Origin of the sequence: Nocardioides sp. IC4_145, from assembly GCF_011250565.1 — a bacterium.
Classification (GTDB): domain Bacteria; phylum Actinomycetota; class Actinomycetes; order Propionibacteriales; family Nocardioidaceae; genus Nocardioides.
In genome coordinates this window covers 1-47,223 of sequence record NZ_JAANMS010000039.1, presented here as the reverse complement: position 1 = coordinate 47,223, position 47,223 = coordinate 1, and the positions used below count along the sequence as shown (strand labels likewise).

The 47,223-nt window shown below is 74.6% G+C and carries 37 protein-coding genes and 1 pseudogene; 17 read left to right on the top strand and 21 right to left on the bottom strand.

What is annotated here, in order from left to right; all coding sequences use genetic code 11:
• Positions 1–430: hypothetical protein (locus tag G6553_RS15720; RefSeq protein ID WP_166194984.1), on the top strand; the 430-nt coding region annotated here is incomplete at its 5' end.
• Between the two features lie 8 nt (positions 431–438).
• On the opposite strand, the gene G6553_RS15715 is transcribed toward G6553_RS15720, so the two are convergent.
• The 4 genes from G6553_RS15715 to G6553_RS15700 all read right to left on the bottom strand — a co-directional run bounded on the left by G6553_RS15715 (position 439) and on the right by G6553_RS15700 (position 4,773).
• The gene (locus tag G6553_RS15715; RefSeq protein ID WP_166194981.1) at positions 439–1,758 is read right to left on the bottom strand and encodes an MFS transporter; all 1,320 of its coding nucleotides are present in this window, start codon (positions 1,756–1,758) and stop codon (positions 439–441) included.
• Positions 1,759–1,823: 65 nt separating this feature from the next.
• Complete coding sequence (locus G6553_RS15710) at positions 1,824–2,759, bottom strand: alpha/beta fold hydrolase (RefSeq protein ID WP_166194979.1); 936 nt, start codon at positions 2,757–2,759, stop codon at positions 1,824–1,826.
• On the bottom strand, positions 2,756–3,388 hold the full coding sequence (locus G6553_RS15705) for a TetR/AcrR family transcriptional regulator (RefSeq protein WP_166194976.1): 633 nt from the start codon (positions 3,386–3,388) through the stop codon (positions 2,756–2,758). Before G6553_RS15705 ends, G6553_RS15710 begins: the two co-directional genes overlap by 4 nt.
• Positions 3,385–4,773 carry an NAD(P)-binding domain-containing protein gene (locus G6553_RS15700; RefSeq protein ID WP_166194973.1) on the bottom strand — a complete coding sequence of 463 codons (1,389 nt, stop codon included), beginning with the start codon at positions 4,771–4,773 and terminating at the stop codon, positions 3,385–3,387. The genes G6553_RS15705 and G6553_RS15700 overlap by 4 nt, the downstream gene beginning before the upstream one ends.
• 104 nt (positions 4,774–4,877) lie before the next feature.
• On the opposite strand from G6553_RS15700, the gene G6553_RS15695 reads away from it, so the two are divergent.
• The gene (locus G6553_RS15695) at positions 4,878–6,167 is read left to right on the top strand and encodes an FAD-dependent oxidoreductase (protein WP_347565749.1); all 1,290 of its coding nucleotides are present in this window, start codon (positions 4,878–4,880) and stop codon (positions 6,165–6,167) included.
• A gap of 21 nt (positions 6,168–6,188) precedes the next feature.
• On the opposite strand, the gene G6553_RS15690 is transcribed toward G6553_RS15695, so the two are convergent.
• The 11 genes from G6553_RS15690 to G6553_RS15640 all read right to left on the bottom strand — a co-directional run bounded on the left by G6553_RS15690 (position 6,189) and on the right by G6553_RS15640 (position 19,672).
• Positions 6,189–7,745: a PucR family transcriptional regulator gene (locus tag G6553_RS15690; RefSeq protein ID WP_166194967.1), complete on the bottom strand. Its 1,557-nt coding sequence runs from the start codon at positions 7,743–7,745 to the stop codon at positions 6,189–6,191.
• A 40-nt stretch (positions 7,746–7,785) separates the two neighbouring features.
• Positions 7,786–9,114 (bottom strand): glycosyltransferase, encoded by a 1,329-nt coding sequence (locus G6553_RS15685; RefSeq protein WP_166194964.1) that lies wholly within the window; start codon positions 9,112–9,114, stop codon positions 7,786–7,788.
• Entirely contained in the window at positions 9,111–10,163 is a 1,053-nt protein-coding gene (locus tag G6553_RS15680) for a glycosyltransferase family 4 protein (RefSeq protein ID WP_166194961.1), read from the bottom strand. The genes G6553_RS15685 and G6553_RS15680 overlap by 4 nt, the downstream gene beginning before the upstream one ends.
• On the bottom strand, positions 10,160–11,122 hold the full coding sequence (locus G6553_RS22245) for a sucrase ferredoxin (protein ID WP_166194958.1): 963 nt from the start codon (positions 11,120–11,122) through the stop codon (positions 10,160–10,162). The genes G6553_RS15680 and G6553_RS22245 overlap by 4 nt, the downstream gene beginning before the upstream one ends.
• Positions 11,119–12,270, bottom strand: a complete 1,152-nt coding sequence (locus G6553_RS15670) for a cupin domain-containing protein (protein ID WP_166194955.1) — start codon at positions 12,268–12,270, stop codon at positions 11,119–11,121. Before G6553_RS15670 ends, G6553_RS22245 begins: the two co-directional genes overlap by 4 nt.
• A gap of 9 nt (positions 12,271–12,279) precedes the next feature.
• On the bottom strand, positions 12,280–12,582 hold the full coding sequence (locus G6553_RS15665; protein ID WP_166194890.1) for a hypothetical protein: 303 nt from the start codon (positions 12,580–12,582) through the stop codon (positions 12,280–12,282).
• A 90-nt stretch (positions 12,583–12,672) separates the two neighbouring features.
• Positions 12,673–15,621 (bottom strand): helix-turn-helix transcriptional regulator, encoded by a 2,949-nt coding sequence (locus G6553_RS21860; protein WP_166194952.1) that lies wholly within the window; start codon positions 15,619–15,621, stop codon positions 12,673–12,675.
• Positions 15,622–15,659: 38 nt separating this feature from the next.
• Positions 15,660–15,824, bottom strand: coding sequence for a hypothetical protein (locus G6553_RS15655; protein WP_166194950.1), 165 nt, complete (start codon positions 15,822–15,824; stop codon positions 15,660–15,662).
• Between the two features lie 148 nt (positions 15,825–15,972).
• Positions 15,973–17,154 (bottom strand): imidazolonepropionase, encoded by a 1,182-nt coding sequence (gene hutI / locus G6553_RS15650; RefSeq protein ID WP_166194992.1) that lies wholly within the window; start codon positions 17,152–17,154, stop codon positions 15,973–15,975.
• Between the two features lie 5 nt (positions 17,155–17,159).
• Positions 17,160–18,476, bottom strand: coding sequence for a formimidoylglutamate deiminase (locus tag G6553_RS15645; RefSeq protein ID WP_166194947.1), 1,317 nt, complete (start codon positions 18,474–18,476; stop codon positions 17,160–17,162).
• Positions 18,473–19,672, bottom strand: coding sequence for an allantoate amidohydrolase (locus G6553_RS15640; RefSeq protein WP_347565748.1), 1,200 nt, complete (start codon positions 19,670–19,672; stop codon positions 18,473–18,475). The genes G6553_RS15645 and G6553_RS15640 overlap by 4 nt, the downstream gene beginning before the upstream one ends.
• A gap of 22 nt (positions 19,673–19,694) precedes the next feature.
• On the opposite strand from G6553_RS15640, the gene G6553_RS15635 reads away from it, so the two are divergent.
• The 6 genes from G6553_RS15635 to G6553_RS15610 all read left to right on the top strand — a co-directional run bounded on the left by G6553_RS15635 (position 19,695) and on the right by G6553_RS15610 (position 25,902).
• Positions 19,695–20,303 (top strand): nitroreductase family protein, encoded by a 609-nt coding sequence (locus G6553_RS15635; RefSeq protein ID WP_166194944.1) that lies wholly within the window; start codon positions 19,695–19,697, stop codon positions 20,301–20,303.
• A 105-nt stretch (positions 20,304–20,408) separates the two neighbouring features.
• The gene (locus tag G6553_RS15630; protein WP_166194941.1) at positions 20,409–21,761 is read left to right on the top strand and encodes a M20/M25/M40 family metallo-hydrolase; all 1,353 of its coding nucleotides are present in this window, start codon (positions 20,409–20,411) and stop codon (positions 21,759–21,761) included.
• Entirely contained in the window at positions 21,758–23,248 is a 1,491-nt protein-coding gene (locus G6553_RS15625) for an MFS transporter (RefSeq protein WP_166194938.1), read from the top strand. The genes G6553_RS15630 and G6553_RS15625 overlap by 4 nt, the downstream gene beginning before the upstream one ends.
• Before the next feature lie 56 nt (positions 23,249–23,304).
• A complete protein-coding gene (locus tag G6553_RS15620; RefSeq protein WP_166194935.1) occupies positions 23,305–23,883 on the top strand; it encodes a DUF1992 domain-containing protein in 579 nt (192 codons plus the stop codon).
• Between the two features lie 65 nt (positions 23,884–23,948).
• Positions 23,949–25,037 (top strand): CoA ester lyase, encoded by a 1,089-nt coding sequence (locus G6553_RS15615; RefSeq protein ID WP_166194932.1) that lies wholly within the window; start codon positions 23,949–23,951, stop codon positions 25,035–25,037.
• Position 25,038: 1 nt separating this feature from the next.
• Positions 25,039–25,902 (top strand): CoA ester lyase, encoded by an 864-nt coding sequence (locus G6553_RS15610; protein ID WP_166194930.1) that lies wholly within the window; start codon positions 25,039–25,041, stop codon positions 25,900–25,902.
• Between the two features lie 112 nt (positions 25,903–26,014).
• On the opposite strand, the gene G6553_RS15605 is transcribed toward G6553_RS15610, so the two are convergent.
• The 4 genes from G6553_RS15605 to hutH are packed head-to-tail and all read right to left on the bottom strand — an operon-like array spanning position 26,015 to position 31,357.
• Complete coding sequence (locus G6553_RS15605) at positions 26,015–26,278, bottom strand: peptide methionine sulfoxide reductase (RefSeq protein WP_166194927.1); 264 nt, start codon at positions 26,276–26,278, stop codon at positions 26,015–26,017.
• A complete protein-coding gene (gene malQ, locus G6553_RS15600; protein WP_166194924.1) occupies positions 26,278–28,098 on the bottom strand; it encodes a 4-alpha-glucanotransferase in 1,821 nt (606 codons plus the stop codon). The genes G6553_RS15605 and malQ overlap by 1 nt, the downstream gene beginning before the upstream one ends.
• Before the next feature lie 29 nt (positions 28,099–28,127).
• Positions 28,128–29,786: a urocanate hydratase gene (gene hutU, locus G6553_RS15595; RefSeq protein ID WP_347565747.1), complete on the bottom strand. Its 1,659-nt coding sequence runs from the start codon at positions 29,784–29,786 to the stop codon at positions 28,128–28,130.
• A gap of 5 nt (positions 29,787–29,791) precedes the next feature.
• On the bottom strand, positions 29,792–31,357 hold the full coding sequence (hutH, locus tag G6553_RS15590; protein WP_166194918.1) for a histidine ammonia-lyase: 1,566 nt from the start codon (positions 31,355–31,357) through the stop codon (positions 29,792–29,794).
• Between the two features lie 278 nt (positions 31,358–31,635).
• Between hutH and G6553_RS15585 the strand changes: the two genes are divergently transcribed.
• From G6553_RS15585 to G6553_RS15550, 8 genes are all read left to right on the top strand, one after another.
• The gene (locus G6553_RS15585; RefSeq protein ID WP_166194915.1) at positions 31,636–32,886 is read left to right on the top strand and encodes a choice-of-anchor P family protein; all 1,251 of its coding nucleotides are present in this window, start codon (positions 31,636–31,638) and stop codon (positions 32,884–32,886) included.
• A gap of 196 nt (positions 32,887–33,082) precedes the next feature.
• Complete coding sequence (locus tag G6553_RS15580) at positions 33,083–34,294, top strand: MFS transporter (RefSeq protein WP_347565746.1); 1,212 nt, start codon at positions 33,083–33,085, stop codon at positions 34,292–34,294.
• 61 nt (positions 34,295–34,355) lie between these two features.
• Complete coding sequence (locus G6553_RS15575) at positions 34,356–34,862, top strand: hypothetical protein (RefSeq protein ID WP_166194912.1); 507 nt, start codon at positions 34,356–34,358, stop codon at positions 34,860–34,862.
• A gap of 50 nt (positions 34,863–34,912) precedes the next feature.
• On the top strand, positions 34,913–35,710 hold the full coding sequence (locus G6553_RS15570) for an IclR family transcriptional regulator (RefSeq protein WP_166194909.1): 798 nt from the start codon (positions 34,913–34,915) through the stop codon (positions 35,708–35,710).
• Positions 35,707–36,651, top strand: coding sequence for a DMT family transporter (locus G6553_RS15565; RefSeq protein ID WP_347565745.1), 945 nt, complete (start codon positions 35,707–35,709; stop codon positions 36,649–36,651). The genes G6553_RS15570 and G6553_RS15565 overlap by 4 nt, the downstream gene beginning before the upstream one ends.
• Before the next feature lie 46 nt (positions 36,652–36,697).
• Entirely contained in the window at positions 36,698–39,133 is a 2,436-nt protein-coding gene (locus G6553_RS15560) for a hypothetical protein (RefSeq protein ID WP_166194906.1), read from the top strand.
• Positions 39,134–39,279: 146 nt separating this feature from the next.
• Positions 39,280–42,993, top strand: a complete 3,714-nt coding sequence (locus G6553_RS15555; protein WP_166194903.1) for a heterodisulfide reductase-related iron-sulfur binding cluster — start codon at positions 39,280–39,282, stop codon at positions 42,991–42,993.
• Between the two features lie 152 nt (positions 42,994–43,145).
• Positions 43,146–44,699, top strand: a complete 1,554-nt coding sequence (locus G6553_RS15550; protein WP_347565750.1) for an MFS transporter — start codon at positions 43,146–43,148, stop codon at positions 44,697–44,699.
• A 6-nt stretch (positions 44,700–44,705) separates the two neighbouring features.
• Here the strand turns inward: G6553_RS15550 and G6553_RS21335 are convergent, their stop codons facing one another.
• Entirely contained in the window at positions 44,706–44,981 is a 276-nt protein-coding gene (locus G6553_RS21335) for a hypothetical protein (protein WP_166194897.1), read from the bottom strand.
• Between the two features lie 26 nt (positions 44,982–45,007).
• A complete protein-coding gene (locus G6553_RS15540) occupies positions 45,008–46,756 on the bottom strand; it encodes a sodium:solute symporter family protein (RefSeq protein WP_166194893.1) in 1,749 nt (582 codons plus the stop codon).
• 161 nt (positions 46,757–46,917) lie between these two features.
• On the opposite strand from G6553_RS15540, the pseudogene G6553_RS21330 reads away from it, so the two are divergent.
• A pseudogene (locus G6553_RS21330) lies at positions 46,918–47,223 on the top strand (hypothetical protein); the annotation flags it as partial.

Genomic DNA, 47,223 nt, shown 5'->3' with positions numbered 1-47,223 from the left:
CACCCTCCCGCCCGGCTGGCACGCCCACCCCGACCCCGCGCCCGACGTGCTCGTGGCCGCCCGGGGCGCTCCGTCGTGGTCGGGCGTGCCGCCGGAGCTGGTCCTGCGCCGGGCCGAGCTGCCGGCCGCCGTCGACGACCTGGCCGAGTGGCGGACCGCCGCGGTGGCCGACCTCCGGCGGCTCCTGGACCGGTTCGCGCTCGAGGACACCGAGCTGCTCGACCTCGATGGCCGCGACGTGCTCTACCAGCGGTTCGCGCACCGCGGCATCGGGGCCGAGCTGGTCACCGAGCAGTGGTCGTGGCTCGTCGGCCGGCGCGGGCTCACGCTCAGCGGCACCGTCGCCCTGGAGGACTACGCCGACCTCTGCGAGGTGCTCGAGGACGCGGCCGCGAGCGTCGAGCCAGGGGCGCTGCTGAGCGTCGTGTGAGCGGCCGCTCAGGCCTCGCCGGCAGCCGCGCGGACGGAGCGCTCGGCGACGGCGTGCGGGTCGGTGCGGTCGTCGTAGGACCAGAAGTCGCGGAGGAACGCCGCGGTGAGCGCGACTCCGGCCACGCAGGCGACACCGCCGCTGGTGATCGCGCCGCGCACCGACCACAGGTCGGCGGTCACGCCCGCACGGACCTGGCCGCCGAGCGGGCCGAGGGAGTAGGACAGCATCTCGATGCCGGCCAGCCGGCCGCGCATCGACTCGGGGATGGTCTGGCTCCAGACGGTGGCGCGGAAGATGCCGGAGATCATGTCGGCGGTGCCGGAGAGCCCGAGGAAGACGAGCACCAGCCAGAACGACGGCATGGCACCGGCGACGGCGACGCACGCGCCGTACGCCGCGGCGGCCACCACGATCGCCCGGCCGTGGTGGTGGACCCGGTTGGTCCAGCCGCTGGTGGCCGTGGCGAGCATCGCGCCGAGGGTCTGGGCGATGTAGAGCAGGCCGAGGAGCTCGGGGTTCTCGAAGACCTCCTCCACCAGCGCCGGGAAGAGCACGACCGGAAGCGCGAGCAGCATCGCGGCGATGTCGACGAGGTAGGTGCCGAGCAGGTCACGGCGGCCGGCGGCGTACCTGATGCCCTGCACGATGCCGGCCAGGCTCGGCGGGGTGGTCTCGGCGCGGTGCGCGTAGGACCGCATCCGCACGTAGAGCATCGTGGCGACGGCGAGCCCCACAACGTCGACGGCGAAGCACCAACCGATGCCGACGGTCGCGATCAGCACGCCGCCGATGGCCGGGCCGAGGAGGACGCCGATCTGGATCCCGAAGCTCCCCAGCGCGTTCGCGGCCATGAGCTGGTCGTGCCGCACCGTCCGCGGCAGCAGCGCCTCGCGGGAGGGTCGTTGGAGCGCCGAGCAGGAGACCAGGAAGACCGCGACGACGAAGACGACCCACACGTCGGGGTCGTCGCGGAACGCGTTGACCGCGAGCACGGCGGTGAAGAACGCCTGGGCGACGCCGGTCCAGATCAACAGCTTGCGGCGGTCGACGTGGTCGGCGAGCGCACCGCCGTAGAGGCCGAAGACCACCAGCGGGACGAGCTCGACCAGCCCGATCGCGCCGACGGCGAAGTTCGACCGGGTCAGCGAGTAGACCTGGTAGGGCACCGCGACGTAGGTGATCATCCCGCCGAGGTAGAAGACCGTGCCGGCCCAGAACAGCAGGCGGAAGTCACGCGAGTCGCGCAACGGGGTGGTGTCCATCCGCAGCCCGCGCAGGGCGGTGCGCAGGCGGTCCCCCCGGGTGGCGCCGGTGGTGCTGGTCATCGGTCGATCACGAGGCGCGATGGTCGCACCCCGCGACCGCGGAAGCGAAATGCGTTACGACAGCGTCAGGACGCCGGTGGCGGTGCGAGGTGGCGCCGGAGGAAGTGCACCTGGTGGGCGAGCGCCGCGTCGAACCAGTCCTTGCCGGCGTACACGTCGAAGTGGTCGCACGGGTAGTGCCGCACCTCGCCGCGACCGGCGAACGCCGCCTTGAGGGCCGCGTGCGGCGGGGCGCTCCGGTCGAGGTCGGCGATCTGCACCAGCAGGGGGCAGCGCAGGTCGGCGGCGTGCTTGGCCGGGCGGTGGCCGCCGAGCTCGAGGCCCACCGCGGCGTCGATCTCGTTGCGCCAGCTCGGACCGGCGATCGCCAGGTAGTCCTCGTAGCAGCCCTCCAGCGTCAGCGCACCCAGCTCGCCGGGCCGGGCGACGACCGGCATCATCCGCGGTCCGGACACCCGGCTTCGCACGCCCTCGAGCGTCGAGCGGAGCATGGCCGTCGGCTTGTGGTGCTGGAGCGCCAGGCGCCCGGCGGCCAGCCCGTCGACGAGCGGGGTCAGCGCCACGACGGCCGCGACGTCGTCGCGGGACGCGCCGGCGGCCAGCACGTGCCCGCCCGCCAGCGAGACGCCCCAGAGCACCAGCCGGTCCGGGTCGACGCCGTCGAGCCGCTTCGCGGCGGTCATCGCGGCGCGGTAGTCCTCGAGCTGGCCCGCCATCGAGACCGTCTGCCGGGGCGTGCCCCCGGAGGTCCCGAACCCGCGGTAGTCGAAGGCGAGCACGTCGAGGCCGGCGGCGGCCAGGCCGCGGGCGTAGGGCTCGAGGCCGGAGTCCTTCGTGCCGGCCAGGCCGTGCGCCATGACGACGACCGGCCGGCCGGCGGGGCCCGCGAGCTCGTCGGTCGTCGCCGGGAAGTGCCAGCCCGAGAGCTCGACGCCGGCGGAGGGGAAGGAGACGTCGGCGCGCGCGCCCAGGCTGGGCTGGGTCGTCTGCTGCGTGGTCATGGGGTCGTGGTCCTCCCGTAGATCGCGGTGGTCCATAGGTGGACGACCGCCTCGAGGTGGGCGTCGTGCCCGAGGTCCTGGTCGGGTGCATCGGGCTCGCCGGCGCGGACGATCCGCTCGAGCGTGCGGTCGTTGAGGTCGAGCAGGGCGGTGGCGAGCGCGTGCGCGGGTGGCCCGGGCGGCGCCTGTCCCGTCTCGCGCTCGGACTCCACGAGCGCGGCGACGACGTCGACGAAGGCGGCGATCCGCTGCTCCCACCGCAGGCGCACGGCGGCGCTGGTGGCGCGGGCCTCGAGCATGGCGCGGTGGACGTGGGTGCGCCGCTGCCAGCCCTCGACCACCGTCCGCAGCGCCGTCTCGATTCGGTCGCGCATCGCGCCGTCCCCGCCGAGGAGCCCTGCCGCGTCCCAGGCGTCGTCCTCCATCTCGTCCATGAGGGCGGCGACGGCGGCAGCCTTGTTCTCGAAGTAGAAGTAGAAGGCCGAGCGGGTCACGCCCGCCCGCCGGGACAGGTCCGCGACGTTGATGTCGTCGAGCCGGGCGTCGGGCCCCGCGTCGCGCAGCTGGTGGTCGAGCGCCTCCAGCAGCGCCGCCCGGCGCTGGTCGCCGCGGGTGGCGGCCGGGCTCACGAGGCGGCCGGGGCAGCCGAGGCAGCCGGGGCGACCGCCTCGGCCCGGCCGGCGAGCGGCGGCGCACCGACCCGGCGTACGCGCTCCCGGCCCGCGGGCAGCTCGCTGGTGCGCAGCTGGTGCTCGTAGACGAAGTAGTCCAGCTGGTGGGTGTGCCGCGGGCGGTCGAGCATGTGGCCCATGTAGAGCTCGTCGTCGGCGCGGATGACCTCGTGCATCTGGGCGACCGGCGGCGGTACGTACTGCCCGACGGCGTACGCCGCGATCAGCCGCGCCTGGCTCTCCACGAAGGGGAAGAGCGTCGGCGTGGCCTGGGCGAACCCGGCGAAGAGCAGGTCGTCGAGGCCGGGCTTGAAGATCCGCTTGTAGAGGTCGATGCGATTTCCCGGCGCGGAGATGAAGTCGGGGTCGAAGAACGGGAACGTCAGGTTGTAGCCGGTGGCGTAGACGATGACGTCGAACTCGCCGGAGGTGCCGTCCTCGAAGTGGACCGTGCTGCCGTCGAGGCGGGCGACGTTGCCCTTCGCGGTGACGTCGCCGGACGCCAGGCGCAGCGGCAGCTCGGTCGACTGGGTCGGGTGGGCCTCGAAGAACTTGTGGTTCGGCGCCGGCAGCCCGTAGTTGGTCGGGTCCGAGCCGGTGAACCGCTGGCCCCACTGGGCGACCTTGCGCTGCCAGGACAGGGGCAGCTGCGGGTAGGTCCGGTAGTTCATGTCGGCGGGCTTGCCGTACATCAGCTTCGGCACGATCCACGCGCTGCTGCGGGTGGAGAGGGTGACCTCGTTGCGCAGCACCCGCGAGGAGAGCTCGACGGTGATGTCGGCGGCGCTGTTGCCCAGGCCGACCACGAGGATCCGCCTGTCCATCAGGTGCAGCGGCTGCCACGGGTCGACGTAGTGGTGGGAGTGGATCGACTCGCCGGTGAACTCGCCGGGGAAGTCGGCGGTGCGCGGGTCCCAGTGGTGGCCGTTCGCGACGACGAGCAGGTCGAAGCGCCGGGTCTCCCCACGCTGCGTCTCCAGCTCCCAACCGCCGTCGGGCAGCCGCGCGGCGTGCACGACGCCGTTCTCGAACTCGATGCGCTCGCGCAGCCCGAACGCGTCGGCGTAGGCGTCGAGGTAGGCCTTGATGTCGGTGTGGTGCGGGAAGTCCGGGTAGTCGTCCGGCATCGGGAAGTCCTTGAAGGACAGCTGGTGCTTCGAGGTGTCGATGTGCAGCGAGCGGTAGGCGCTGCTGTGCCCGTTCGGGTTGCCGAACGCCCAGTTGCCGCCGACCCGGTCGGAGCTCTCGAACGTCGTGACCGGGACGCCGTAGTCGACGAGCATCTTGGTCGCGGTGAGGCCGCTGATGCCGGCGCCGATGACGGCGGTGGAGGGTGCGCGCATGCCGCGAACGTAGGGCTCGCGATTGACACGCGTCAACAGGTTCGTGTGAACCAGGTCACGGTGAGTGCCGTTGTGCCGGGACCACAAATCGCCGCCGCCGACCTGTGGCGCCGGCCGAGGAGTTCCGGGGCCGCGCGGCCGACCATGGCGACATGGCCAGCTCGCATCCCTCGCCCCGCCGCGTCGCCGTCCTCGGCGCCGGCATGGTCGGTCTCTCCACCGCGTGGTACCTCCAGGAGCGCGGGGTCGAGGTCACCGTCCTCGACCGCGACGGCGTCGCCGCCGGCTCCAGCTGGGGCAACGCCGGGTGGCTCACGCCGAGCATCGCGGTGCCGCTGCCGGAGCCGTCCGTGCTCAGGTACGGCGTCCGGGCGGTGCTCAGCCCGTCGTCGCCCGTCTACGTGCCGCCGACGGCCGACCCGCGGCTGCTGCGCTTCCTGGCCCGGTTCGCGCGCAACTGCACGCCGGCGCGCTGGCAGGCCGCCATGCGGGCGCTGATCCCGCTGAACAACGACGCGCTGGCCGCCTACGCCGAGATGGAGCGCGGCGGGGTCGCCGCGCGGACGCTCGCGGCCGAGCCGTTCACGGCCGCCTTCCGCACCGAGGCGGACAGCCGGGCGCTGCTCGAGGAGTTCGAGCACATCCGGGCCTGCGGCCAGGAGGTGCACTTCGACGTCGTCGACGGCCCGACCGCCCGCGCCGCGGAGCCGGCGCTGTCGGAGGAGGTCGGCACCGCGATCCGCATCCACCGCGAGCGGTACGTCGACCCGGCGGCGTACGTCGCGTCCGTCGCCGCCGCGGTGGTCGAGCGCGGTGGCGTGCTCCGCGACGGCGTGCACGTGGACGACGTGGTCACCACCGGCCGCGGGGTGCGCGTGGCCGGCGAGGAGTTCGACGCCGTCGTGCTCGCCACGGGCGCCCGGCTCGACACGCTGGCGCGGCGGTTCGGCGTGCGGCGGATCGTGCAGGCGGGTCGGGGCTACTCCTTCACGGTCAAGGTCGACGACCTGCCGCGCGGGCCGGTGTACTTCCCGACGCAGCGGGTGGCGTGCACGCCGGTCGGTGATCGGCTGCGGATCGCGGGGATGATGGAGTTCCGCGCGGTCGACGCGCCGATGGACCCGCGGCGGATCCGCGCCCTCGTCGACCAGGCCGGACAGCTGCTCCGAGGCGCGCACCTCGACCACCGCGAGGACGAGTGGGTGGGCGCGCGGCCGTGCACCGCCGACGGGCTGCCGCTGGTGGGCGCCAGCAACGACCCGCGTGTCTTCGTCGCCGGCGGGCACGGCATGTGGGGCATCACGCTCGGCCCGGTCACCGGCAAGCTGCTCGCCGAGCAGGTCGTGACCGGCCGGGTGCCGGACGCGCTGCGGGCGGTCGACCCGCTGCGCTGAGCCGTCGCCGGCGCGAGCCGGTCAGCGCTCGGAGGCGCGGACCTGGGCGATCAGCAGCCGCGCCGCGAGCCGTTGGCTCGGGTCCTCGAGGTCGATCGGGCAGACCTCGGCCAGCCGGGCGGTCCGGTAGCGGACCGTGTTCGGGTGCACGTCGAGCACCCGCGCGGCCCGCTGCGGCTCGCCCCAGTAGTCGATGACCGCCTCGAGGGTGTCGACCAGGTGACCGCCGTTGGCGCGCTCGTGCGCGACCAGGTCGAGGAGCGGCGACCCGACCGGCGCCGCGGTGGACGAGCCGAGACCGCGGACCGCCCGGGCGAGGACGACCTCTGTCCACGACTCCTCCGCGGTGGCGACCGGCCGGGCGCGGTCCGGCAGCACGGCCAGCTCGGCCGCCTGCGCCCGCGAGCGGCTCCACCCCGCGACGGTCGGCACGGGTCCGCCGGCCGCCGCGCCGACGGCCGGGTCGCCGCGGTGCTCGCGGACGACGACGTCGACCAGCCAGGACCACGTCCCCGGCCCGGTCCCCTCGCCGACGACGGCGTGCACCACGCCGTCGAGGTCGGCCAGCACGGGCCGGCGCCAGCCGTGCCGACGCACCGACGCGGTCCACAGCTCGCAGCGGGCGCTCGCGTCGAGCCGGCCGGCGGGCCCGGTCAGCGCCACCACCCGCCACGGGCCGGTCGCCACGCCGTCGGGGAGCCGGCCGTCGTCGCCGGCCCCCTCGGAGCCCGTCCCGCCCTCCAGCAACCGACGGACCCGGTCGAGCTGGACCTGGCGGTGCAGCTCGCTGTGCGCGCGCAGGCGCAGCAGGTGCAGCGCGATCAGCCGGGCGGCCGCCCGCAGCTCGCGCTCCTGCGCCTCGGCGACGGGCGCGTCGACGACCGCCCACACCGACCCGAGCCACTCCCCGCCGGCGCGCACGGGCACGACGTACCGCGGCTTGACGTCGTCCTGGCCGGCCGGGACGAAGAACGGGTCGTCGGAGCGCGCCAGCCGCCGGAAGACGCCGAGCGCCCGGAAGTGCTCGCGCACCGCACGCGGCACCTGGCGGCCGACGATCGTGGAGGTGCGGGCCTCGTCGACGTCGTGCTGGCCGCTGGAGTAGGCCAGCACCCGCGAGGTGGCGTCCTCGATCGTGACCGGCGCCGCGACGACCGCGCTGATCGTGTCGGCCATCTCGAACAGGTCGCCGTAGACGTCGTCGACCGGCCCGTCTCCGGGCCCCGTGGCCGCCGCCTGCTCGAGCGCGGTGCGCAGCAGCCCGACCACCGGGGACCAGCCGGCGCCGTCGGCGAGCGCGAGCAGCGCGACGCCGTGGGCGGCGCAGGCCGTCGCCACCTCCGGGGCGTGAGCGAGCGGGCGGCGCAGCAGGAGGCCGGCCGCCGTGGGTCCCGCCTCCGCCAGGGCGGCCGCCTCCGCGACGTCGCGCACGCCGATGCCGATGACCAGGTCTCCGGCGACGACCGGCGTGCCGGGCTCGGCGAGCTCCAGCGCCACGACCGGGCGCTCCTCGCCGGCCGCGACGACCTCGACGAGACCCGCGGCGACGGCCCGGGCCAGCCCGGCGGCGGTGGTCACGAGGCCACTGTGCCAGTCGCGGGGGCCCCGTCGTGGCGGGTCAGCCCCACCCGCCGAGGTGGGCCTCGAGCGAGGTCGTGGGCGGCACCGGCGCCAGGCCGGCGTCGGCGGCGGGCTCGGTGAGGCCAGGGAAGAGGTCGGTGCGTCCCCACCGCTGCTGACGGCGTACGCCGCGCAGCGCGCGCGCCGTGACCAGCGGCGCGTCGTCGGGGCCGGTCAGCAGCAGCCGGGCCGGGGCGTCCCGGCCGGCGAGCCGGTCCACCAGGCCCCGCCACGCCTCGGCCGGTCCCCGGGCGGGCGCGTGGAGGTGCAGGTGCCAGCCGGCGTCGGTCGCGACGGGGTCGACCGGGTCGGCGGTGACGCGCGGGTCACCGACCAGGAGGTCGGCGACAGCGGTGTCGACGCGGACCCGGGCGGCCGGCAGCGCGGCCAGCAGGCTGTCGAGCCCGACGAGCAGCCCGGTGGCGTCGAGCCCGTCGTCGGCCGTGACGACCGGGTCGGCCGGCCCGATCCGCAGGCCGTGGGGCGCGGCGCCCGGCGCGGGCACCCGGCGGGCGAGCGCGAGGGTCTCGGCCAGCGCTCGCTCGCGGTCCGCGGCGGTCGCCCGGTCGGCGAAGTCGGGCCCGTCGTGCCAGGTGACGGCCGCCGGGTCGTGGGCCAGCACCGCGCCGTGCCGCCAGGCGCGGGCCGCCCACTCCCAGTCCTCGCCGCCGTAGGTGGTGAAGGTCGGGTCGAACCCGCCGATCGTCTCGTGCAGCCACCGGCTGCAGGCGGCGACGGCGGACAGCACGAACCGGTAGGAGGTGTCGTCGGCGTCGAGCAGGTCGCGCGTGCGCTCGTAGCCGTCGGCGAGCCAGGCCGGCGACGGCAGCTCGTGCGCCGGTCCAGCGTCCTCCACGGGCGCGTCGGCCGGTACGCCGGCGAGGTCCGCGTGGCGACGACGGCCCACGACGAGCGCCTCCGGCAGCAGGTGCGGCAGCCGGCTGAGCGCTGCGACGTACCCCGGCTCCGGCGTGGTGTCCGCGTCGAGGAACACCAGCACCTCGCCGGTGCCGGCGGCCGCGCCGAGGTTGCGGGCCGCCGCCGCGCGGAAGCCCTCGTCGGCCTGGCGGACCAGCCGAACGCCCGCGGGGACCTCGGGCGGGGAGGCCGAGCCGTCGTCGGCGACGACGACCTCGAGCCGGTCGGCCGGGTGGGTCTGCCGGGTGAGCGCGTGCAGGGTCCGGGCCAGCTCGCGGGGCTGCTCGTGGTGGGTGACCACCACCGTGACGGTCGGCGGTGGCCCGGTCCGGCGGGGCGCGAGGTCCCAGCGGTTGGCCGGGACGGTGCCGCCCGCGGGCGGCTGAGTGGGACGGCGGGCGGGCGTCACGGGAACGGCACGAGCACCGGCTGGACCGGGTCGGCGACGGCGCGGTGGACCGAGGCCCACCACGCGGCGTACTGGCGGGCGGTCGCGGCGACGTCCGGTCCGGGCACCTCGCCGGCGGGCAGCCAGGTGGAGGCGGGGTCGTCGAGCGCCCGCTCGAGGGCCGGCACGAGCCCGGCGTCGTCGTGCAGGACGTGGGCGCCGGGGCGCAGCGCGTCGACCTCACGGGCGTAGGGGCCGTCGAGCAGCAGCGGTCGGCGGCCGACGGCGAGCCACCGGTTGACCGAGGCGGACGCGGACAGGTGGCGGTGGCCGCTGACCGGCACCGTCGCCCGCGCCATCACCGTCGACAGCTCGTCGTCGGGCAGCCAGCCGGTGACCGTGAGGCCGAACCCGCCGGCCGCCGCCCGGCGGTGGAGCTCCTCGAGCAGGTCGGTGTGGCCCTCGACCGGCGAGCCCAGGCACACCACGTCGACCTCCCGGCCGCGCGCCCGCAGCTCGGTCGCCGCCTGGAGCAGCTCGCGGTGGCCCTTGTCGGGATAGACGAAGCCGAGCGCGGCCAGGGTCGCAGGCCCGTCGTGGGGTGCGGGACGGGCGGGCAGTCTCGCGGGAGGCACGACGGGCAGGTGCACCACCGCACCCGGCGGCAGGTCGGCGCCGGCCCGGGCCAGCACCCGCCGCAGCAGGTCGGCCTCGTGGTGGCTGCTCACCGCCCAACCGGCGGCGGCCCGGACCACCGCGGCGTAGGCGTGCGCGCGCTCCTCGGACGCCCACGGCTGCGGCACGTCGTGCAGCGTGACCGTCGTCGGCGTCCGCTCGCACCACCGCACGACGCGGCGCACCGCGTCGGCCGGGGTCGGGCCGAGGAGCCGCTCGGTGAAGTGCAGGTGGCTCGGCCCGTCCGGCGCGGGCCCGTCGAGCAGCTCCGGCCCGCCCACCAGCGAGGGCGCACCGAGCGCCTGCGCCAGCTGCGCGGCGTACTCCACGACCCCGTGGCGGCGGGGGCCGGCCACGACCTGGACGGGGAGGTCGGCCCGCGGGGCGCTGCTCATCCGTCGTCCTCCGAGGTCACCGCCTCGACCTCGTGCCGCGGCGTGGGGTTGTCCCGCGTCGCGCGGCAGGTGAGCCGGGCGGGCGGACCCTCCACGGTGCGCACCCGCACCGACCACGTCCGGCCGGCGACGTCGAAGACGGCTGTCGTCACCAGGTTCGTCGCCGGGCCCTCGACGGATCGGCCGGTCCACCGCACGACGTCGCGCCGGGTCTCCCCGAGGTGGCGGCGGAGCGCGACCTCGGCGGCCTGCACCGCCATGGGGTACGCCGTGCGGCCCCGGAGGTGGTCGAACTCGAGGTGGTCACGGGCGTGCGCCGCGGCGACCGCGAGGGCGGCGTCGGGGTCGAGCCGTCCGTAGTAGAGCCCGTCGGGGAGGACGAGCAGGTTGCCGGCGTAGCGGTCGCCGCCGATGTGCGAGACCTCCCACGTCTCCTCGGGGTGGGCGGCGGCGAGCGCGGCCGCGACCGGCCGGCCGAGCTCGGCGCAGCAGGCGTCGTGGCGACCGTGGGTGCAGACGGCGAGCACGGTGCCGTGGTGCGGGTCGAGGCCGCTGCTGCCGCCGGCCCGGAGCGAGGCCAGGTCGAGGTCGAGCACCTCGTGCGGGTCGGTGACGGTGCCGGACTCCAGGCGGGTCGCGCCCGGCAGGCAGGACGCCGCGAAGACCCGCAGCCCGTCGCCGGTGGCGGCGCCCGTCGTGGCGCCCGTCGTGGCGCCCGTCGTGGCGCCCCGGGTGCGCCCGGGCCGGCGGACCAGCAGTGGTCGCACCCGGGCCGTGGCTGCGGCTGCTGCGATCCGCGGGCCCAGCCCGTCGGGCAGGCGCGCGTCCCGGAGCGCGTCGACGCCCCAGGGCCCGGGGTGCTCGAGCAGCAGGAACGCGCGGACCGTCGACGCGGTGCCGGCCGGCTCCTCGCCGCGGTCGGCGCTCGCGACGCCGCAGCGGAACGGCGCGGTCGTCACCCGAGGACCTCGAGCAGCCCTTCCCGGACGAGGCGGCGGCACAGGACCAGCCGCGACTGCGGGTCGAGGTGGTCGGCCAGGTCGGCCGGGCGCAGCTCGCCGCGGGCGCGGACCTCCTCCAGGGCGGGCGCGAGTCGGGCCGGTACGTCGAGCACACGGTCGCCGAGGAGCACCTCCAGGCGCCCGTCGGTCCCGGGGAGCAGCACGCAGGGGTGGCCGGCGCGGCGACGGAGCGGCGTCTCGTCGCCGATCGCGTCGACGCGGAGCACGTCGTGGAGGCCGCCGGGCAGCCGGGGCGGGCGGCTGGAGAGGAAGCGGCGTACCTCCGACCGGACCGACGCCTCGGTGTCGACCTCCCGCACCCGCGCGGCCAGCGCCTCGAGCCGGTCGGCGAGGCCGGCGGCGAGAGGCGCGCGGTCGTCGAGGTAGCCGGCCGGCAGGTGCTCGTCGGCCACCTCGGCCAGGAGCGGCTCGACCGCGCGCTCGACCAGGCCGCGCCAGGTGAGCTGGTTGATGCCGATGGTGACGTGCAGGGAGACGGTGTCCTGGGCGCGGGCGGCGTGCGGCGTGCCGGTCGGGAGGTACATCGACAGTCCCGGCTCGAGCAGCACCTCCTCGGCGCCGTCCTGGCCGTGCACCTCCCACTGCTTGGTGCCGGCGGTCTGGAAGACGAAGACGTCGTGGCTGTCGGAGTGGACCGCGAAGCCCTGCGACCCCGGCGGGGTCAGGTAGGCGTTGGCCTGGCAGGGGTGGCCCAGCTCGAGCTCGAGCTGGGCGACCAGGCGGGTCAGCGGCGGGTGGTAGCGGTGCAGGCCCTGGAGGACGATCGTCGCGCCGTCCGCGAACGCCGCCAGCGCCTTGCGCCCGTCGACCAGGCCGGTCAGCTGCTTGCCGGCGAGCGTCGCCGAACGGGTGTACCGCGACTCCGGCAGCACTGCGCCGTCCTGGGCCAGCCGTACCGACGGCGTGCGGATCGCGGTCGAGGTCAGCAGGTGGTCGGCGTCGTCGAGCGACAGCAGGCCGACGAGGTCGGCCGGCGCCGTGCGGTGCAGGTGCACGCGGGACGCCCAGACCTTCTCGAGGAAGGTCCGGGCGTCACCGCTGAGCAGGTCGAGCGCCGGGTGCGGCCCGGGGGCGTGGTCGGTCAAGTCAGTCGTTCAGGCGTCGGTGCCGTCGGAGTCGCTGCCGTCGCCGTCGGTCGTGTCGGTCGCGTCGCCGTCGCTCGCGTCACCGTCGGTGCCGTCGCTGTCGGTGCCGTCGCTGTCCGTGCCGTCGGAGTCGGTGCCGTCGGAGTCGCTGCCGTCGCCGTCCGTGGTGTCGGTCGCGTCGCCGTCGCTCGCGTCACCGTCGGTGCCGTCGGAGTCGGTGCTGTCGGAGTCACCGATGCCCTGGGTCGGGTCGCCGGCGGGCACGGTGGTCATGTCGTCGTCGGAGAGGGGCTCTTCGGGGGTGCTGGTCATGGCGGCCTCCAGGGCTGGTGTCGGTCCGGACCTCTGGCCGATACCCACGGGGGTGGTCCGACACACGACGACCCCGGCCGGGCGGGGCGGTCAGTCGACGAGCCCCCGGCGGCGGGCGATGGCGGCGGCCTCGGTGCGGCCGGCGGCGCCGAGCTTGGCGAGGATGCGGGAGACGTGGACGGAGACGGTCTTGGTGCTGATGAACAGCTGCTTGCCGATCTCGCCGTTGCTCCGGCCCTCGGCAACGAGCGCCAGGATCTCCGCCTCGCGGGCGGTGAGCGCGTCGGAGGCCTCGGCACGCGGAGTCGGGCCGCTCAGGGCGCGCAGCTCGTCGAGGAGCGGCACGGCGCCGAGTCGGTGGGCGGCGGCGCGCGCGGCGTCGGCGACCTCCCGGGCGCCCGCCGGGTCGCCGGCGGCGCGCAGGACGCCGGCGAGCGCGGCGCGGGTGCGGGCGAGCTCGTGGACGTGGCCGTGTTCCTCGAACGCCGCGACCGCGGCGCGCCATGCGTCGACCAGCTCGTCCTGCGGGGGCGGGTGGACGCCGAGCAGCCAGGCGGCGCGGAGGGCCTCGGCACGCAGGCGGGCGGCCCAGGCGCGGCCCTCCGGTCCCCAGTGCACCGACGGGTCGGCCCGGTCGAGCACCTCGCGGCCGTCGGCGTGCAACCGGGCGGCCTCGGCGGCCCACGCGGTCCGTTCGCCGGCGGGAAGCCGGGGCAGCAGCGGGGCGAGCTCGCGCAGCGTGGCGGCGGCGAGCCGGATGCGGGCGCTGAACCACGGGTGCCAGATGCGGCCGAGGACGTCCACGGCGTCGGCGTACGCCGCCAGCACCGCCTGTCCGTCGCCCGCCCGGCCCGCGCAGACCAGCGCCAGCTCGGCGGCGTGGATCGCCACCCCGCCCTCGCGCTCCCAGAACCGGCGCAGCGCCCGGACCTCCGCGCCGACCTCGACGCCGCGCCCCTGCAGCACCTGCAGCCGCACCGCCTCGAGGATCGCCCCGGGCACCGGCGGGGCGTCGCCGTCGACCACGGTGCTGAGCGCGAGCGCGGCGTCCCAGTCCCCGCGGACGAGCTCGATGAGGGAGAGCTGCCAGCGGGCCTCGAAGCCGTACGGCGCCCAGGGCAGGCCCACCGCGACCGCCCGCTCCATGCCACCGCGGAACCAGTCCGCGGCCGTGTCCAGCTCGCCCCAGTCCTGGTAGGACCGGCCGAGGAAGAACCGTCCGCGCAGCTCGGCGTGGATCGCGCCGCTGCGCTCCGCGCGCTCGACGGCGTCGACGAGGGCGGCGCGCAGGCCCTCCTTCGGACCGGTCTTCTTCAGCGCCGACAGCGTGGTGATCGCCTCGGAGGCGAGCTCGGGCAGGTCGAGCCGCTCGGCCATCGCCAACGCGTCGAGCCCGACCGCCTCGGCCTCCTCCCACCGGCCCATCGAGCCGAGCACGTTCGCCTGGGTGGTCAGCACGCGCGCCCGCAGCGGCGTCTCGCCGGTCGGCGCGAGTGCGGCGGCCTCCGCGGCGACGGCAGCGGGGTCGAGGTCGGTCTCGATGATCAGCAGCACGGCGGCGTAGGCCGTCAGCAACCGTGGCCGCCACAGGGGTGAGGCGTCCGCGGGCAGGAGGTCCAGGTGCTCGCGCAGCAGCGCGGCCGCGCGCTCGGGCTCGCCGCTCTGCGTGAGCGCGTCCGCGGCGCTGACGACCAGCTTCGACAGGTCGACGTCGGTGTCGGCCTGCCGCCGCGGGTCGGCGAGCAGCTCGAGCGCCTGCTCGTAGTGGAGCGCCGCCTCGCCGGGACCGCCTACCGCGGTGGCCTCCCGGCCGGCGCGGACGCTGGCCAGCAGCGCGGTGTCGAGGTCGAGGGCGAGCCGTGCGTGGCGGGCGAGCTCGGCGGCGGTGCCGTGCGCGCGGCCGTCGCGCAGCGCCGCGGCGTACTGCGCGTGCAGCCGGACCCGCTCCCCCGGCAGGAGGTCGTCGTAGACCGCCTCGCCGAGCAGCGCGTGCCGGAAGGAGTAGACGGCACCGTCGGCGACCAGGACGTTCATCTCGACCGCCTCGCGCAACCCCTCGTCGACGGCGGCGGGGTCGAGCCCGGAGGCCGCCTCGAGCGACTCGTGGGAGACCCGGCGGCCGGCGGCACTGGCGGTGCGGACCAGCCGCCGGGCGGCGTCGCCGAGCCGGTCGAGCCGCACGAGCAGGAGGTCGGCGAGGTCGGCGGGGACCCAGTCGCCGGGCCCTCGGGCCGCGCTGGTCAGCTCCTCGACGAAGAACGCGTTGCCCTCGGCCCGGTCGACGATCGTCCGCAGCGCGTGCTCGTCGAGCCCGTCCGGGACGAGCTGCGCGACCAGCTCGCGCACGGCCGCCTCCGGGAGCGGGCCGAGCGCGACCCGCTCCACGCCCCGCAGCCGGCTCCACTCCGCGACCTGGCGGCGGAGCGGGTGGCGGCGGTGCAGGTCGTCGGAGCGGTACGACGCGACGACGGCGACCTGGCGGGCGAAGGACCGGCTGAACAGGAAGCTGAGCAGGTCGCGCGTCGACCGGTCGGCCCAGTGGGCGTCCTCGACCACCAGCAGGACGGGCGCCTCCTCGGCCGCTGCCTCCAGCAGCGCGTGGACGGCCTCGAACAGGTCGCCCCGCGCCAGCGCCGAGGTCTCGTCCCGGCCGTCGGCACCACCACGCTCGGGGTCGAGCACCCGGCGCCCGGGCTGCAGCCGCAGCAGGCCGGGATGCTCGGCGGTCACCTGCCCGACCAGCTCGGGACGATCGGCGGCGAGGCGGCCGAGGACCTCGGAGAACGGGAGGTAGGGCAGGGCGCTGTCGCCGAGGTCGAGGCAGTGGCCGGCCAGCACCCGCCAGCCGCGGTCGACGGCGAGGTCGCGCAGGGCGGTCAGCAGCCGGGTCTTGCCGACGCCGGCGTCCCCGGAGAGGAGGACGGCGCGGCCGGGCGCGGCCGGGTCGTGGTGCGGCTCGGCGTCGCCCAGGACGCCGAGCGCGGAGGCGGTCTCGGTGAGCTCGGTGTCGCGCCCGACGAGCGCCCGTGGGGTGGCCACGGGTCCCATCCTGGCCCGCTCCACCGACAAGCGCGCGCTCAAGCCGTCAGGCGGGTGACCAGGCCGAGCGAGGAGGTGCCGGTCGGCCACTGCGGGAACCGCGGCCGGGGGTGGCGGCGACGGCGCGCGTCGGCGACCTCGGCGCGGATCTGCTGGCGGCGGTGCTGCAGCTCGGCCTCGTAGCTGTAGGGGGTGTGCATCACGGTGGCTCCCGGTGGTCTCGGACGGTGCGCCCGGTCGGTGCGCTCGGTCGGAAGCCCCAGGTTCGTCCGCTGAGGTAGCCGCGCACATCGGACGACGTGCGTATCCCGCGCTCCGTCGACTACCTCAGCCGCCGGCCCATCGCGTACCTCAGGCGCCGCCGAGCACCGGGCGCCCGAACTGCCAGACGCCGGCGACGAGGGGGACGCCGGGCCGGTAGGCGAGGTGGACGTGCGAGGGCGCGTCGAGGAGGACCAGGTCGGCGCGGCGACCCACGGCGAGCACGCCGACGTCGTCCCGGTCGAGCGCGCGGGCACCGCCGGCGGTCGCGGCCCAGACGGCCTCGGCCGGGGTCAGCCCCATCTCCCGCACGGCCAGCGCGACGCAGAAGGGCATCGAGGACGTGAACGACGACCCCGGGTTGCAGTCGCTCGCCAGGGCGACGGTGACGCCGGCGTCGAGCAGCCGCCGCGCGTCCGGGTAGGGCTGCCGGGTGGAGAACTCCACGCCCGGCAGCAGCGTCGCCACCGTGCCGCTGTCGCGGAGCGCGCCGACGTCGGCGTCGTCGAGGTAGGTGCAGTGGTCGACGGCGGTCAGCCCGAGCTCGCAGGCCAGCTGCACCCCCGGGCCGGGGCCCAGCTGGTTGGCGTGCAGTCGCCCGCTCAGTCCCCGGTCCATCCCGGCGAGGAGCACGGTCCGCGCCTGGTCGGCGTCGAACGCGCCCCGCTCGCAGAACGCGTCGACCCACCGCGCGTGCTCGATGGCGGCGTCGAGCATCGGACCGGTGACGAGGGCGACGTACTCCTCGGGCGTGGTGCCGTCGGGGACGACGTGGGCGCCGAGGTACGTCGTCTCCTCGGTCAGCATCCGGGCGACCGCCAGGCTGCGCGCCTCGTCGCGGACGGTCAGGCCGTAGCCGCTCTTGACCTCCACGGTCGTGGTGCCCTGCCGCAGCATCTCGCCGACCAGCCGTCGCGCGCCGGACAGCAGCTGCTCGTCGGTGGCGGCACGGGTGGCGGCGACGGTGGTGCGGATGCCGCCGGCGGCGTACGCCGTGCCGGCCATGCGCGCCGCGAACTCCTCCGCCCGGTCGCCGGCGAAGACCAGGTGGCTGTGGCTGTCGACGAACCCGGGCAGCACCGCCCGGCCGCCGGCGTCGACGACCGCGTCCGCCGCGGGCGCCTCGGCGGCCGCACCCACCCACGCGACGCGCGCGCCCTCGACGACGACCGCTGCCCGCTCGATGATGCCGAGCGGACCGTCGCGCCGGTCCCCCTGCCGTTCCGGGTCGTTGGTGACCAGCTCGCCGATGCCGGTCAGCAGGGTGCTCACGCCGGTCACCGCCACACCTCCTCGATCGCCGTGGCGAGCGCGCGCCCCAGCGCCTCAGCCGCACCGTCCTCGTCCCGGTCCCACACGACCCGGCCGTCGACCATCGTCCGCACGACGTCCGTCGCGCTCGCCGCGAAGACGGCCGTGTGCTCGTCGGCGCCCGTCCCGGCGGTGCGGACCGACCGGGTGTCGACGACGACCAGGTCCGCCCGCCGCCCGACCTCGATCGCGCCGGCGTCGTCGACGCCGAGGCTGTCGTGGCGCGTCCCGGCGGCGAGCAGCTCGGCCGCGGTCCAGTGGCCGCGGGTGCGGGTCGCGAGCCGCTCGTCGAGCTCGAGGGCGCGCATCTCCTCGAACAGGTCGACCACCGCGTGGCTGTCCGACCCCAGGCTCAGCCGGGCGCCGGCGTCGCGCAGCCGCCGGCCCGGGCCGATGCCGTCGCCGAGGTCGCGCTCGGTGGTCGGGCAGAAGCAGGCGTTCGTGCCGCTGTCGCCCAGGAGCGCGACGTCCTCGTCGGTGAGGTGGGTCGCGTGCACGACGGTCGTGCCGTGCCCCAGCAGGCCCGCGTCGTGCAGCAGCCGCGTGGGGGTGACGCCGTACGCCGCCCGGCAGTCGTCGTTCTCGGCCGGCTGCTCCGAGAGGTGCACGTGCAGCGGCGCCCGGTCCCGGAACGCGCCCAGCTCCTCGCGCGGCACCGCCCGCACCGAGTGGATCGCCGCCCCCACGCGGAGCCGGCCCGCGGCGACAGAACCGGTCAACCGCGCGGTCCTGTCGCTCCAGCCGGCCGCGGACCCGTCGACGTAGCGCAGCTGCGCGGTCGTGGGCGGCGCACCGAACCCCGAGCTGAGGTAGCACGCGTTGAGCAGCACCAGCCGGATCCCGGCGTCCCGGGCGGCGTCGGCGAGCGCGTGGCCGAAGGCGTTCGGGTCGTCGTACGCCGTGCCGTCCGGCCGGTGGTGCAGGTAGTGGAACTCCCCGACCGTCGTGATCCCACCGGCGACCATCTCCCGGAACACCGCGCGCGCCAGCCGCCCGTAGCCCTCCGGCGTGAGCCGGCCGGCGACGTCGTACATCTGCTCCCGCCAGGTCCAGAACGTCCCGCTCCCCCGCTGCGTCCGCCCGCGCAGGGCCCGGTGGAAGGCGTGGCTGTGGCAGTTGGCCAGCCCGGGCAACGCGAGCCCGGCGACCCGCTCGGCGTCGGCACCGGCGACCGAGGCACCCGGCACGACCGCCGTGAACCGCCCGCCCTCCACCACGACGAGCACGTCGTCGCGGACCTTGCCGTCCACCCACGCCCGCTCGAGCAGCAGCCGGTCGCTCACCGCAGCGACTCCTCGAGCACGTCGGCCAGCGCCTCGACGCCGGCGAGGCAGTCGGCGATCTCCGCGTGCTCGGCCGGCGAGTGCGAGACGCCGGTCGGGTTGCGGACGAAGAGCATCGCGCTCGGGATGCCCGCGGCCGACAGCGCGCCCGCGTCGTGGCCCGCCTGGGTCGGGAGCACCGGCCACCGCCGCCGACCGGCGACCGGGTCCACGAGCGGCCGCTCGAACGACACCGCACCCGAGACCGACTCCGCCGTCACCGTCACCGAGGTCCCGTCGCGCTCGGCTCGCGCCACGGCGTGCTCGGTCACCGCAGCGACCAACGCGGTCAGTGCGGGCTCCGACGAGCACCGCGCGTCGAGCCAGGCCGAGACGCGCGAGGGGATGGCGTTGGTGCCGTTGGGCGCGACCTCGACCCGGCCGAAGGTGGCCCGGGCGTCCGGCGCGGCCAGCCGCGCCTGCTTGTTCGCGGCGAGTGCCGTCATCGAGAAGGTCAGCACCGGGTCGGCCCGGTCCTCCATCCGCGTGGTGCCGGCGTGGTCGGCGGTCCCGGCGAAGTCGAAGCGCCACCGGCCGTGCGGCCAGATCCCGCTCGCCACCCCGACCGGAGCGTCCAGGTCGACCAGCGCCCGGCCCTGCTCGACGTGGAGCTCGACGAAGCACCCGACGCCCTCGAGCAGGGAGGACGAGCCGCCCTCCACGACGTCGCCCAGCCGCACCCCGTCGCGGTCGGTGAGTCCCTCGACGTCCGCCCAGGTGACCGACCCGGTCGCGAGCCGCGACCCGAGGCAGGCCAGGCCGAACCGCGAGCCCTCCTCCTCGACGAACACCCCCACGCCCAGCGGTCGGGAGGGCACCACGCCGCGCTCGCGCAACCGGTCGACCGCCGCGAGCGCGGAGACCACGCCGAGCGGGCCGTCGTACGCCCCGCCGTCCACGACGGAGTCCAGGTGCGACCCGGTCAGCACGCCCGGGCCCGTCCCCGTTCCCCACCAGCCCACCGTGTTGCCGACCGCGTCGGTCTCGACGACCAGCCCGCGCGCGGCCGCCTGCTCGGCGAACCACGCCCGCAGCTCGAGCTCCGCGCTCGTCCACGGCTGCCGGAGGTACCCACCGGTCGCGGCCGACCGGCCCACCGGCGCCAGGTCCGCCCACATCCGCTCGAAGTCGTCGACGGTCGCACGTGGGTCAGCCACGGCAGGCCCCATACTTCCGCGCATGGAGTTCCAGGACGTCGTCCGTCGCCGCCGCATGGTCCGCAGGTACGACGAGCGGCCGGTCGACCCGGCCGTCGTCACCCGCCTCGTCGACAACGCGACCCGGGCGCCGAGCGCCGGCTTCAGCCAGGGCTGGGGCTTCCTCGTGCTCGACACCCCCGAGGACGTGCACCGCTACTGGGAGTCGACCGCCGGACCCGACGCGATGGCCGAGCCGGACTCGTGGCTCGCCGGGATGATGACCGCGCCGGTGGTGATCGTCCCGTGCAGCAGCAAGGCCGCCTACCTGGGCCGCTACGCCGAGCCGGACAAGGGCTGGACCGACCAGGAGGAGTCGCGCTGGCCGATGCCGTTCTGGCACATGGACACCGCGATGGCCAGCCTGCTGATCCTGCAGACGGCGGTCGACGAGGGGCTCGGGGCGTGCTTCATCGGCGTGCCGCCGGAGGCCTACCCGGCGCTCAAGGACGCCTTCGGCATCCCGCCGCAGTTCGACCCGGTCGGCGCGATCACCGTCGGCCACCGGGTGCCGGACCTCGGCGCCGCCGGCTCGCCCACACGCCGGCCGCGCAAGCCGGTCGAGGACGTCGTCCACCGCGGTCGTTGGTGAGTCGGGCACGCGCCCATCCCACCGTCACGGCCCGCGCCGGACAAGCACCCACCCGGTGTGCCGATCTCGCATCCGAGACCGTCGCGGCGCGGTAGCGTCGCGCCGGTGACGCCCGGGGAGAGCACAGGGGGAGGCGCGCGCGACCACGCGCGCGCCGTCGGGAAGCTGCAGGCGCTCGTGCGCATCCCGACGGTCAGCCATCGCGACCGGTCGCTGGTCGACACCGACGCGTTCGACCGGCTGCTGGTCGAGCTGGAGCGGCAGTTCCCGCTGCTGCACGAGCGGCTCGAGCTGACCCGCATCCCCACCCACGCGCTGCTGTTCCGCTGGCCCGGCCGCAGCAAGGAGCGGCCGGTCGTGCTGATGGCTCACCTCGACGTCGTCCCGGTCGAGGGCACCTGGCAGCACCCGGCGTTCTCCGGCGACGTCGTCGACGGGAACATCTGGGGCCGCGGCACCCTCGACGACAAGGGCTGCGTCGCCGGGATCTGCGAGGCGGTCGAGACGCTCCTCGAGGAAGGATTCGTGCCGGCGCAGGACGTCTGGCTCTCCTTCGGCTGCAACGAGGAGGTCTCGGGCGAGGCCGCGACGCTCGCCGTGGAGGAGCTGGTACGCCGCGACGTGCGGCCGTGGTTCGTCCTCGACGAGGGCGGGGCGGTCGCGAGCGAGGCGTTCCCGGGCGTGGCCGCTCCCGTCGGGGTGGTCGGCGTGACCGAGAAGGGCGTGACCTCTCTCGAGCTGCGCGTCGAGGGCCGCGGCGGCCACGCCTCGACCCCGGCACGGATGGGCCCGACCGCACGCATCGCCCGGGCGATCACCCGCATCGACCGCTCCCCCATGCCGGCCAGCACGCCGGAGCCGACGATCGAGCTCTTCCGCCGGCTGGCGCCGCACGCGCCACTGCCCCTGCGCGCGCTGATGGCCAACGCCGGCCGCCTGGGCCCGGTGCTCACCCGCGCGCTGATCGCGGCCGGGCCGGAGCCCGCGGCGATGACACGGACGACGTTCGCGGTCACCACCCTCTCGGGCAGCCCCGCGCTCAACGTGGTCGCCGCGACCGCGAAGGCCGGCGTCAACATCCGGATCATGGTCGGCGACACCGTGGCCGGCGTGCTCGAGCACGTGCGCAAGGTCGTCGCCGACGACGAGGTCCACATCGACGTCGTGGAGCAGGACGAGCCGAGCCCGGTCTCCCCGCGCGACGAGGCGTTCGGGCTCATCGAGACGACGATCGCCGAGCTGTTCCCCGACGCCGTCCCGTCGCCGTACGTGATGATGGCCGCCACCGACTCGCGCTTCTTCACCCGCATCTGCGACCGGGTCTACCGGTTCGCGCCGTTCCGGATGACCAAGGCGCAGCGCGAGTCGATCCACTCCTACGACGAGCACCTGGGCGTCGACGCGTTCCTGGACGGCGTGCGGTGGTACCGCCGCCTGATCGAGAGGCTCCCCTCATGACCGCCCCCACCGGCAGCAGCACCGGCCTGACGTCCGACCCGCGGGTGCGCGGCCTCGCCGCGGTCGTCGGCTTCCTCGTCGTCGTCGAGCTGGCGAGCGGGGTCCTCCAGGGCTACTACACGCCGATCTTCAGCGACATCGCCGACCACCTCGGGATCAGCGACGCCGACGTCAACTGGTTCGAGGCGGCGCAGCTGATCGTCTCCGCGCTGGTCGTGCCGCCGCTGGCCCGCCTCGGCGACCTGGTCGGCCACAAGAAGGTGCTGCTCCTCTCCACCGCCGTCACCGCCCTCGGGTCGTGGGTCCTGGCGTTCGCGCCCGGCTTCACGACGTTCCTCATCGGGTGGGCGCTGCAGGGCGCGTACGTCGTGTGGCTGCCGCTCGAGGTCGCGATCATCCACCGGCGCACCGCCGGCAGCGGGCGACAGGCGCTCCTGACCCGCCGGTCCGCCGCCGTGCTGGTCGGTGCGCTCGAGCTGGCCGTCATCATCGGCGCGCTGACCTCCGGGGCGCTCGTCGAGGCGACCTCGATGAACGTGCTGCTCGCCCTGCCGGCGATCGCGGTGACGATCTGCCTGGTCGTCATCTGGTTCGGCGTCGAGGACGTCCCGGGCGAGTCGCCCGAGGGGGTCGACTGGGGCCGCTTCGACTGGGGCGGGCTGGCGCTGGTGATCGCCGCGCTCGGCCTGGTGATGGCCGGCCTCGTCGTCATCCGGCTCGAGGGCCCCACCAGCGTGCTGGCGTGGGCGCTGGTGCTGGCCGGCCTGGCGACGTTCGTGCCCTTCGTGCGCCACGAGGACGCGCGGCCGGACCCCATCGTCGACGTGCGCCTGCTCCGTTCCGCCGGCCAGTGGCCGGTGCAGCTCACGGCGTTCCTCTTCGGCATGTCGGTGCTCGGCGCGCAGATCCCGCTGTCGACCTTCGCGCGGACCGACCCCGACGTCGCCGGCTACGGCCTCGGCGCGAGCGCGTCGTTCGTGTCCACGCTGATCGGCGTCTACGTGGTCTTCATGGCGATCGGCGCCTTCACGCTGCCGCTCACCTCCCGGCTGCTCGGCGCCCGCAACGCGCTGGTGTGCTCCGCGCTGCTGGTCGCGCTCGGCTACGCGCTGTGGCTGCCGCTGCACGACACCACCGCCCAGGCGCTCACCAACATGGCCGTGATCGGTCTCGGCTCCGGCGCGCTGGTCGCCGCACTCCCCGCGACCGCGGCTGCCGCCGCGCCAGCCGAGCGCACCGGCTTCGCGACCGGCATGACCAACGCGACCAAGACCGTCGGCGGCGCGCTCGCCTCCTCGGTCTTCGCGATCGCGCTGGCCGCGACCGGCTCGCTCGAGGGCCCCGACGAGGGCCAGGCGCCGCTCAGCGGCTACCTCACCGTGTGGTCGATCTGCGCGGTCGCCGCCCTGCTCGCCGCCCTCGTGCTGCTGCGGATGCCGGCCCGCGCGGCCGAGTCGCCGGTCGAGCACCAGACGACCTGGGTCTGAGCCCGGACCTGAGCCCTCGCGCCCGCTCCTAGACTCGGGGGCGGAGTGGATGACCGATGACCCAGCACCCCGACGAGCGGCCCGAGACCGCGCGCCCCACCGAGCGGTCGAACGCCGAGGACGAGGCCGAGCGGCGCAAGCGCAGCGGCCAGTCGGCCGCGCACGCCCGGATCGCCAACCAGGCCTCCTGGGTCGACCAGCAGGTCCGCGTCGCGATGGCGAAGGGCGAGTTCGAGGACCTCCCCGGCGCCGGGAAGCCGATCAAGGACCTCGGCAAGGAGCACGACCCCGACTGGTGGATCAAGCGGCTCGTCGAGCGGGAGCAGATCACGGTCCTCCCGCCGAGCGTCGCGCTGCGCAAGGAGGACGCCGGCCTCGACGACCACCTCGACACGATCGCCTTCGAGGGCGACGTGCGCCGCGAGGTCGAGGACTTCAACGCCCGCGTCATCCGGGCCCGCTACTCGCTCTCCCCGGGCCCGCCACTGATCACCATGCCCCGCGACGTCGACGCCACGATCGCGGCCTGGCGCGCACGGCGTACCGCCCGCCTCGAGGCCCAGCGCGCTGCCCTCGCCGCCTCCCGTCCCGAGCCCCGACGGCGCTGGTGGCAGCGGCGGGGCCGGACGGACTGAGCCGCGACCAAACCTGTCAGATCCGTCATACCGACGGGTAACCGCCCGCTGCTACGTTCCGCCCCATGACCGCCGCGAGCCGCAGCCCCAAGGACTTCTTCCGGCCTCTCGCCGTCGGCGCTCCGACGCCGCTGCGGGAGATCCCGGCCCGCCCGAGCCGGGCGATCCACTTCTTCGACCCGAGCAACCCGAAGATGGCCGCCAAGGTGCCGGACATGGTCGGCACGGTCGACGTGCTGCTCGGCAACCTCGAGGACGCGATCAAGGCCGACAACAAGGAGGCCGCGCGCGAAGGCCTGGTCGAGATCGCGCAGGAGACGGACTTCGGCCCGACCCAGCTGTGGACGCGGATCAACGCGCTGGACAGCCCGTGGGTGCTCGACGACCTCACCACCCTCGTGCCGGCGATCGGCGACAAGCTCGACGTGATCATGGTGCCGAAGGTGCAGGGCGCCGAGGACATCCACTACGTCGACCGGCTGCTCGCCCAGCTCGAGGCGAAGGCCGGCCTCGAGAAGCCGATCCTCGTCCACGCGATCCTCGAGACCGCGCGCGGCGTGGCCAACGTCGAGGAGATCTGCGGCGCGAGCCCGCGCATGCAGGGGCTCTCCCTCGGCCCGGCCGACCTGGCCGCGGACCGCCGGATGAAGACCACCCGCGTCGGCGGCGGCCACCCGGGCTACCTCGTCCGCGAGGACCCGCCCCGCATCGACGGCGTGGCCAACCTCGAGGCCAGCCGGGCGACGTACCAGCAGGACCTGTGGCACTACACGATCGCGCGCATGGTCGACGCGTGCGCGATGCACGGCATCTACCCCTACTACGGGCCGTTCGGCGACATCAGCGACACGACCGCGTGCGAGGACCAGTTCCGCAACGCGTTCCTGCTCGGCTGCGTCGGCACGTGGAGCCTGCACCCCAAGCAGATCGCGATCGCCAACCGGGTCTTCAGCCCGAGCGTCGAGGACGTCGCCCACGCCCGTCGCGTCGTCGCCGCGATGGGCGACGGCACCGGCGCGGTGATGCTCGACGGGAAGATGGAGGACGACGCCTCCCTCAAGCAGTGCCTGGTGATGGTGGAGCTCGCCGAGCAGCTCGCCGCCGTCGACCCGGAGCTGAAGCAGCAGTACGACGCGATCGAGACCGAGGCCTGAGATGACCGACTTCACCCCCCTGCGCAGCGTCCTCTACATGCCCAGCTCCAACGAGCGGGCGCTGGAGAAGGCCAAGTCGATCGCGTGCGACGCGCTGATCCTCGACCTCGAGGACGCCGTCGCCCCGGACGCGAAGGAGGCGGCCCGCGAGTCCGCCTGCGCCGCGGCCGCCAGCGGCGAGTACGGCCGTCGTACGGTCACCATCCGCGCCAACGGCATCGGCACCCAGTGGCACGACGCCGACCTCGCCGCGATCGCCCAGGCCGGTCCGGACGCGATCGTGGTGCCGAAGGTCGGCAGCGCCGCCGAGGTCCACCAGCTCGTCGACGCGCTCGAGAAGGCCGGCGCCCCGGACCACACCAAGCTCTGGGCGATGATCGAGACCCCCGTCGCGGTCCTCGACGCGCTCAGCATCGCCCGCGCGAGCGAGCGGCTGACGGCGTTCGTCATCGGCACCAACGACCTGGTCAAGGAGCTGTACGCCGAGCACGTCCCCGGCCGCGCCCCGATCCTCCCCAGCCTGCACACCATCCTGCTGGCCGCGCGCGCCGCCGGCATCGCGGTGCTCGACGGCGTCTACAACGACGTCAAGGACACCGACGGCTTCCTCGCCGAGTGCCGCCAGGGCCGCGAGATGGGTTTCGACGGCAAGACCCTCATCCACCCCGGCCAGGTCGAGGGCGCCAACACCGCCTTCGCCCCCTCCGAGCAGGCCGTCGAGGACGCCCGCGGGCTGATCCAGGCCTGGGAGGACGGCGCCGGGTCGGGCGTCGTCACCTACAACGGCCGGATGGTCGAGAACCTCCACGTCGACTCCGCCCGCCGCACGCTCGCCATCCACGAGGCCGTCCGGGCGCTCGGCTGAGGGGGTGTCACCATCCCAGGTTCGCTTGGGATGCTGACGCTTCACGGCCATTGCGAGGGCCGGGAAGCTCACATGTCCCCGGTTAACTTGGGATGCTGCGAGTCACACGCCGTCACTCCCACCCCGCCAGGAACTCCAGCACCACGTCGGCGGGCATCTCGCAGGGCTTGAGGAGCGGTCCGGAGGCGGCGAGGTAGAGGTTCGCGCTGACGACGTCGGTGCCGCCGAGCTCCTCGGCGTACACGCTCTGCTCGCGGCCGCCCACCCGGACCACCCGGGTGACGCCCCAGCGCCGCCCGGCGTAGGTCACCGCCGACCAGCCCTCCGGCAGCCGGTCGAACAGCGCGACCAGCCCGGCGTCACGGTCACCGCCCATCAGCGGCCCCGCAGCGCCTCCACCAGCCGGGCGACGCCGGGGTGGCCCCCGCCGGCCGTCAGCTCCTCGAGGGGTACGCCGAGGGGCAGCCGCCAGTTGTCGCGCGCGGTGGTGCCGGGGACGTTCGGGCGGCGCTCCTCGGCGACGGCGTCCTCGAGCGCGGCGGACAGCAGGAGCGACGGGGCGGTGCCGAGCTGGCGGTACGCCTCGACGACCGCGTCCTCGACCGGTGCGTCCTCGGCGAGCCCGTCGCGGCGCAACCGCGCCAGCAGGTCCTCCCGCCCGGAGCGGACGTCGGACTCGGCCATGTCGGTCGAGGCGAGCTGGTCCTCAGCGTCGGAGCCGGTCCACAACCCGGCGACGGTCGGGAGGTCGTGGGTGGTGACCGCGGCGAGCGCGGACGACGGCCACGCGGCGGGCTCGTCGTCCTCGAACCACAGCACCTTGTAGGACAGGATCCCGCGCTCGGCCAGCGCCTCGCGCACACCGGGCTCGACGGTGCCGAGGTCCTCGCCGACGACGACCGCGCCGGCGCGGTGCGACTCGAGCGCGACGATGTCGAGCAGGTCGTCGGCGGGGTAGCGCACGTACGCCCCCTCCTGCGGCCCTGCGCCCTCCGGGATCCACCAGAGCCGGAAGAGGCCCATCACGTGGTCGATGCGCAGCCCGCCGGCGCCGGCGATGGTGCCGCGGATCGACTCCACGAACGGCTCGTAGTCGGCCTCGCGCAGCCGCCACGGCACCAGCGGCGGCGAGCCCCAGTCCTGCCCGACGGAGTTGAGCATGTCCGGCGGCGCCCCGACGGTGATGCCGGGGGCCAGCACGTCGTCCCACGCCCAGGCGTCGGCACCGCTGCCGGAGACGCCGATCGGCAGGTCCTGCAGCACGGTGGTCGAGCCGGTCGCGGCACGCAGCTGCCGGTCCAGCAGCCACTGGAGCCACACGTGGAAGGCGATGTCGTCGCCGTGGTCGCGGACGTACGCCGGCACGCCGCCGGCGTCCTGCCGCCGCACCGCCTCGGGCCAGGCGAGCCGGTCGGGGCCGTGCTCCTCGGCCAGCGCGCACCAGGTGGCCCAGCCCTCAACGGCCTGCCCGGCGGACTCCCGCCACGCCACGAACTCCGGGTCGGCCGGGGTCCGGTCGAAGACCGCCCGCAGCACCGATCGCTTCAGCGCCCAGGCGCCGTCCCGCTCGACGAGGTCGGCCGACCGCAGGGTGGCCAGCTCGGCGTCGTGCCGCTCGAGGTCGGCCGGCTCGACGCCGGGCACGTCCTCGACGGCGAGGTAGACGGGGTTGCGGAAGCGCCGGGTCGCCGGCAGGTAGGGGCTGGTCTCCTGCGGCACGGTCGGCGCGACCGCGTGCAGGGGGTTGACCAGGAGGAACCCGCCGCCGAGCCGCTCGGTCCACTCGCGGAGGGTCCGCAGGTCGCGCAGGTCGCCGATGCCCCAGCTGCGGCGCGACCGCGCGGCGTACAGCTGCACCGTCCAGCCCCACGACTGCTCCTCCGGCACGTGGCAGCGGCCCGGCGACACGACGAGCCGGCGGCCGTCGGCGAGGCGGTGGTAGCCCAGCGGGAAGTCGTCGGGTACGACGTCGTCGAGCTCGCGGGTCGAGCCGTCCTCGCAGGAGACCGTCGACCGCAGGCCGGTCGCGCGGCCGGGCCGGGTGACGACCGGGGCCCGGTCCTCGAGGTCGGCCGGCGGCTCGCCGATCACCTCGCGCAGCCGGGCGACGGTCGCGTCGCTCGCCCGCTGCGGCTGGTCGTCGGCGTCCACCCAGTCCTGCTGGATGCCCCACTGGTCGACGTTCGGTGCGTTCACCCGCGCACGGTTCCCCGAAGGGTGCCGGGTCAGGCAGGTGGCATCGGGATCCGCACGCCCCGCTCGTGCGCCACCTCGACGGCCCGGTCGTAGCCGGCGTCGACGTGCCGGACGACCCCCATGCCGGGGTCGTTGGTGAGCACCCGCTCGATCTTCTCCGCGGCGAGCGGGGTGCCGTCGGCGACGCACACCTGGCCGGCGTGGATCGAGCGGCCGATGCCGACCCCGCCGCCGTGGTGGATGGAGACCCAGGTGGCCCCGGAGGCGGTGTTGACCAGCGCGTTGAGCAGCGCCCAGTCGGCGATGGCGTCGGAGCCGTCGAGCATCCCCTCGGTCTCGCGGTAGGGCGAGGCGACCGAGCCGCAGTCGAGGTGGTCGCGGCCGATCACGACCGGCGCCCTGAGCTCGCCGGAGGCCACCATCTCGTTGAACCGCAGCCCGGCGCGGTGCCGCTCGCCGTACCCCAGCCAGCAGATCCGCGCCGGCAGGCCCTGGAAGTGCACCCGCTCCTGGGCCAGCGTGATCCAGCGCCGCAGCTTCTCGTCCTCGGGGAAGAGCTCGAGCACCGCGCGGTCGGTCGCGGCGATGTCGGCCGGGTCGCCCGACAGCGCCGCCCAGCGGAACGGTCCCTTGCCCTCGCAGAACAGCGGCCGGATGTAGGCCGGCACGAAGCCGGGGAAGGCGAACGCCCGGTCGTAGCCGCCCTTGCGCGCCTCGTCGCGGATCGAGTTGCCGTAGTCGAAGACCTCCGCGCCCCGGTCCTGGAGCTCGACCATCGCCCGCACGTGCGCGGCCATCGACGCCCGGGCCCGCTCGGTGAAGCCGGCGGGGTCGGCGGTCCGCTCGCGCTCCCAGTCCTCGAAGGCCGTGCCGGCGGGGAGGTACATCAGGGGGTCGTGGGCCGAGGTCTGGTCGGTCACGACGTCGACCCGCACGTCGGAGTCCACGAGCCGCGGCAGGAGCTCGGCGGCGTTGCCGAGGACGCCGATCGACAGCGGCCGGCGCTCGTCACGAGCGGCGACGGCCAGCTCGAGGGCGTGCTCGAGGGAGTCGGCGCGGACGTCGAGGTAGCGGTGGTCGATCCGCCGCCGGATCCGCGCGTCTTCGCACTCGATGCAGATCGCGACGCCCTCGTTCATCGTCACCGCGAGCGGCTGCGCGCCACCCATGCCGCCGAGCCCCGCGGTCACCGTGATCGTCCCGGCGAGCGAGCCGCCCCGGCCGGTCACCGCGCCGGTCGCGAGCTTCTCGGCGACGGCCGCGAAGGTCTCGAAGGTGCCCTGGAGGATTCCCTGGGTGCCGATGTAGATCCACGACCCCGCGGTCATCTGGCCGTACATCGTCAGCCCGAGGTCCTCCAGCCGCCGGAACTCCTCCCACGTCGCCCAGTCGCCGACGAGGTTGGAGTTCGCGATGAGGACGCGCGGCGCCCAGGTGTGCGTGCGCATGACGCCGACCGGCTTGCCGGACTGCACGAGCAGCGTCTCGTCGTCGGCCAGGTCGGCCAGCGAGGAGCACAAGGCGTCGTACGCCGCCCACGACCGCGCGGCCTTGCCGGTGCCGCCGTAGACGACGAGGTCCTCGGGGCGCTCGGCGACCTCGGGGTCGAGGTTGTTCATCAGCATCCGCAGCGGCGCCTCGGTCTGCCAGGACCGGGCGGTCAGGTCGGTGCCCCGCGGGGCGCGCACGTCTCTCACGACATCTCTCCGATCACGGCCTGGACGGCGTCGACCACGGCGCCGGAGCGCACCAGGCCGACGGCCGTCTCGATCTCCGGCGCCAGGTGGCGGTCCGGTCCGGGTCCCTCGATGCCGGCGCCGCGCAGGAGGCGCACGACCGCGCCGGTCGCCGGCGACGGGGTGAGCGGCGCCCGCAGGTCCAGCGCCCGCGCGGCGGTCAGCACCTCGATCGCGACCACCTGGGTGAGGCCGTCGACGGCCCGGCGCAGCTTGCGCGCGGCCGACCACCCCATCGAGACGTGGTCCTCCTGCATCGCCGAGCTCGGGATCGAGTCGACCGACGCCGGGACGGCGAGCCGCTTGAGGTCCGAGACGATCGCCGCCTGGGTGTACTGCGCGATCATGTGGCCACTGTCGACGCCCGGGTCGTGCGCCAGGAACGGCGGGAGCCCGTGGCTGCGCGAGGCGTCCAGGAACCGGTCGGTCCGCCGCTCGCTGATCGACGCCACGTCGGCCGCCGCGATCGCCAGGAAGTCCAGGACGTACGCCACCGGCGCCCCGTGGAAGTTCCCGTTGCTCTCGACGCGGTCGCCCAGCACCACCGGGTTGTCGACGGCCGAGGCCAGCTCGCGCGACGCGACGAGCGCCGCGTGGTCGACGGTGTCCCGCGCGGCGCCGTGGACCTGCGGCGCGCAGCGCAGGGAGTAGGCGTCCTGCACCCGGTTGCAGTCGCTCCCCCGGTGCGAGGCGACGACCCCGGAGCCCGTGAGCAGCGCGACCAGGTTGGCCGCCGAGGCGGCCTGCCCGGGGTGCGGCCGCAGCGCCTGCAGCTCGGGGGCGAAGACGCGGTCGGTGCCGAGCAGCGCCTCCACCGACATCGCCGCAGCCACGTCGGCCGTCCGCAGCAGCAGGCGCAGGTCCTCGAGGGCCAGCACGAGCATGCCGAGCATCCCGTCGGTGCCGTTGACGAGGGCCAGTCCCTCCTTGGCGGCCAGCTCGACCGGGGCGAGCCCCGCGGCGGCGAGCGCCTCGCCGGCCGGCACCAGCCGGCCCCCGGCGTCGCGCACCTGCCCCTCCCCCATCAGCGCCAGCGCACAGTGCGAGAGCGGCGCGAGGTCGCCGGAGCAGCCGAGCGAGCCGTGCTCGTGGACCACCGGCGTGATGCCGTGCGTGAGCAGGTCGCCGAGGAGCCGCGCGGTGGCGGGCCGGACGCCGGTCCGGCCGGTCGCCAGGGTGGAGAGCCGCAGCAGCATCAGCGCGCGGGTGACCTCGCGCTCGACCTCCGGCCCGGAGCCGGCGGCGTGCGAGCGGACCAGCGAGCGCTGCAGCTGCGTGCGCTGCTCGGCGGGGATGTGGCGCGTCGCCAGCGCGCCGAACCCGGTCGAGACGCCGTACGTCGGCACCGGCCCGGCCGCGAGCGCGTCGACCACCGCGCGAGAGCGCTCGATCGCCTCGACGGCCTCGGGCGTGAGCCGGACCGGGGCGCCGTCGCGGGCGACCCGGACGACGTCGGCCGGGGCCGGCGGCGCGACCCCGACGAGCACCGGAGCAGGCTCCGGGAGGGCAAGCGGTCTGGACATGTCGTCATCGTGGGTCCGGCCGGTGACCACCGCCACAGCCGCGCCCCAGGGGCCGTCTGGGATCCGAGACTTCAGGCGTCACACCCGCATCGGACGCGACGTGTCCGGTAAAGCCTTGGTGACAAACCGGAGCCGGACCGCCGGCCGGCCGTGCCGCGCCGCCGTCCTCGCTCGCCCCCAGGTGTTTGACCAGGCATCATGTCGGGGAGGGAGCACAGGCCAGCAGCACGCTGTGGACCGCACGGGGGGTGTGGTCCACCAACCCAGGAGTTCCACTCATGCGTCGGATCCTTCCCGCCGGAGCGGCGACCGCCCTCGTGGTCGCCTCGGCGATCCTCTCCGTCCCCACGTCCACCCAGGCAGCGGTGGCCGACCGAGCCCCGGCCGCGAAGGTGAAGACCGAGTTCGCCATGAAGGCGACCGGTTACGGCACCCGCGTCCAGGGCGGCGCCGTTCCCGTCCAGTCGGGCACCACGGCGTACCAGACCATCGGCTGCACCAACAAGGCCGGCCTCTCGCGCAGGAACGACGTCGCCGCCGTGACCCTTCCCGGGCTCGGCCAGGTCGACGGCGTCCGCACCCGCGTCAACACCTTCACCAACAAGAAGAAGGGCCGCACGAGCGTCGTCTCCCAGCACGACGTGGCCCGCGTGAAGCTCGGCCCGCTCGTCCTGCGTGGCGTGAGCTCCAAGGCGACCGTGTGGCACGACAAGGACGGCTTCCACAAGAAGGTGGAGACCTCCCTGCTCGGCGTCCGCGCCGACGGCCAGACCTTCCCGGTCCCCACGCCCAACGTCCCGATCACGATCCCGGGCCTGGCGACGATCTACCTCGGCGACCAGAACGGCTACGCCAACAAGCAGGGCGCGTACGCCGCGGGCAACGCGATCAAGGTCGTGCTGCAGCCCAGCAACACCGTCGTGCGGATCGCCCACTCCGCGGCGAAGATGAACCGCGGCGTGAAGTCCGGCCGGTTCCGCGGCCAGGCCCACGGCACCCAGGTCGACGCGCTCGACCAGAACGTCAAGTCCGGCCCGCTCCCGCTGTCGTACATGCCCTGCCAGGGCACCGGCGGCAAGGTCCGGGAGAAGTCGGTCGCGGGTGTCGACCTCGCCGGACAGATCGTCGTCGGCGCGGTCCGCAACCGCCAGATGGGCAAGCAGAACCAGAACAAGGCGACCGGCTTCACCGAGTCGACCATCGCCGGCATCAAGCTCGGCCCGCTCGAGGTCAACGCGATCAAGGCCCGCGCCAACGTCACCCGCTTCCGCGACGGCCGTATCAAGCGCAACGCGAACGGCACCACGATCGGCGAGATCGTCGTCAACGGTGAGGCGCAGGCCATCCCGCCGATCGGGCAGGCGCTGGAGATCCCCGGCCTGCTCCGCCTCGAGGCCGGCATCGTCGAGAAGACCAGGCTCGGCGTCCAGGTGACCGCCCTGCGGCTCACCCTGCTCGACGGCACCGGCGCCACGGTCAACCTCGGCAACGCCCGGATGGAGATCCGGCCCGCGGGCGGGAAGAAGTAGCCCGCTCTCCCAGCACAGCACGGCCAGCACGACCAGCACGGCCAGCACGACCGACACGGGGTCGTGTGCCCGAGGACGCGACATCCCGCGGCCGGAGGCACACGACCCCGTCGTCGTTCCTGCTGGCTGATTTCTCACAGGCCACGATCCGGGACCACCACCACCGACCGGGCCGGCCGGGCGTTGACTGGGCGGCGTGGTGGCAGGACGGACGGCAGGTGGCGCAGCGGACGAGCTGACCGTCGGCGCGGCGCGGCGCTGGGCGATGCTCGCGGCCAGCACGCTGGCCCAGGGCGCGGCCGCGGTGATGATCCACGGTCCGGCGTTCCTCATCCCCGTGCTGCACGACCGCGAGGGGCTGAGCCTGGCCCAGGCCGGTGTGGTCGCGGCGGCGCCGACGGTGGGCGTGATGCTGACGCTGGTGCTCTGGGGCCTGGTCGTCGACCGTCGCGGCGAGCGCTTCGTGCTCCTGGTCGGCCTGGCCGCCACGGCGGTCGTGGGCGCGTTGGCGACGTTCGTCGGCGGCACGGTCCCGCTCGCGCTCACCCTCCTCCTCGCCGGCGCGGCGGCGGCCAGCACCGGGTCAGCGAGCGGGCGCGTCGTCGTCGGGTGGTTCCCGCCCGAGCGCCGCGGCCTGGCGATGGGCGTGCGGCAGATGGCGCAGCCGGCCGGCGTCGGGATCGCCGCTGTCTCCATCGCGGTCGTCGCCGAGCGGCACGGCGTGGCGGCCGCGCTCTGGGTGCCCACGGTCGCCGCAGCGCTCGCGGCGCTGCTCGTCGCCGCGGTCGTCGTCGACCCGCCGCGACCGGCGCCGGGCACCAACCGCACCCCCAACCCCTACCGGGCGGACTCCTACCTCGCCCGCATCCACGGCGTCTCGGTGCTGCTCGTGGTGCCGCAGTTCCTCGTGTGGACCTTCGCGTTCGCCTGGCTGGTCCAGGACCGCGACTGGTCCGCGGCGGCGGCCGGCGGGCTCGTCGCCGGGGCGCAGGTCGCCGGGGCGCTGGGCCGGATCGCGGCCGGCTGGCTCTCCGACGTCGTCGGCGCCCGCCTGCGGCCGCTGCGCTGGGTGGCGGTCGGGGCCGGCCTCTCGATGGGCGTGCTGGGCGTCGCGGCCGGGCTCGACTCTGCCGTGGCCGTGCCGCTCGTCGTGCTCGCCACCGTGGTCACGGTGGCGGACAACGGCCTGGCGTTCACCGCCGTCGCCGAGCGGTCCGGCCCCTCGTGGAGCGGGCGGGCGCTCGGCACGCAGAACACCGCGCAGTACCTCGCCGCCTCCGCCGTCCCGCCCGTCGCCGGCGCGATGGTCGCCACCTGGGGGTACGCCGCCGCGTTCGGCCTGGCCGCGCTCTTCCCGCTCCTCGCGGCGCCGCTGGTGCCGGTCGGCGACGAGCACGAGCTGACCTGACCGCGGGCGCGGCCGGGACCACGACCGCGTGACCGCAGCCACAGCCGGGTACCGCGCTTCCATGGACACGTGGATCTGGATCGTCATCGCCGTCGTCGTCGTGGCGCTCCTGGTGGCCGCCATCGTCGCGGCGACCCGCAGGAACAAGAAGCGCCACGAGCAGCAGCGGCTCGAGGCGCAGCAGCTGCGCCAGCAGGCCGTCACCCACGCCCCGGGCCTCTCGCAGGCCGAGGTGGAGGCGCGCGAGGCCGACGCCCGCGCGGAGCTCGCTCGCGCCCAGGCCGAGAAGGCGCGGTTGGAGGCCCAGCAGGCGCAGACGGGGCTCGCCCAGGAGCAGGCCCGTCAGGAGGACGTGCTCCGCGAGGCCGACCGCCTCGACCCCGACGTCGACCACCGCTCCTCCGGCTACACCCCGCAGGCCCCGACCCACGCGGGCCCGACCGAGCCGGGCCACACCCAGCCGGGCCACATCCAGCCGGGCCACACGGACCCGGGCCACACGGACCCGGGCCACACCGGGCCGGGCCACACCGACCCCTCGGCGGGCGCCCACCGCCGCGACGTCTGACCTGCGGGAGCGCCCGCGCCGCGGGCAGGCACCGGCTCTAGGCTCCGGCCATGGGTCAGGTGCCGGCGGCGACGCGCGCGCTGCGTGTGCTCCGGTTCCTCGCCAGCCAGCCCGACCCGGTGCCGCTGGACCGCATCGTCCGCGCCTGCGCGCTGCCGCGCTCCACGGCGTACCACCTGCTCAACGCGATGATCGCGGAGGGCTTCGTGGTGCACCTCGCCGAGGAGCACCGCTACGGGCTGGGGGTGGCGGCGTTCGAGGTCGGCAGCGGCTACTCCCGGCAGGAGCCGCTGCAGCGGATCGCGCGTCGCCCGCTCGCGGCGCTCGTCGACCGGGTCGGCCACAGCGCCCACCTCGCGGTCCTGCACGGTCGTGACGTCCTCTACGTCCTCGAGGAGCGCGCGCCCGGGCGGCCGCCGCTCGTCACCGACGTCGGGGTGCGGCTGCCCGCCTCGTTGACCGCGAGCGGGCGGGCGCTGCTGGCGCGGCTGCCGGCGGCCCAGGTGCGCGCGCTCCACCCCTCCGCGGACGCCTTCGTCGACCGCCACGGCCGCGGTCCGCGCACGCTCAGCGCGTTGCGGGTGCTGCTCGCCGAGACCCGCCAGCGCGGCTGGGCGACCGAGGACGGCGAGGTGACGCCCGGCTTGGCCAGCGTCGCCGCCGCCGTGGTCGACCACAACGGGCACCCGATGGCCGGGGTGGCCGTCACCTTCGAGAGCCCAGACCGCGAGAGCCCAGACCCCGAGAGCCCAGACCCCGGGAGCACCGGGCCGGACAGCGCCGCGATCGCCGAGGAGGTACGCCGCACGGCGGACCTGCTCACCCGCCGGCTCGGCGGCACCGCGTGAGGCCCGACCCCCGGGTCGGCCTGCTCCAGGTCGCGCTGGCCGGCGTCCTGTGGGGCACCGGCGGCCTCGGCGTCCAGGTGGTACGCGAGCACGTGCCGATGTCGGTCGGCACGATCAGCGCCTGGCGGATGGGCATCGCCGCGGTCGTCCTCGTGGCCGCCGTGGTCGCGCTCCGCTCCGGCGGGGCGCTGGTGCGGCTGCTCCGCGCCCGGCCCGGCCGGGTGGTGGCCGTCGGCTGCGGGACGGCGGCCTACCAGGCGCTCTACTTCGGCGCGGTCGTCTCCGTCGGCGTCACGGTCGCGACCGTCGTCAGCCTCGGCCTGGCGCCGGTGCTGCTCACCGTTGCCGAGTCGGTCCGCGACCGCCGACCGCCCGGGGCCGACCGCCTGCTCGTCCTCGTCGCCGCGCTCACGGGGCTGGTGCTGGTGAGCGTCTTCGCCGGCCACGGCGGCTCGACCGGGCCCCACCCGGTGCTCGGGGTCGTGCTCGCCGTGGCGTCGGGGTCGGCGTACGCGCTGGCGACCGCCCTGGGCGAGCCGCTCGCCCGATCGACCGGGCCCCTCACCCTGACGACCGCCACCACGACCGTCGGGACGCTCGCGCTCGCGCCGTTCCTGGTCACTGACGCCCTGCGGGGCGAGGTGGTGCTGACCGCCGACCCGGTCGTGGTCGCGACGCTGCTCTACCTCGGCGTGCTGACGATGGCGCTCGCCTACGGCCTGCTCTACGCCGGGTTGCGCACCGCCGACGGCAGCGCCGCGGTCGTCGCGACGCTGCTGGAGCCGGTCACCGCGGCGGTCGTGGCGGCGGTCTTCCTCGGCGAGCGGATCGGGCCCGGGGGCGTCGCAGGCACGCTCCTGGTCCTGGCCGCGGTCGCGGGGCTCGGCCGCCGTAGCCAAGACGCGGGCGGACCGTTGACCCCAGCAACGGAACCTGACTAGGTTCCACGTCTCATCGCCCCTTCCGGGCCGACACTGGGGAGCCTGCATGCCCGTACCCGGGACGCCGTCCGACCGACGCGACCGATCCCGGGGCCGGCGTCCCCGGGCCGGTAGCCGCCTGGCCGTCGCCGGCCTGGCCGCGGCCGCCCTGGTCGCCGGTGCGGTCGTGCTGCCCGGCGCGGCCGGCCTGCGCGGTGGCTCCTTCGAGCAGCAGCTCTCCACCGCGACGGCCGCCAAGGTCGCGATGGACGAGACCAAGAACGCCATCTCCCGCGCGGTCGGCTCCGGTGCCGACGCCGCCGACCCGACCAGCGCCGCGGACGCGCGGAAGGCGGCGGCGTACGTCGACTCCGAGCGCGCCCTGCCCGACCCGCGGCTGCGCCGCGCCGCCGTCATGCAGCCGCGGCGCCGCACCCCGCAGGACCGCTACGCGATGGCGAACGGCTGCTACGCGCTGGCCGGCAGCCCCATCTACTTCAAGCCGACGAGCCTCGGGACCTATCTCCTCTACGCGAAGGACCACACCTTCGTGACCGCCCGCGGCGAACGGGCGGCCCGGCCGTCCGCGGCGACGGTGTGGACGGCGCGCAAGCAGGGCAACCGGTTCACCTTCCGCAACGGCTCCGGCGCCCTGCGCATCGGCTCGGCCTCGAGCTTCACGCTGACCCGCACGAGCGGCTGCAGCGCCTACCCCGAGTCGCAGGTCGACGTCGTGGGCGGCCCGCACGCCGGCGTCACGCCGTTCCAGGAGGTGCGCGGGTACGTCGACGCGCACACCCACGGCATGGCCTTCGAGTTCCTCGGCGGGCAGGCGCACTGCGGCCGTCCCTGGCACGAGTACGGCGCGCCGTACGCGCTCGTCGACTGCCCCGACCACACCCTCACCGGCGGGTACGGCGGCGTGCTGGAGTCGGTGCTCAGCGGCACGCCCAACCACGACCCGGTCGGCTGGCCGACCTTCAAGGACTGGCCGGCACCGAACTCGTTGACCCACGAGGGCACCTACTACCGCTGGATGGAGCGGGCCTGGCGCGGCGGGCAGCGACTCTTCGTCAACCTGCTGGTCGAGAACAACCAGCTGTGCCAGCTCTACCCGCTCAAGCGGAACTCCTGCGACGACATGGACTCCGTGCGGCTCCAGGCCAAGCAGATGTACCGCTTCCAGGACTACATCGACGCCCAGTTCGGCGGCCCCGGCAAGGGGTTCTACCGGATCGTGAAGAACCCGTGGCAGGCGCGGAAGGTGATCAACGCCGGCAAGATGGCGGTGGTCATGGGCATCGAGACCTCGGTGCCGTTCGGCTGCACGATGAAGCTCGGCATCCCCGCCTGCAACGCCGCCGACATCGACCGACAGATCGCCGAGGTGCACCGGATGGGCGTGCGCCAGATGGAGCTGGTCAACAAGTTCGACAACGCGCTGTCCGGCGTGGCCGGTGACGCCGGCGCGATCGGTCCGGTCGTCAACGTCGCGAACTTCCTCGAGACCGGCACCTTCTGGGACATGCGGCACTGCGACCCGGCCGACGGGGAGTCGCACGACAACAACCAGGTCGCCGTCCCCGACATCAGCGCCGGCGTCCAGGACGCGCTCTTCGGCGCGATCGCCTCGCTCGGGCTGCCGACCGTGCCGCTCCCGCTCTACCCGCCGCCGAACCACTGCAACAACCGCGGCCTGACCACCCTCGGCGAGCACACCATCGAGACGTTGGCGAAGAAGAAGATCCTCTTCGACCCCGACCACATGAGCGTCAAGGCCCGTCGCCAGTCGATGGACCAGATCGAGGAGATGGGCTACTCCGGCGTCCTGTCCAGCCACTCGTGGTCGACCCCCGACACCTACCCGCGCATCTACCGGGCGGGCGGCTTCATCGCTCCGTACGCCGGCGACTCGACCGGGTTCGTCGAGAAGTGGCGCCGCCACGTCGGGTGGGCCGACGAGCGCTACTACTGGGGCCTGGGCTTCGGCGCGGACATCAACGGCCTCGGCGCGCAGGGGAACCCGCGCGGCGCGAACGTCAAGAACAAGGTGACCTACCCCTTCCGCGGCCTCGGCGGCGTGACCATCGAGAAGCAGCGGGCCGGCAAGCGCGTCTACGACATCAACGTCGACGGCGTCGCGCAGTACGGCCTCTACCCCGACTGGGTCGAGGACCTCCGCAAGGTCGCCGGCAAGGACGGCGCGGACATCGTCGACGACATGGCGCGCGGTGCCGAGGCCTACCTGCAGACCTGGGAGCGGGCGTACGGCGTGCGCCCCGACTCGTGCCGCAACCCCGGGCTGCGCAAGCAGCTCTCCGTGGTCGAGCGGCTGGTCCGCCGGGGCATGACCACGACGGCCGTCATGCGCAAGGTCGGCCAGCCCTACCAGCGGCTCGGCACGACGTACCGCTTCTGCGCCAAGGCGCCCGGCAAGCCCAAGGTGATGGTCCGGGTCGACTTCTCGCGCGCGGGCAAGGTCACCGGCGTGCGCCGCCTCTGACCGCGCCGGCGAACCGGGGCGGGCGGGGTCAAGTTACCCGCAGGTAGGATGCAGGTCACGGCTCGGGACCGATGACGTCCTCGGGCCAGGCACCTAGGCTCGCGGACGCGTCCGCGCCAGCGGGCGGCACCACAACGAGGAGCAGCATGCAGATCTTCGCCATCGTCGTGTCACTCGCCATCGCGGCGGTGGGCATCACCCTGTTCGTCCGCGCGATCAGGAGCATGCTCCGCGTCATCCGCATCGGCCAGCCCGCGATGAACCGCACCAACGAGCCCGGGCGGCGCGCCTGGGCGCTGGTCAAGGAGACCCTGGGGCACACCCGGATGCTCCAGTGGAAGCTCGTCGGCGTCGCCCACTGGTTCATCTTCGTCGGCTTCGGGCTGCTGTTCTTCACCCTCCTGACGGCGTTCGGCCAGCTCTTCGACGCCCACTTCACGCTGCCGCTCATCGGCACGTTCTTCCTCTACGAGTGGATCTCCGAGCTCTTCACCGTCGTGATGCTCGTGGCGATCATCGGCTTCATCGCCTACCGCGCCACCCGCCCGAAGGAGCGCACCCGCGGCGTCAAGGGCCGTTTCTGGGGCTCGACGATGTGGCAGGGCTACTTCGTCGAGAGCGTCATCCTCGGCGTCGGCCTCTGCATCATGGTGCTCCGCGGCCTGGAGTACGCCCTGCTCGACCACGAGGGCTCCTCGCACGCCTCGCTCCTGCACTTCCCCTTCACCGCGTGGCTCGGCCAGCTGTTCTCCGGCCTCTCCCTCGGCACGATCGAGAACCTGATCTACCTCGTCGCGATGCTGAAGATCCTCATCTCCTTCTCGTGGATGATCACGATCTCGCTCAACATCGACATGGGCGTCGCCTGGCACCGCTTCACGGTCTTCTTCAACATCTTCTTCAAGCGCGAGGCCTCGGGTGCGACGGCGCTCGGCGCGGTCAAGCCGCTCACGAACAAGGGCGAGCGGGTCAGCCTCGACGACATCGACGACCTCGACGAGGACGCGTCCCTGGGTGTCGGCACCGTCGAGGACTTCAGCTGGAAGAACATCCTCGACTTCACCACGTGCACCGAGTGCGGGCGCTGCCAGTCGCAGTGCCCCGCGTGGAACACCGAGAAGCCGCTGTCGCCCAAGCTGCTGATCACCGCGCTGCGCGACCACGCCTACCAGAAGGCGCCGTACGTCCACGCCGGCGGCGAGGGCAGCGAGGCCGCCACCGCGCTGCTGGAGAAGGACGAGGTGCTCGCCCGCGAGGCCGAGCGCCCGCTGGTCGGCGACACCGGTGACGACTGGTTCTACATGCCCGACAGCGGCGCCGCGGTCATCGACTCCGAGGTGCTGTGGAACTGCACCAGCTGCGGCGCGTGCGTCCAGCAGTGCCCGGTCGACATCGAGCACGTCGACCACATCATCGACATGCGCCGCTACCAGGTGCTCGTCGAGTCGAACTTCCCCGCCGAGCTCAACGGCCTCTTCAAGGGCCTGGAGAACAAGGGCAACCCCTGGAACATGTCGCCGAACGCGCGCATGGACTGGGCCAAGGGCCTCGACTTCGACGTCAAGGTCGTCGGCGAGGACATCGAGTCGCTCGAGGAGGTCGACTGGCTGTTCTGGGTCGGCTGCGCCGGCGCCTACGAGGACCGCCAGAAGAAGACCACCCGCGCCGTCGCCGAGCTGCTCGACATGGCCGGCGTCTCCTTCGGCGTCCTGGGCAACGGCGAGACCTGCTCGGGCGACCCCGCCCGCCGCGCCGGCAACGAGTTCGTCTTCCAGGGCCTGGCCCAGCAGAACGTGGAGACGTTCCAGGAGTACAAGGTCAAGAAGGCCGTCACTACCTGCGCCCACTGCTTCAACACGCTGAAGAACGAGTACAAGGAGTTCGGCATCGAGCTGGAGGTGGTCCACCACACCCAGCTGCTGAACCGCCTGGTCCGCGAGGGCAAGCTGACGCCGGTCAACACCGGCGAGGGCGCGCACAAGCGCTCGATCACCTACCACGACCCCTGCTACATCGGTCGCCACAACGGCGTCTACGCCCCGCCGCGCGAGCTGCTCCAGGTCCTGCCGGGCGCGGAGTACGTCGAGATGGAGCGCAGCTCCGAGAGGTCCTTCTGCTGCGGCGCCGGTGGCGCGCGCATGTGGATGGAGGAGAACACCGGCGAGCGGATCAACGTCAACCGCACGAAGGAGGCCGTCGACACCGGCGCCGACCAGATCGCGGTCGGCTGCCCGTTCTGCCGCGTGATGCTCTCCGACGGCCTCACCGCCCAGCAGTCCAAGGGCGAGGCCCGCGAGGAGGTCGAGGTCCTCGACGTCGCGCAGATGCTGCTCGCCTCGGTCAAGGGCGAGGTCGCCACGAAGATCAAGCCCGGCGGCGGTACGCCGTCCGCCAAGGCCGCGCCGTCCGAGGACGTCAAGGCCGAGCCGGAGCAGGGTGACGACACCCAGGCCTCCGACGACGTCGTGACCGACACCGCCGACGCCGGCCCGCTGGCCAAGGCCTCGGGCGGGTCGTCGCTCTTCGACACCGACGCTCCCGACGCGGCAGCCGGCGACCAGGCGGCGTCCGCCTCCACCGAGTCCTCACCCGCCCAGGAGGCGGAGGCGGCCTCGAAGGCGGGCTCCGGCTCCAGCGGCTCCGGCGGCGGTTCCTCGCTGTTCGACCTCGGCGGCGACGACGCCGGCTCCGACGAGCCGGCCGCGAAGGCCGAGGCGAAGACCGAGCCCGCGGCGAAGGCCGGCGGGTCGCTGTTCGACCTCGAGAGCGACGAGCCCGAGGCGAAGGCGGAGCCGAAGTCCGCGCCCGCACAGCAGACCGAGGCGAAGGTCGCCGCGCAGGAGTCCGACCTCGGCTCCGGCGGCTCGCTCTTCGACCTCGGCGGCGAGGAGCCCGCGAAGGCGGAGCCGAAGACCGAGGCGAAGACCGAGGCGAAGGCCGAGGCGAAGGCCGAGGCGAAGGCCGAGCCCGCGCAGCAGACCGACCTGGCCTCGGGCGGCTCGCTGTTCGACATCGCCGCGGACGAGCCGGCGCCGGCGAAGGTCGAGGCGAAGGCCGAGGTCAAGGAGGAGCCAAAGACCGCCGAGCCCGAGCCCGAGCCGAAGGCCCAGGCCAAGGCCAAGGCCGAGCCCGCGCCGGAGATGAACGAGACCGACCTGTCGTCCGGTGGCTCGCTGTTCGACATCGAGGCCCCCGCGACCCCGGAGCCGAAGGCCGCCCAGCCCGAGACAGCACAGCCCGAGGCGCCGTCCCGGGAGGACGAGGTCGTCGAGTCCGCGCACGCTCCGGAGTCGGCCGACACCGAGGCCGAGGAGGTCGTCGAGACCGAGACGGCCACCCCGGCAGCGGAGGCCCCGAAGGCGGCGGCGACGCCGTCGACCTCGATCCCCGAGGGCGGGTCGCTCTTCGACATCGCCGCCCCCGAGGCCGTGGCCCAGCCGGAGAAGCGCCCGGAGCCGGCGACGACCGAGGCGAAGGCAGCCACCGAGGCACCGGCCGAGCCGGCCACCCCGGCGGACGCCCCGAGCGGCGAGGCGGTCAGCGCCGCCGCCACGGCGATCGCGAGCGACGACCCCGCACCGGAGCCCGAGGCCGCGGCGGAGGCACCTGCCGACGTGGAGGCCGAGGTCGAGGAGTCCCGCACCGAGGTCGAGGAGTCCCGCACCGAGGACGAGGCCCCCGCCACCGAGCAGGCCGACGCCGAAGCCGAGGCCGCCGACGAGCCGGTTGACGAGGCCGATGACGAGCCGGCCGAGGAGGAGCCGGCCGAGGAGAAGCCGAAGCCGACCTCGAGCGGCGCGGCGAACCAGCCGCGGACCGACGTCGAGATCTCCGAGGGCGGGTCGCTCTTCGACCTCTGAGCCAGGCACCGCACGACCGACGGGGTCGTGTGCCCGAGGACGCGGCGTGCCGCGTCCGGAGGCACACGACCCCGTCGTCGTTGCGGGGGCGGCCCGGGCGGTAGGTTCGGCGCGCCGACGAGTCCGGCGAGGAACCTGGGGGAGGGACACCGATCAGCACGCCGCAGCACGCCCCCGCAGGGCCGACCGTCGACGTCAGCCCGGCACGCCGCTGGGCCTCGCTCGCCGTCCTGTCGGCCAGCCTGCTCGTGGTCACGATGGACCTCACGATCCTCAACGTGGCCCTGCCCGACCTGGCCGCCGACCTCCGCCCGTCGGCGACCGAGCAGCTGTGGATCGTCGACAGCTACTCGCTCGTGCTGGCGGGCCTGTTGATCCCGATGAGCGCGCTCGCGGACCGCTGGGGCCGCAAGCGGCTGCTGCTGCTCGGGTTCGTCGTCTTTGGTGCGGCCTCGGCGCTGGTCGTGCTCACCGACTCCCCCTGGCAGGTGGTCGCGACCCGCTCCCTCCTCGGCGCCGGCGGCGCGATGATCATGCCGACCACGCTGTCCCTGCTGCGCTCGGTCTTCACCGACCCCGCGGAGAGGGCGACCGCGCTCGGGGTCTGGGCGGCCGTCTCCGCGCTCGGCGCGGCGATCGGCCCGATCGCCGGCGGGCTGCTGCTCGAGCACTTCAGCTGGCACGCGGCGTTCCTCGTCAACGTGCCCCTGATGCTGGCCGCGGTGGTGGCCGGCGCGCTGATCCTGCCCGAGGCCCGCGCGGCGAGCGCCGCGCCGTGGGACCTGCCGTCCGTCGGGCTGTCGATCGCGGGGATGGTCGCGCTGGTGTGGGCGGTCAAGCGGTTCGCCGAGGAGGAGACGTTCGCGGATGCGCTCGGCTGGACGGCCCTGGCCGCGGCGGTCGCGATGCTCGCCACCTTCGTCCGCAGGTGCCTGGTGCGCGACGAGCCGCTGCTCGACGTGCGGTTGTTCCGCCGGCGCCCGTTCACCGCCGGGGTCGTCGCGGCCCTGATGGCGATGTTCGCGATGGCGGCGATCCTGCTGCTGCTCGCGCAGTGGCTGCAGCTGGTCGAGGGGCACTCGCCGCTGGGCGCCGGGGTGCGGCTGCTGCCGCTGGCCGGCGGAGGGCTCGTCGCCTCGCTGCTGGCCTCACCGCTCGCGTCGCTGGTGGGCGCCCGGACCGTGCTGGCCTCCGGCCTCGGCGTGGCCGGGATCGGCGCGCTGCTGCTGCCGGTCGTGCCCGGCGACCTCGGCTACCCGACGGTCGCGGTCGCGATGGCGCTCGTGGGCGCCGGGGCCGGCTCCCTGGCGATCGGTTCGGCGATGATCATGGCCGGGACGCCGGCCGAGCGGGCGGGCAGCGCGGCGGCGATCGAGGAGACGGCGTACGACCTCGGCAGCGTGCTCGGGGTCGCGGTCCTCGGCAGCGTCGCCTCGGTCGTCTACCGCGACCACCTCGCGACCGGCCCGCTCGTCGCCGACGGCCTGCCCGCCACGGCGGCCCGGGCGGCGGAGGACTCCCTCGGCGCCGCCGTCGACGTCGCGACGGCTGCGGGGGCACCGGCACTCGCCGCGCAGGCGGGCGCGGCGTTCACCGACGCGCTGGTCGACACCTCGCTGGTCGCCGGGCTGGTGATGGTCGCCGTCGCGGTCGTCGTGTGGCTCACCGCGCCGCGCGGGCTCGACATCACCCAGCAGCAGCACTAGCCGCCATCAGTCGGCGGACGGGTCCTCCGCCCCGCCGTCGGGGACGTACGTCGGCCGCAGCACCGCCCACGCGACGAAGACCAGCCCGACGACGAGCATCGCGAGCCCGGCCCAGAGGTTGGCGTTCACCCCGCCGGTCTTGTCGGTCTCGGGGTCGCCGAGGAGCCCCATCAGCGTGAGGATCACGCCGTAGGCGGCGAGCAGCCCGCCGATGATGTTGCGGATGTCGAGGGCGCCGGCGCGGTGGCGCCGCTGGGTAGCGCGGGCGGGAGCAGTGGGCACGGGATCTCCTCGGGTGAGGGCGGGGGTCAGAACAGCACGTTGAGGACGACGACCATCGCGAGCGCGACGCCGGCCAGCGGGAGGGTGCGGCGGTACCACGGGTACGACGCCTCGTCGGCGTCGACGAGGTCCTCGCGCGGGGTCTCGGAGTAGACGAGGCCCTTGAGCTCCTCGACCGGCTTGGGCCTCGTCACCAGCGACACGACGACGCTGAGGACGATGTCGACGACGAACGCCGCACCGGCCGCGAGGAACGCCGCACCCTGGCCGCCGACCGGGATGACGCCGAGGCTCAACGAGCCGAACGCGTCCTCGCTGAGGAAGGCAACCGCGACGGCGGAGAGCGTGCCGGAGACGAGGCCGACCCAGCCGGCGGTGGCGGTCATCCGCTTCCAGAACATGCCGAGGATGAACGTCGCGAACAGCGGGGCGTTGAAGAACCCGAACAGCGTCTGGAGGTAGTCCATGATGTTCGAGAAGTTCGTGGCGAGGTACGCCGTGCCGACGGCGATGACCGTCGCGCCGACGGTCGCGAGCCGCCCGATCTTCAGGTAGTAGTCGTCGTCGCGGTCCTTGACGGCGTACCGCTGCCAGAGGTCGTAGCTGAAGACCGTGTTGAACGCGGAGATGTTGGCCGCCATGCCGGCCATGAAGGCCGCGAGCAGACCGGCGATCGCGACGCCGAGCAGGCCGTTGGGCAGCAGGTCGCGCATGAGGTAGAGCAGGGAGTCGTTGTAGGTGACGGTGCCGCCGGTCCCGCCGGCGACCTGCTCGCCGGCCTTGGTGTCGGCGATCTCCGAGACGAGCACCGCCGCGATCATGCCGGGCAGGATCGTGATGAAGGGGACGAACATCTTCGGGAAGGCGCCGATGATCGGCGTCTTGCGCGCCGAGGAGATCGAGTCGGTCGCCATCGCGCGCTGGACCTCGACGAAGTTCGTCGTCCAGTAGCCGAAGGACAGCACGAAGCCGAGGCCGAAGACGATGCCGACGACCGAGAGCAGGTCGGAGTCGAAGCCCGAGAGCGCGTTGCCCGGCCAGGAGTTGAGCTGCTGGGCGGCGGGCGCGGTCTCCGGGTTGTCGCCGGCGGCCTCGGTGATCTTGTCCGTCAGCCCGCCCCAGCCGCCGACCCGGTCGAGGCCGATGAGCGTCAGCGGCAGCAGCGCCGCCACGATGACGAAGAACTGCAGCACCTCGTTGTAGATCGCGGCGCTCAGGCCGCCGAGGGTGATGTAGGACAGCACGACGACCGCGGCGACGAGCAGCGCGACGAGCAGCGGCCAGCCGAGCAGCGCCTGGATGATCGTGCCGAGCAGGTAGAGGTTGATGCCGGCGATGAGGAGCTGGGCGACCGCGAACGAGATCGAGTTGACCAGGTGCGCGCCGGTGCCGAACCGGCGGTACATGAACTCGGGGACCGACCGGACCTTCGAGCCGTAGTAGAACGGCATCATCACGACGCCGAGGAACAGCATCGCCGGGATCGCGCCGACCCAGAAGTAGTGGACCGTCGGCAGGCCGAACTCCGCGCCGGAGGCGGACATGCCCATGATCTCGACGGCCCCGAGGTTGGCCGCGATGAACGCCAGGCCGGTGACCCAGGCGGGCAGCGAGCGCCCGGACAGGAAGAAGTCGACGGAGTCGGAGACCTGGCGGCGGGCCATCAGGCCGATGCCGAGGACGACGGCGAAGTACAGCCCGACGATCAGGTAGTCGACGGCGTTGGCGTCGATCAACGTGTCGCTGGCGAGGACGGTCGGTGCCCAGCTGGCCATGGACGGCCTTTCGTGACGGCGGTGCGAGGGGACGGCCGTGGCTCGTGGTGCGTGAGCGCGGCCGTCTGGGCAGTTGCCCGGAAGCGTCCGACGGCAAACGGCGCCGCGGTGACATCACCAGGACCTTGACGTGACGTCATCATGGTGTCATCGTGGTGCACATGGACATCACGCCGTACGTCGAGTCGTTGCGCCGCGACCTCCTCGCGGCCGCCGAGGCGGCCGGACCGGAGGCGCGCCAGGTCGCGGAGCGGCTGGCGTTCGCGCTCGACCCGGCGGCGCGGCTGGCGATGATGGAGGCCGTCTCCCAGGCGGCCGCGGAGATCACCGCCGAGATGCCCGCGGGTGGCGCCGCGGACGACGTTCACCAACCAGGTGTTCAGGGACTGGCCCGACCGGCCGGCCAGCTCCTCGGCGCGGGTCTTGACCGACTCGGGCAGCCGGAGGGTGATCCGGGTGACGGCGTC

Bases quoted from the DNA above. Each gene is read 5' to 3' on its own strand.
- G6553_RS15625 (WP_166194938.1), top strand. From the start codon at position 21,758: ATGACCGCCCCCACCGGCAGCAGCACCGGCCTGACGTCCGACCCGCGG.
- G6553_RS15605 (WP_166194927.1), bottom strand. From the start codon at position 26,278: ATGGGCGGTGACCGTGACGCCGGGCTGGTCGCGCTGTTCGACCGGCTG.
- G6553_RS15700 (WP_166194973.1), bottom strand. From the start codon at position 4,773: ATGCGCGCACCCTCCACCGCCGTCATCGGCGCCGGCATCAGCGGCCTC.
- G6553_RS15610 (WP_166194930.1), top strand. From the start codon at position 25,039: ATGACCGACTTCACCCCCCTGCGCAGCGTCCTCTACATGCCCAGCTCC.
- G6553_RS15680 (WP_166194961.1), bottom strand. From the start codon at position 10,163: ATGAGCAGCGCCCCGCGGGCCGACCTCCCCGTCCAGGTCGTGGCCGGC.
- G6553_RS15620 (WP_166194935.1), top strand. From the start codon at position 23,305: ATGACCCAGCACCCCGACGAGCGGCCCGAGACCGCGCGCCCCACCGAG.
- G6553_RS15560 (WP_166194906.1), top strand. From the start codon at position 36,698: ATGCCCGTACCCGGGACGCCGTCCGACCGACGCGACCGATCCCGGGGC.
- G6553_RS15635 (WP_166194944.1), top strand. From the start codon at position 19,695: ATGGAGTTCCAGGACGTCGTCCGTCGCCGCCGCATGGTCCGCAGGTAC.
- G6553_RS15715 (WP_166194981.1), bottom strand. From the start codon at position 1,758: ATGACCAGCACCACCGGCGCCACCCGGGGGGACCGCCTGCGCACCGCC.
- G6553_RS15575 (WP_166194912.1), top strand. From the start codon at position 34,356: ATGGACACGTGGATCTGGATCGTCATCGCCGTCGTCGTCGTGGCGCTC.
- G6553_RS15615 (WP_166194932.1), top strand. From the start codon at position 23,949: ATGACCGCCGCGAGCCGCAGCCCCAAGGACTTCTTCCGGCCTCTCGCC.
- G6553_RS15710 (WP_166194979.1), bottom strand. From the start codon at position 2,759: ATGACCACGCAGCAGACGACCCAGCCCAGCCTGGGCGCGCGCGCCGAC.
- hutH (WP_166194918.1), bottom strand. From the start codon at position 31,357: ATGTCCAGACCGCTTGCCCTCCCGGAGCCTGCTCCGGTGCTCGTCGGG.
- G6553_RS15555 (WP_166194903.1), top strand. From the start codon at position 39,280: ATGCAGATCTTCGCCATCGTCGTGTCACTCGCCATCGCGGCGGTGGGC.
- G6553_RS15540 (WP_166194893.1), bottom strand. From the start codon at position 46,756: ATGGCCAGCTGGGCACCGACCGTCCTCGCCAGCGACACGTTGATCGAC.
- G6553_RS15665 (WP_166194890.1), bottom strand. From the start codon at position 12,582: ATGACCAGCACCCCCGAAGAGCCCCTCTCCGACGACGACATGACCACC.
- G6553_RS15585 (WP_166194915.1), top strand. From the start codon at position 31,636: ATGCGTCGGATCCTTCCCGCCGGAGCGGCGACCGCCCTCGTGGTCGCC.
- G6553_RS15570 (WP_166194909.1), top strand. From the start codon at position 34,913: ATGGGTCAGGTGCCGGCGGCGACGCGCGCGCTGCGTGTGCTCCGGTTC.